General features: G+C 61.4%; 44 protein-coding genes and 1 pseudogene. 23 read left to right on the forward strand and 22 right to left on the reverse strand.

What is annotated here, in order from left to right:
- Window positions 1-165: 165 nt before the first annotated feature.
- The gene (locus BFP90_RS24020; RefSeq protein WP_065898139.1) at window positions 166-900 is read right to left on the reverse strand and encodes a phosphoadenylyl-sulfate reductase; all 735 of its coding nucleotides are present in this window, start codon (window positions 898-900) and stop codon (window positions 166-168) included.
- A 150-nt stretch (window positions 901-1050) separates the two neighbouring features.
- On the opposite strand from BFP90_RS24020, the gene thrH reads away from it, so the two are divergent.
- Window positions 1051-1668, forward strand: a complete 618-nt coding sequence (gene thrH / locus BFP90_RS24025; RefSeq protein ID WP_065898140.1) for a bifunctional phosphoserine phosphatase/homoserine phosphotransferase ThrH — start codon at window positions 1051-1053, stop codon at window positions 1666-1668.
- Window positions 1669-1736: 68 nt separating this feature from the next.
- Here thrH and BFP90_RS24030 read toward each other — a convergent pair whose 3' ends face one another.
- From BFP90_RS24030 to BFP90_RS24055, 6 genes are all read right to left on the reverse strand, one after another.
- Window positions 1737-2093 carry a helix-turn-helix domain-containing protein gene (locus BFP90_RS24030; RefSeq protein WP_065892322.1) on the reverse strand — a complete coding sequence of 119 codons (357 nt, stop codon included), beginning with the start codon at window positions 2091-2093 and terminating at the stop codon, window positions 1737-1739.
- The gene (locus tag BFP90_RS24035) at window positions 2093-2395 is read right to left on the reverse strand and encodes a type II toxin-antitoxin system HigB family toxin (protein WP_065887828.1); all 303 of its coding nucleotides are present in this window, start codon (window positions 2393-2395) and stop codon (window positions 2093-2095) included. Before BFP90_RS24035 ends, BFP90_RS24030 begins: the two co-directional genes overlap by 1 nt.
- A 225-nt stretch (window positions 2396-2620) precedes the next feature.
- On the reverse strand, window positions 2621-3964 hold the full coding sequence (gene pabB / locus BFP90_RS24040; RefSeq protein WP_065898141.1) for an aminodeoxychorismate synthase component I: 1344 nt from the start codon (window positions 3962-3964) through the stop codon (window positions 2621-2623).
- Between the two features lie 100 nt (window positions 3965-4064).
- Entirely contained in the window at window positions 4065-5051 is a 987-nt protein-coding gene (locus tag BFP90_RS24045) for an alpha-L-glutamate ligase-like protein (RefSeq protein ID WP_065887830.1), read from the reverse strand.
- Window positions 5051-6583 (reverse strand): osmotic stress tolerance membrane protein RloB, encoded by a 1533-nt coding sequence (locus tag BFP90_RS24050; RefSeq protein ID WP_065887831.1) that lies wholly within the window; start codon window positions 6581-6583, stop codon window positions 5051-5053. Before BFP90_RS24050 ends, BFP90_RS24045 begins: the two co-directional genes overlap by 1 nt.
- A gap of 5 nt (window positions 6584-6588) precedes the next feature.
- Window positions 6589-7128, reverse strand: coding sequence for a retropepsin-like aspartic peptidase RloA (locus BFP90_RS24055; RefSeq protein WP_065892325.1), 540 nt, complete (start codon window positions 7126-7128; stop codon window positions 6589-6591).
- A gap of 265 nt (window positions 7129-7393) precedes the next feature.
- On the opposite strand from BFP90_RS24055, the gene BFP90_RS24060 reads away from it, so the two are divergent.
- The 6 genes from BFP90_RS24060 to prpD all read left to right on the forward strand — a co-directional run bounded on the left by BFP90_RS24060 (window position 7394) and on the right by prpD (window position 15893).
- Entirely contained in the window at window positions 7394-8092 is a 699-nt protein-coding gene (locus tag BFP90_RS24060; RefSeq protein ID WP_065892326.1) for a GntR family transcriptional regulator, read from the forward strand.
- A 13-nt stretch (window positions 8093-8105) separates the two neighbouring features.
- Window positions 8106-8999 carry a methylisocitrate lyase gene (prpB, locus tag BFP90_RS24065; RefSeq protein ID WP_057721179.1) on the forward strand — a complete coding sequence of 298 codons (894 nt, stop codon included), beginning with the start codon at window positions 8106-8108 and terminating at the stop codon, window positions 8997-8999.
- 36 nt (window positions 9000-9035) lie between these two features.
- Window positions 9036-10163, forward strand: coding sequence for a bifunctional 2-methylcitrate synthase/citrate synthase (prpC, locus tag BFP90_RS24070; RefSeq protein WP_065892328.1), 1128 nt, complete (start codon window positions 9036-9038; stop codon window positions 10161-10163).
- Between the two features lie 197 nt (window positions 10164-10360).
- Window positions 10361-12955 carry a Fe/S-dependent 2-methylisocitrate dehydratase AcnD gene (gene acnD / locus BFP90_RS24075; protein ID WP_065898142.1) on the forward strand — a complete coding sequence of 865 codons (2595 nt, stop codon included), beginning with the start codon at window positions 10361-10363 and terminating at the stop codon, window positions 12953-12955.
- Window positions 12956-12966: 11 nt separating this feature from the next.
- Entirely contained in the window at window positions 12967-14157 is a 1191-nt protein-coding gene (prpF, locus tag BFP90_RS24080) for a 2-methylaconitate cis-trans isomerase PrpF (protein WP_065898143.1), read from the forward strand.
- 251 nt (window positions 14158-14408) lie between these two features.
- Entirely contained in the window at window positions 14409-15893 is a 1485-nt protein-coding gene (prpD, locus tag BFP90_RS24085; RefSeq protein ID WP_065898144.1) for a 2-methylcitrate dehydratase, read from the forward strand.
- A gap of 108 nt (window positions 15894-16001) precedes the next feature.
- On the opposite strand, the gene BFP90_RS24090 is transcribed toward prpD, so the two are convergent.
- Genes BFP90_RS24090 through BFP90_RS24110 form a run of 5 tightly spaced genes read right to left on the reverse strand, consistent with a single transcriptional unit; the run spans window position 16002 to window position 21474 of the window.
- The gene (locus BFP90_RS24090; RefSeq protein WP_065892332.1) at window positions 16002-16733 is read right to left on the reverse strand and encodes an alanyl-tRNA editing protein; all 732 of its coding nucleotides are present in this window, start codon (window positions 16731-16733) and stop codon (window positions 16002-16004) included.
- 2 nt (window positions 16734-16735) lie between these two features.
- The gene (locus BFP90_RS24095) at window positions 16736-17728 is read right to left on the reverse strand and encodes a serine O-acetyltransferase (protein ID WP_065892333.1); all 993 of its coding nucleotides are present in this window, start codon (window positions 17726-17728) and stop codon (window positions 16736-16738) included.
- 37 nt (window positions 17729-17765) lie between these two features.
- Window positions 17766-18680 carry a PLP-dependent cysteine synthase family protein gene (locus tag BFP90_RS24100; protein ID WP_065898145.1) on the reverse strand — a complete coding sequence of 305 codons (915 nt, stop codon included), beginning with the start codon at window positions 18678-18680 and terminating at the stop codon, window positions 17766-17768.
- 14 nt (window positions 18681-18694) lie between these two features.
- On the reverse strand, window positions 18695-20557 hold the full coding sequence (gene moeB, locus BFP90_RS24105; RefSeq protein WP_065898146.1) for a molybdopterin-synthase adenylyltransferase MoeB: 1863 nt from the start codon (window positions 20555-20557) through the stop codon (window positions 18695-18697).
- A gap of 23 nt (window positions 20558-20580) precedes the next feature.
- Window positions 20581-21474: a DMT family transporter gene (locus tag BFP90_RS24110; protein ID WP_163001595.1), complete on the reverse strand. Its 894-nt coding sequence runs from the start codon at window positions 21472-21474 to the stop codon at window positions 20581-20583.
- Between the two features lie 160 nt (window positions 21475-21634).
- Here BFP90_RS24110 and BFP90_RS24115 point away from each other — a divergent pair, with 160 nt between their 5' ends.
- Window positions 21635-23059: an aminotransferase-like domain-containing protein gene (locus BFP90_RS24115; protein ID WP_065887930.1), complete on the forward strand. Its 1425-nt coding sequence runs from the start codon at window positions 21635-21637 to the stop codon at window positions 23057-23059.
- Between the two features lie 241 nt (window positions 23060-23300).
- Here the strand turns inward: BFP90_RS24115 and BFP90_RS24120 are convergent, their stop codons facing one another.
- A complete protein-coding gene (locus BFP90_RS24120) occupies window positions 23301-24119 on the reverse strand; it encodes a posphoenolpyruvate synthetase regulatory kinase/phosphorylase PpsR (RefSeq protein ID WP_003230310.1) in 819 nt (272 codons plus the stop codon).
- Window positions 24120-24297: 178 nt separating this feature from the next.
- Here BFP90_RS24120 and ppsA point away from each other — a divergent pair, with 178 nt between their 5' ends.
- The 8 genes from ppsA to BFP90_RS24160 all read left to right on the forward strand — a co-directional run bounded on the left by ppsA (window position 24298) and on the right by BFP90_RS24160 (window position 32437).
- Entirely contained in the window at window positions 24298-26673 is a 2376-nt protein-coding gene (gene ppsA / locus BFP90_RS24125) for a phosphoenolpyruvate synthase (RefSeq protein WP_065887843.1), read from the forward strand.
- A 106-nt stretch (window positions 26674-26779) separates the two neighbouring features.
- Window positions 26780-27769 (forward strand): alpha/beta fold hydrolase, encoded by a 990-nt coding sequence (locus BFP90_RS24130; protein ID WP_065892337.1) that lies wholly within the window; start codon window positions 26780-26782, stop codon window positions 27767-27769.
- Between the two features lie 230 nt (window positions 27770-27999).
- Window positions 28000-28491 (forward strand): ribonuclease E activity regulator RraA, encoded by a 492-nt coding sequence (gene rraA, locus BFP90_RS24135; RefSeq protein ID WP_065892338.1) that lies wholly within the window; start codon window positions 28000-28002, stop codon window positions 28489-28491.
- Window positions 28492-28516: 25 nt separating this feature from the next.
- Window positions 28517-29512, forward strand: a complete 996-nt coding sequence (locus BFP90_RS24140; protein WP_065892339.1) for a zinc transporter ZntB — start codon at window positions 28517-28519, stop codon at window positions 29510-29512.
- A gap of 86 nt (window positions 29513-29598) precedes the next feature.
- Window positions 29599-29844, forward strand: a complete 246-nt coding sequence (locus tag BFP90_RS24145; RefSeq protein WP_065887847.1) for a CrfX protein — start codon at window positions 29599-29601, stop codon at window positions 29842-29844.
- A gap of 2 nt (window positions 29845-29846) precedes the next feature.
- A complete protein-coding gene (locus BFP90_RS24150) occupies window positions 29847-30671 on the forward strand; it encodes a mechanosensitive ion channel family protein (protein WP_003193288.1) in 825 nt (274 codons plus the stop codon).
- An 87-nt stretch (window positions 30672-30758) separates the two neighbouring features.
- The gene (sigX, locus tag BFP90_RS24155) at window positions 30759-31349 is read left to right on the forward strand and encodes an RNA polymerase sigma factor SigX (protein ID WP_057721193.1); all 591 of its coding nucleotides are present in this window, start codon (window positions 30759-30761) and stop codon (window positions 31347-31349) included.
- A gap of 107 nt (window positions 31350-31456) precedes the next feature.
- Window positions 31457-32437, forward strand: a complete 981-nt coding sequence (locus BFP90_RS24160; protein WP_065892340.1) for an OmpA family protein — start codon at window positions 31457-31459, stop codon at window positions 32435-32437.
- A 60-nt stretch (window positions 32438-32497) separates the two neighbouring features.
- Here BFP90_RS24160 and cobA read toward each other — a convergent pair whose 3' ends face one another.
- The 8 genes from cobA to BFP90_RS24200 all read right to left on the reverse strand — a co-directional run bounded on the left by cobA (window position 32498) and on the right by BFP90_RS24200 (window position 43830).
- Window positions 32498-33241 carry a uroporphyrinogen-III C-methyltransferase gene (gene cobA / locus BFP90_RS24165; RefSeq protein WP_065898147.1) on the reverse strand — a complete coding sequence of 248 codons (744 nt, stop codon included), beginning with the start codon at window positions 33239-33241 and terminating at the stop codon, window positions 32498-32500.
- Between the two features lie 10 nt (window positions 33242-33251).
- A complete protein-coding gene (locus BFP90_RS24170) occupies window positions 33252-35960 on the reverse strand; it encodes a nitrate reductase (RefSeq protein WP_065898148.1) in 2709 nt (902 codons plus the stop codon).
- The gene (nirD, locus tag BFP90_RS24175) at window positions 35960-36277 is read right to left on the reverse strand and encodes a nitrite reductase small subunit NirD (RefSeq protein ID WP_065887851.1); all 318 of its coding nucleotides are present in this window, start codon (window positions 36275-36277) and stop codon (window positions 35960-35962) included. Before nirD ends, BFP90_RS24170 begins: the two co-directional genes overlap by 1 nt.
- A complete protein-coding gene (gene nirB / locus BFP90_RS24180; RefSeq protein ID WP_065887852.1) occupies window positions 36274-38727 on the reverse strand; it encodes a nitrite reductase large subunit NirB in 2454 nt (817 codons plus the stop codon). The genes nirD and nirB overlap by 4 nt, the downstream gene beginning before the upstream one ends.
- 224 nt (window positions 38728-38951) lie before the next feature.
- Entirely contained in the window at window positions 38952-40622 is a 1671-nt protein-coding gene (locus tag BFP90_RS24185; RefSeq protein ID WP_065898149.1) for a bifunctional protein-serine/threonine kinase/phosphatase, read from the reverse strand.
- Complete coding sequence (locus BFP90_RS24190; RefSeq protein ID WP_065887854.1) at window positions 40622-41833, reverse strand: nitrate/nitrite transporter; 1212 nt, start codon at window positions 41831-41833, stop codon at window positions 40622-40624. Before BFP90_RS24190 ends, BFP90_RS24185 begins: the two co-directional genes overlap by 1 nt.
- A 184-nt stretch (window positions 41834-42017) precedes the next feature.
- Window positions 42018-42593: an ANTAR domain-containing response regulator gene (locus BFP90_RS24195; protein WP_065887855.1), complete on the reverse strand. Its 576-nt coding sequence runs from the start codon at window positions 42591-42593 to the stop codon at window positions 42018-42020.
- Window positions 42594-42603: 10 nt separating this feature from the next.
- Window positions 42604-43830 (reverse strand): CmpA/NrtA family ABC transporter substrate-binding protein, encoded by a 1227-nt coding sequence (locus tag BFP90_RS24200; protein WP_065898150.1) that lies wholly within the window; start codon window positions 43828-43830, stop codon window positions 42604-42606.
- Between the two features lie 281 nt (window positions 43831-44111).
- Here BFP90_RS24200 and BFP90_RS24205 point away from each other — a divergent pair.
- The 5 genes and pseudogenes from BFP90_RS24205 to BFP90_RS24225 form a co-directional block, all read left to right on the forward strand.
- Window positions 44112-44900 (forward strand): annotated as a pseudogene (locus BFP90_RS24205) (secretin N-terminal domain-containing protein); the annotation flags it as partial.
- A 106-nt stretch (window positions 44901-45006) separates the two neighbouring features.
- Complete coding sequence (locus BFP90_RS24210; RefSeq protein ID WP_065887857.1) at window positions 45007-45228, forward strand: FliM/FliN family flagellar motor switch protein; 222 nt, start codon at window positions 45007-45009, stop codon at window positions 45226-45228.
- A gap of 158 nt (window positions 45229-45386) precedes the next feature.
- Window positions 45387-45773, forward strand: a complete 387-nt coding sequence (locus BFP90_RS24215) for a winged helix-turn-helix domain-containing protein (RefSeq protein ID WP_065898151.1) — start codon at window positions 45387-45389, stop codon at window positions 45771-45773.
- Window positions 45766-46227 (forward strand): transglycosylase SLT domain-containing protein, encoded by a 462-nt coding sequence (locus BFP90_RS24220; protein WP_065898152.1) that lies wholly within the window; start codon window positions 45766-45768, stop codon window positions 46225-46227. Before BFP90_RS24215 ends, BFP90_RS24220 begins: the two co-directional genes overlap by 8 nt.
- An 85-nt stretch (window positions 46228-46312) precedes the next feature.
- Window positions 46313-47332, forward strand: a complete 1020-nt coding sequence (locus BFP90_RS24225; RefSeq protein WP_065898153.1) for a quinone-dependent dihydroorotate dehydrogenase — start codon at window positions 46313-46315, stop codon at window positions 47330-47332.
- A gap of 189 nt (window positions 47333-47521) precedes the next feature.
- Here the strand turns inward: BFP90_RS24225 and rmf are convergent, their stop codons facing one another.
- Window positions 47522-47737, reverse strand: a complete 216-nt coding sequence (gene rmf, locus BFP90_RS27800) for a ribosome modulation factor (RefSeq protein WP_002553055.1) — start codon at window positions 47735-47737, stop codon at window positions 47522-47524.
- A gap of 532 nt (window positions 47738-48269) precedes the next feature.
- Here rmf and rlmKL point away from each other — a divergent pair.
- Together rlmKL and BFP90_RS29350 are read left to right on the forward strand one after the other, a co-directional pair.
- Window positions 48270-50534, forward strand: a complete 2265-nt coding sequence (rlmKL, locus tag BFP90_RS24230; RefSeq protein WP_065892350.1) for a bifunctional 23S rRNA (guanine(2069)-N(7))-methyltransferase RlmK/23S rRNA (guanine(2445)-N(2))-methyltransferase RlmL — start codon at window positions 48270-48272, stop codon at window positions 50532-50534.
- A 198-nt stretch (window positions 50535-50732) separates the two neighbouring features.
- On the forward strand, window positions 50733-51460 hold a 728-nt coding region (locus tag BFP90_RS29350), incomplete at its 3' end, for a CHASE domain-containing protein (RefSeq protein WP_256097510.1).

The following is a 51460-nucleotide window of genomic DNA, read 5'->3' on the forward strand; positions in this document are numbered from 1 at the left end:
CTTTTCCAAAGTGACCCGCCGTCAGGGCGGAACCCTAAGTAGCCGTTACCGCAGAAACGGATATGTACTCGATCTGATCCAACATCCCGGTAGGCCCAGAGGCCGCCATCGGGGGCAAGCCCCCTCCCACACAAGCCCCCTCCCACAGGTTTTACCGCATCAACTTCAAGCCTTGCTGATGATATTCCCCGCATGCAGCCCGCATTCCTTCTGCGTGGCTTCTTCCCACCACCAGCGGCCTTCTCGCTCGTGCTGGTTGGGCAATACCGGGCGGGTGCAGGGCTCGCAACCAATGCTGATAAAGCCGCGTTCATGCAGGCTGTTATAGGGCAGCTCAAGCATGCGGATGTAACCCCAGATTTCCTCACTGGTCATCTGCGCCAGCGGGTTGAACTTGTACAGGGTACGTTCCGGGGTAGAGAACGCCGTATCGATTTCCAGCGCGGCCACCTGACTGCGGGTGCCCGGGCTCTGGTCGCGGCGCTGGCCGGTGGCCCAGGCGCGTACACCTGCGAGTTTGCGGCGCAACGGTTCGATCTTGCGGATGCCGCAGCACTCGCCATGACCGTCCCTATAGAAGCTGAACAGGCCTTTCTCCTTGACGAAGGGTTCCAGCTTGCTCTGGTCCGGCGAGATCAGTTCGATGTCGATCTTGTAGAAGTCACGCACCTGTTCGATAAACCGATAGGTTTCCGGGTGCAGCCGGCCGGTGTCGAGGCTGAACACCTTGACGTTCTTGTTCAGTTTCCAGGCCATGTCCACCAGCACCACATCTTCGGCGCCGCTGAAGGAAATCCACAGGTCGTCACCGAACTGGCTGAACGCCAGCTTGAGAATGTCTTGGGCGGACTTGTTGGCATAGGTCGTGGCGAGTTCAACGACGTCGAAGGCTTGGTTCATCAGGACGGTTCCTACAGGTCAGTGGCGCTGAGCGCTCTATAGGCGGCGATGGTATCAAAATCCGCCCTGCGTTGCGGCGGCGTGCTTGAATCGCTAGAGTTCGGCAGTCCTTTTGCTCGCTCAACTTGAATAATACGAACGGAGTGTCTTGTGGAAATTGCCTGTCTCGACCTGGAAGGGGTACTGGTTCCGGAAATCTGGATCGCCTTCGCCGAAAAAACCGGTATTGAATCCCTGCGCGCCACCACCCGTGACATTCCCGACTACGACGTGTTGATGCAGCAGCGCCTGCGTATCCTCGACGAGCATGGGCTCAAGCTTGCCGATATCCAGCAAGTGATCGCGACACTCAAGCCACTGGACGGCGCCATCGAGTTCGTCAACTGGCTGCGCGAACGCTTTCAGGTGGTGATTCTCTCCGACACCTTCTACGAATTCTCCCAGCCGCTGATGCGCCAGCTGGGCTTTCCGACCTTGCTTTGCCACCGCCTGATTACCGATGAAAGCGACCGGGTGGCCGGTTACCAGCTGCGCCAGAAAGACCCCAAGCGCCAGTCGGTACTGGCGTTCAAGACGCTGTATTACCGCGTGATTGCTGCCGGCGATTCCTACAACGACACCACAATGCTGGCGGAGGCTGATCGCGGAATTCTGTTCCATGCGCCAGACAATGTGATTCGTGAATTCCCGCAGTTTCCGGCCGTGCACACGTTTGAGGATTTGAAGCGGGAGTTTATCAAAGCGTCGAATCGGCCGTTGAGCCTGTAAGTTGTCCGGCGCGGCTGATGGCCTCATCGGGAGCAAGCCCCCTCCCACATGGGCCTCCCAGCCTGCGCCTAAATGCCTGCCAGCAATCGTTCGTAAGGAATACACAATCCTTCATGCAGACGTTTGATCATCGCCAGGCTCAGTTTGCGCTTGCCGTTCAGAACTTCTGAAACTCGCCCGCTGGGGCCGATAAAGGGTTCAAGGTCGCGGGCGGTCAAGCCCATTTGTTCCATGCGGAATTTGATCGCTTCCACAGGGTCCGAAGGCGGCATTGGAAAATGTTCCGCCTCGTATTTCTCGATGAGAACAGCGAGAATTTCGAGTTCGTCACCTTCGGGGCTGCCGATGGCCGCTCCCCAAATCTGCTCGACGCGCGCGAGCGCAGCGGCCAGGTCTTCCTGAGAGTGAATAGGTTTGATGTTCATCACACGGTCTCCGCGTTGATTGAGTCGTACTGCGCGTGGGTGCCGACGAAGCGGATAAACCCAAGTTGTCGCTCATAATCGATCGACATGATCACCCGATACTTGTTGCCACCCACGTTGAACACAACCCTGGCGCCTTTGAGAATGCTCGCAGTCCTGAGCTCTGCCTTGAGGGCCTGTGGTGTCGGATAAGTGGCTTTTTCCATATGGCGATACAGCTCGACCAAGGGCGTTTTCGCGTCGGCAAAAGCCGGGCGACTCTCCCAGAATATTCGTAGGGTGGAGAGAGCGATTATGCGCATCGTTCTGACCTCCCGTTTTGGGAGATAGTAGAGTGGAGCGGGAGAGGATGCAATTCCTGAAACAAATCCTGACGATTGAGCAGTCGCATATGTGATCCTTCACAGACGGCCGGTGGGCGGTGGAAGACGGAAGCTATCGCGCAGCTCACCGTCGGTCCACAACCGTTCTGATTCGGGGTTTTTCGTGGCGAAGTCGCTGCCTTGCGCGGCAGGAATGGCCTGGTTCTAGAGCGCTTCCAGGGTGTGTAACAACACCCGTACCTTCGTCAGCGACTCCTGATATTCCGCCTCCCACTGCGAGTCCGCCACGATTCCGCCGCCGCCCCAGCAGCACACTTGCCCGTCCTTGACCAGCAGGCTGCGGATGGCAATGGAGCTGTCCATTTCGCCGCGCACGTCCAGGTACATCAGTGAACCGCAGTACAAGCCACGTCGGGTCGGCTCCAGTTCGTCGATGATCTGCATGGCGCGGATCTTCGGCGCGCCGGTGATGGAGCCGCCGGGGAAGCTGCCTTCGATGAGGTCGAGGGCATCCTTGTCGTCGGCCAGCGTGCCGGTGACGCTGCTCACCAGGTGGTGCACGTTGGGGTAGCTTTCCAGGCTGAACAGTTCCGGTACGTTTACCGAGCCGATTCGGCAACTGCGGCCGAGGTCGTTGCGCAGCAGGTCGACGATCATCAGGTTTTCCGCGCGGTCCTTGGGGCTGGCCAACAGTTCGTCGGCGTGCGCGGCGTCTTCCTGGGGTGTCAGGCCACGGGGGCGGGTGCCCTTGATCGGGCGGGTTTCGACATGGCGCTCGCTGACCCGCACGAAACGCTCGGGCGACAGGCTCAATACCGCACCGTGATCCGGCAGGCTCTGAAATCCGGAGAACGGCGTCGGGCACGCTTGGCGCAATGCGCAGTAAGCCACCCAGGGATCACCGGCGCACGGCGCGCGAAAACGCTGGGCAAAGTTGACCTGATAGCAGTCACCGGCCTGGATGTAGTCCTGGATGCGCACGATGGCCTGGCGGTACGCCTCGGCCGTGAGGTCCGGCGCCATGGGGCCTTGCAGCGTGAAGCTGGCCGTTGGCGCAGTGAATGGCCGACTGAACAAGGCAATCAGGCGCTGCCGCTCACGGTCGGCCAGTGTGGGGTGAAACACCAGTTGGCTGGTCTGCGCCTGGTGATCACTGATCAGCGCCCAGGCATACAGGCCCAGGCGCGCGTCCGGCAGGTGCAAATCGTCTACCGCCAAGTGCGGCATGTGTTCCAGGTGGCGGCCGAAGTCATAACTCAGGTAGCCGATCAAACCACCGGCAAAGGGCAGCTCTGTACCGGAGGGCAGCGTCGCTTCGCCCAAGTTCGTCAGGCTATCGCGCAGGCGTTGCAGGAAATTGTCGCCGCGCTCCTCAGGCTCAACCGCGAAGGTCGCCTCCGGCCAGGCGCTGAGCAGGTCGTAACGGCCACGCTCGGCGGCCGGCCGGCCGCTGTCGAGCAGCACCGCGCCAGGGGCATGACGAATCGCCGTAAAGTACTCGGCGGGGTTGGCCCGATAGGGCAGCGGATGTACGGAACAGGTCGACATGCGGGGGTGGATCAGCCAGTGGCACGGGGGAGAGGATTGTAGTCCCCTGTAGGATTTGCTCCTAGAGGGGATGTCGGGGATAGACAGTTTGAAGACCGGATCAGCCTTCCACCGGCGGAATATGCCCGAACATTTCCTGTACGAACTTCACCCGCTCTTCCACGGTTTCGGTCACGCCGGCGGCTTTCAGTTCTTCCAGCCGCGCCTCCACCGCATGGGTGCGCAGGGTCAGGCCGCAGTCGTTGGCAATCTGGATATTCAGCCCCGGCCGCGCGTTCAGCTCCAGGATCAGCGGGCCTTTTTCCTGGTCGAGCACCATGTCCACGCCGATATAGCCCAGGCCGCACAGCTCATAACAGCCGGCCGCCAACTTCATGAAGCCGTCCCAGTTGGGCAGTTGCACGCCATCCACCGCATTGGTTGTATCCGGGTGCTTGGTGATGATGGTGTTCAGCCATGTGCCACGCAGGGTCAGGCCGGTGGCCAGATCCACGCCCACGCCAATCGCGCCCTGGTGCAGGTTGGCCTTGCCACCGGACTGACGGGTCGGCAAGCGCAGCATCGCCATCACCGGATACCCCATCAGCACAATGATGCGGATATCCGGCACGCCTTCGTAGCTGATGCTCTTGAAGATCTGGTCGGGCACCACGCGGTATTCGATCAAGGCGCGGTCGCGGTGGCCGCCCAGGGAGTACAGGCCGGTCAGGATGCTGGAAATCTGATGCTCGATTTCTTCATGGCTGATGATCTTGCCGGACACCGTGCGATAGCGCCCTTCAAAACGGTCCGCCACCACCAGGATGCCATCGCCGCCGGCACCCTGGGCGGGCTTGATCACGAAGTCGCTGCGCCCGCCGATAATGTCGTCGAGCTTGTCGATTTCCTTCTCGGTGGAGATCACCCCGTACATTTGCGGCACATGGATGCCGGCCGCCATGGCCCGCTCCTTGGTGATGATCTTGTCATCCACGATCGGGTACAGGCTGCGCTTGTTGTACTTGAGCACGTAGTCGGCGTTACGCCGGTTGATGCCCATGATCCCGCGCGCCTCCAGGGCTTTCCAGGTCTTCCAGAAGCCGAACATTACGAGTCAGCCTTCAAGAACGCCTTGAAACGTACCAGTTCGGTCAGGCGATAACCGCGATAACGCCCCATGGCCAGCATGAAACCTACCAGGATCAGCAGGATCGCCGGGAAGGTGAACACGAAGTAGACCAGCTCCGGCACGCTCATGATGATGTGCGCCAGGGAGGCTGCGAACAGCGTGCCGATCGCGACTTTCAGCGCATGGTTGGCGCCGCGCTCTTCCCAGGTGATCGACAGGCGTTCGATGGTCATGGTCAGGATCACCATCGGGAACAGCGCCACCGACAGGCCTCGCTCCAGGCCCAGCTTGTGGCTGAACAGGCTGATGGCGGCAATCAGCACCACCACGAAGGTCAGCACCACCGACAGGCGCGGCAGCATCTGCAGCTTGAGGTGTTCCAGGTAGGACCTGAGCGACAGCCCCAGTGCGGTAATAATGGTGAACAGCACAATGCCGAAGCCCAGTTGCGTCTCGCGAAACGCCAGGGCAATCAGCACCGGGGTGAAGGTGCCCAGGGTCTGCAGGCCGATCAGGTTGCGCAGGATCAGGATCACCAGCACGCCAATCGGGATCATCACCATGATCATGAACGTCTGCTGGGTTTGCAGCGGCAGGCCGTACAGCGAGTATTCGAGAAAGTTGGCGTCGGTGTTTTCGTCGGTCAGCTTGGCCAGGCGAATGGCATTCATCTCGCTGTTGTTCAGGCTGAAGGTGACCATGGCTTTCTTGCCGCCATCGACCGTGATCAGGTTTTCATCGCCGGTCCACCACAGCAGGCGGTCGGCGGGCAGGCCTTGTTCACCGGTTTCCGGGTTGAAGTACAGCCAGTCGTTGCCGTTGAAGCTGCGCAGCCACAGTTCAGGCGATTGCGGCTGGTCGGCGACGAGGCGGATGGTGTGGACTTTTTCCACCGGGACGTGGGCGATGGACAACAGCAATTCGACGATCTTGGCCTTGTGCGGCGTCGACGGGTCGCCCGCCAGCAGCAGTTTTACATTGTCGTCGTTGAGGTTGTTGGTGCGCTTGATGGCTTCGGTGATAAAGGTTTCGACGTCTGCCGAGTGCTGGCGAATCGGCGCGAGCAAGGCTTCGGCGGCGATTTTTTCCGGGCCTTCCACGGCGATGCTGTCGCGAAAGGTCGGGCCCTTGATCTTGACCTTTTCACCGCTGTAGCGCTTGGTCAGCACCAGGCGGTAATACAGCGTCTGGTTACCCTTGGCGCGGCGCGCCGACCAGGTGACCTTGCGGTTGCCGTCGGCGCGGTTGACGCTCACCCCGTAGTTGTTCGAGATGAAACTCTCATTGAGGCTGACGAAGTCGCGGCTCAACGGCGGCACGAACATCGAAATCTTCACCGGGTCCTTGGGGTTGGCGACGAACTCGACCTTGGCGTCGATGTTCCACAAGTCGTCGGTGGCGTCCTCGGTGACAGGGATGCCCAGCACGAAGATCTGGTAGGCGGTGACCGAAATACCCAGCACCACCAGAATGGTGATCAGGATTTTCAGGTGCAGGGTCAGAGAGCGCATTCGGTTTACTCGGCGGTATGAGCGTCGGCGGCGCAGGCAGGTTTGCCTGCTGCATATTTAAGACTGGGGTCGATCAGCGCATCAAAGCGCTTGAGCGCTTCGGAGCCGATCAGCAGCGGATATTGGAAGGTGCTGCGGTCGGTCAAGTTCACTTCGATACTGCGTAAAGCGCTGCCCATGCAGATATCCAGGGCAATCACCGGACGAGCGGTGTACTGCTTGTCCTCATCGGGGTCGTAGTCATCGGCGCGGCGCTTGATTTTGCTGACGCGGGCCAGGGGGCGTTCGATGGGGTGGGAGTGGGCGGTATCGATGGCCAGGTAGAAGCGTACCCAGGATTCGCCGTTGCGCTTGAAGCGTTTGATATCGCGCGCACTCAGCGAGGCGGTCTTGGCGCCGGTGTCGAGTTTGGCCGCGACTTCCAGGTCGATGCCCGCCAGCTTGGCGTATTCGTTCAGGCCATACACCGTCTTCTCGGCGGCAACGCCAAGGCTCGGTATGGACAATAGGCATAACAACAATAGGGGGAAGGGCTTGAGTCTCATAGTTCCTGAGGCGATGCAGTGCGAAATTCAAGGCGACTGGCATTACTGCGCAAGCTCCCTCGTGCGCCATTTCATCTTGAGATGTCAGGCAAAAGCGGCGGGCATTCTAACATGATGCTTTTTTGGCGCCAGCGCTGGCAGGCGGCCATGCTCATCAACGGCCAATAAGGTTATTAGACGATTGTCGACAATGTTGATTTATTCTTTGACTAAGCAGTGAGTATTAGCTAGTTTTTGCCGCATTGCTTTTAAAGGTGTCGACAATATGCTGGATCACTCGGAATTTCCGTCGGCGCTGTCGGATGAATCCCAAACTATGTCGGAAAACGTCTTCCGGCGCATCCAGGCCGCCATCGTCAAGGGCGAGATCGCCCCCGGCACGAAGATTTCCGAACCGGAGCTGGCGCGTACCTACGGCATCAGCCGTGGCCCGTTGCGCGAGGCGATTCACCGTCTGGAAGGCCAGCGCCTGCTGGTACGGGTGCCCCATGTCGGCGCGCGGGTGGTGTCATTGAGTCACGCCGAGCTGATCGAGCTGTATGAAATCCGCGAGTCATTGGAAGGCATGGCTTGCCGGCTGGCGGCCGAGCGCATGACCGACGCGGAAATCGAAGAACTGCGCCAGGTATTGCACACCCATGAACGGGACGCCGCGTTCCAGGCCGGTGTCGGCTATTACCAGCAGGAAGGTGACTTCGATTTTCATTACCGGATCATTCAAGGTGCCGGTAACCGCACCCTGACCCAGATGCTCTGCGGTGAGCTGTACCAATTGGTGCGCATGTACCGCATCCAGTTTTCCGCCACCCCCAACCGTCCCCGCCAGGCCTTTGCCGAGCATCACCGCATTCTTGACGCGATTGCCGATCGCGACGGTGAACTGGCCGAACTGTTGATGCGCCGGCATATCGGTGCTTCCAAACGCAACATCGCCCGTCACTTTCCGGACGGCGCTCCCCAATAAATAGAGGTGAGTCATGAGTTCCACGAACAAGAGCACCCCAGGCCAGCGTTTCCGAGACGCGGTCGCCAGTGAACAGCCGCTGCAGGTGGTTGGCGCAATCAATGCCAACCACGCCTTGCTGGCCAAGCGCGCCGGCTTCAAGGCGATCTACCTCTCAGGCGGCGGCGTGGCCGCCGGCTCCCTGGGCGTACCGGACCTGGGCATCACCGGCCTGGATGACGTGCTGACCGATGTACGCCGTATCACCGATGTGTGCGACCTGCCGCTGCTGGTGGACGTGGACACCGGTTTCGGTTCCTCGGCGTTCAACGTGGCGCGCACCGTCAAGTCGATGATCAAGTTCGGCGCCGCCGCCATCCATATCGAAGACCAGGTCGGCGCCAAGCGTTGCGGCCATCGCCCTAACAAGGAAATCGTGTCCCAGCAGGAAATGGTCGACCGCATCAAGGCCGCCGTGGACGCGCGCACCGATGACAGCTTCGTGATCATGGCCCGCACCGACGCCCTGGCCGTGGAAGGTCTGGAGTCCGCCCTGGAGCGCGCCGCCGCCTGCATCGAGGCCGGCGCCGACATGGTGTTCCCGGAAGCCATCACCGAACTTGAGATGTACAAGCTGTTCGCCTCGCGGGTCAAGGCACCGATCCTGGCCAACATCACCGAATTCGGCGCGACCCCGCTGTTCACCACCGAACAGTTGAAATCTGCCGATGTTTCCATCGTGCTGTACCCGCTCTCGGCGTTCCGCGCCATGAACAAGGCGGCCGAGAATGTCTACACCGCGATCCGCCGCGACGGTACGCAGCAGAATGTGATCGACACCATGCAAACCCGCATGGAGCTTTACGATCGTATCGACTACCACACCTTCGAGCAGAAGCTCGACGCGCTGTTTGCCGCGAAAAAGTAACGGCTCTCTGAACAAATATAAAATGGGAGAAGAACCATGGCTGAAGCAAAAGTATTGAGTGGCGCCGGCCTGCGTGGCCAGGTGGCCGGGCAGACCGCATTGTCGACCGTGGGCCAGGCCGGTGCCGGCTTGACCTATCGCGGCTATGACGTGCGTGAACTGGCCGCCGATGCGCAATTTGAAGAAGTTGCCTACCTGCTGCTGTACGGCGAACTGCCGACCCAGGCCGAACTGGCGGCCTACAGCGCCAGGCTGGGCAAGCTGCGCGACTTGCCGCAAGCGTTGAAGGAAGTGCTCGAGCGCATCCCCGCCGACGCCCACCCGATGGACGTGATGCGCACCGGTTGTTCGTTCCTGGGCAATATCGAGCCGGAAAAAGACTTCAGCGTGCAGCATGACGTCACCGACCGCCTGCTCGCCGCGTTCCCGGCGATCATGTGCTACTGGTACCGCTTCAGCCACGACGGCAAACGCATCGACTGCGTCACCGACGAGCCGAGCATTGGCGGGCACTTCCTGCACCTGCTGCACGGCAAGAAGCCGAGCGACCTGCATGTCAAAGTGATGAACGTGTCGCTGATCCTCTACGCCGAACACGAATTCAACGCCTCGACCTTCACCGCCCGGGTCTGTGCGTCGACCCTGTCCGACCTGTATTCCTGCGTCACCGCGGCCATCGGTTCCCTGCGCGGCCCGCTGCACGGCGGTGCCAACGAAGCGGCGATGGAGATGATCGAGCGTTTCGGTTCGGCCGAAGAAGCCGTCGAAGGCACCCTCGGCATGCTGGCGCGCAAGGACAAGATCATGGGTTTTGGCCACGCGATCTACAAGGACAGCGACCCGCGTAACGAAGTGATCAAGGGCTGGTCGAAAAAACTCGCTGACGAGGTGGGCGACACGGTGTTGTTCCCGGTGTCCGAAGCCATCGATAAGACCATGTGGGAGCAGAAGAAACTGTTCCCCAATGCCGATTTCTACCATGCCTCGGCGTACCACTTCATGGGCATTCCCACCAAGCTGTTCACGCCGATTTTCGTCTGCTCGCGGCTCACCGGCTGGGCGGCGCACGTGTTCGAGCAGCGCGCCAATAACCGCATCATCCGTCCAAGCGCCGAGTACATCGGCGTTGAGCAGCGCAAGTTCGTGCCAATCGAACGTCGCTGAATGAGAGGGCCCGCGGACCCGGGACTGGAATGCGATCAACGTGTGGGAGGGGGCTTGCCCCCGATAGCAGTGTGTCATGCAGCACATGTGTCGACTGATACACCGCCATCGGGGGCAAGCCCCCTCCCACATTTAAATGGCATTTCAACGCTGGATCAGTGGGTCCTTTTTGTTATCACCGTGACCGAGTCCTGACGATGAACACTGAATTTCGCAAACCGCTCCCCGGCAGCCGCCTGGATTTCTTCGACGCCCGTGCGGCTGTCGAGGCAATCAGCCCCGGCGCCTACGCCACTTTGCCGTATACCTCACGGGTGCTCGCGGAAAACCTGGTGCGCCGCTGCGACCCGGCCACCCTCAACGCGTCCCTGAGCCAACTGATCGAACGTCGGCGTGACCTCGATTTCCCCTGGTTCCCGGCCCGCGTGGTCTGCCATGACATCCTCGGCCAGACCGCGCTGGTGGACCTGGCCGGCCTGCGCGACGCCATTGCCCTGCAAGGCGGCGATCCGGCGCAGGTCAACCCGGTGGTGCCCACCCAGTTGATCGTCGACCACTCCCTGGCCGTCGAAGCCGGTGGTGCCGACCCCCAGGCGTTCGAAAAAAACCGCGCCATCGAAGACCGCCGCAACGAAGATCGCTTTCACTTTATCGAGTGGACCAAGAAGGCCTTCAAGAACGTCGACGTGATCCCGCCCGGCAACGGCATCATGCACCAGATCAACCTGGAGAAAATGTCCCCGGTGATTCAGGTACGTGACGGTGTGGCGTTCCCCGACACGTGCGTCGGCACCGACAGCCACACCCCGCATGTGGATGCCCTGGGCGTGATCGCCATCGGCGTCGGCGGCCTTGAGGCCGAAAGCGTGATGCTTGGGCGTGCGTCGTGGATGCGCCTGCCCGAAAGCGTCGGCGTGGAGTTGACCGGCAAGCTGCAGCCGGGTATCACCGCCACCGATATGGTGCTGGCGCTGACCGAGTTCCTGCGCCAACAGAAGGTGGTCGGCGCCTGGCTGGAGTTCTTCGGGGAAGGGGCGTCGGCATTGACCCTGGGCGACCGTGCGACGATTTCCAACATGGCCCCCGAATACGGCGCCACTGCGGCCATGTTCTACATCGACCAGCAGACCATCGCCTACCTGAAACTCACTGGCCGGGAAGACGAACAAGTCGCCCTGGTCGAACAATATGCGCGCCACACCGGCCTGTGGGCCGATGATCTCAAGGGCGCGCACTACGAGCGTGGCCTGACATTCGATCTCTCCAGCGTAGTGCGCAATATGGCCGGCCCGAGCAATCCGCACGCCCGTGTCGCCACCCGCGACCTGGCGTCAAAAGGCATCAGCGGCCAGTGGGACGAAGTGCCAGGGCAAATGCCCGACGGCGCCGTGATCATCGCCGCCATCACCAGTTGCACCAACACCAGTAACCCGCGCAACGTGATCGCCGCCGGCCTGCTGGCGCGTAACGCCAACAGGCTCGGGCTGACGCGCAAGCCGTGGGTCAAGTCGTCCCTGGCGCCGGGCTCGAAAACTGTGGCCATGTACCTGGAGGAAGCAGGCCTGGGGCATGAGCTGGAAAAACTCGGGTTTGGCGTGGTGGCCTTTGCCTGCACCACCTGCAACGGCATGTCCGGCGCGCTCGACCCGCTGATCCAGCAGGAAATCATCGACCGCGACCTGTACGCCACTGCCGTGCTGTCGGGCAACCGCAACTTCGACGGGCGCATTCACCCGTATGCCAAGCAGGCGTTCCTGGCCTCGCCGCCGCTGGTCGTGGCCTATGCGATTGCCGGCACCATTCGGTTCGATATCGAGAAAGACGTGCTCGGGCTCGACGCCGACGGCAAGGAAATCCGCCTGCAGGACATCTGGCCAAGCGACGAAGAGATCGACGCGGTGGTCAAGGCGTCGGTCAAGCCGGAGCAGTTTCGCGCGGTGTACATCCCGATGTTCGCGATTCACGAAGACACCGGTCCCAAAGTCACCCCGCTGTACGACTGGCGCCCGCAAAGCACCTATATTCGCCGCCCGCCGTATTGGGAAGGTGCATTGGCCGGTGCGCGTCCGCTCAAGGGCATGCGCCCGCTGGCGGTGTTGCCGGACAACATCACCACCGATCACCTGTCGCCGTCCAACGCGATCATGCTCGACAGCGCCGCCGGCGAGTACCTGGCGAAAATGGGCCTGCCGGAAGTTGACTTCAACTCCTACGCGACGCACCGGGGCGATCACCTGACCGCGCAACGCGCCACCTTCGCCAACCCGAAACTGTTCAACGAAATGGTGCAGGAAAATGGCAAGGTCAAGCAGGGCTCCCTGGCGCGTATCGAGCCGGAAGGCAAGGTCACGCGGATGTGGGAAGCCATCGAAACCTACATGGAACGCAAGCAGCCGCTGATTATCATCGCCGGTGCCGACTACGGCCAGGGCTCGTCGCGCGACTGGGCGGCCAAGGGCGTACGCCTGGCCGGGGTGGAAGCGATCGCCGCCGAGGGTTTCGAGCGTATCCACCGCACCAACCTGGTCGGCATGGGCGTATTGCCCCTGGAGTTCCTGCCGGGCACCGACCGCCACACACTCAAGATCGACGGCAGCGAAACCTATGACGTGCTCGGCGAACGCACGCCGCGTGCGCAACTGACCCTGGTGATAAACCGCAAAAGTGGCGAGCGTGTCGAGGTGCCGGTGACCTGCCGCCTGGACACCGCTGAAGAAGTGTCAATCTACGAGGCGGGCGGCGTGTTGCAACGTTTTGCCCAGGACTTCCTGGAATCGGCGGCCACCGCCTGAAGAGGATAACCATGGCATACGCAGCGCAAATCAAGATCCCCGCCACCTATATGCGTGGCGGCACCAGCAAGGGGGTTTTCTTCAGCCTCGAAGACCTGCCGCCATCGGCCCAGGTGCCGGGGGCTGCCCGTGACGCCTTGTTGTTGCGGGTGATCGGCAGCCCCGATCCCTATGACAAGCAGATCGACGGCATGGGCGGCGCCACCTCCAGCACCAGCAAAAGCGTGATCCTGTCCAGGAGCACCCGTGCCGGGCACGACGTGGATTACCTGTTTGGCCAGGTCTCCATCGACAAGCCATTTGTCGACTGGAGTGGCAACTGCGGCAACCTGTCGGCGGCGGTCGGTTCGTTCGCCATCAGCGCCGGCCTGGTCGACCCGGGCCGCGTGCCCCACAACGGCGTGGCCGTGGTGCGCATATGGCAGGCCAATATCGGCAAGACCATCATTGCCCACGTGCCGATTACCGACGGTGCGGTGCAGGAAACCGGTGATTTCGAACTCGACGGCGTGACCTTTCCCGCCGCCGAAGTGCAGCTGGAATTCATCGACCCGGCGGCGGAAGAAGAGGGCGGTGGCGGCTCGATGTTCCCCACCGGCAACCTGATCGACGAACTGGAAGTGCCGGGTTTCGGCACCTTCAAGGCCACCCTGATCAATGCCGGCATCCCGACGATTTTCATCAATGCTCAAGACCTGGGCTACACCGGCACCGAGCTGCAAGGCGCAATCAACGGCGACCCGCAGGCCCTGGCGATGTTCGAGACCGTGCGTGCCTATGGCGCGTTGCGCATGGGCCTGATCAAACACCTGGACGAAGCGGCCCAGCGCCAGCACACGCCGAAGGTTGCGTTCGTGGCCAAGCCTGCCGATTACGTGGCCTCCAGCGGCAAGGCCGTCAAGGCCGGCGATGTGGACCTGCTGGTGCGGGCCCTATCCATGGGCAAGTTGCACCACGCCATGATGGGCACGGCGGCGGTGGCGATCGGCACGGCGGCGGCGATTTCCGGCACCCTGGTCAACCAGGCTGCAGGTGGCGTGGAGCGCAACGCCGTGCGCTTCGGCCATCCTTCGGGCACCTTGCGCGTCGGTGCCGAGGCGACGCAAGTCAACGGTGAATGGGTGGTGAAGAAAGCCATCATGAGCCGCAGTGCGCGGGTGTTGATGGAAGGTTTCGTGCGCGTCCCCGGCGACGCTTTCTAAAACCCGGCACCAATCCCAGGGGAGGGGGCTTGCCCTAATTGCTACTGTAGGAGCGAGCTTGCTCGCGAAAAACTTCAACGAATACGCGTGCTTTTTGAATGAACGCGGCGCCTGTAAGTTTTTCGCGAGCAAGCTCGCTCCTACAGGTGGGCCCGCTCCACAAGGGATTTCTATTCCAAGGCAGGCAACCAGACCTGCCCTGATGATCAACCGTGACCCTGAGGAATAAACCACCCATTTGGAGAACTGCCATGAGCGCCAACGTCGACCAGAACAACCGTCCCGACTACGACCAGGTCCTGCAGGACATTGCCGACTATGTCCTCACCTACCAAGTCGAGTCCCAAGCCGCCCTGGACACCGCACGCAACTGCCTGATGGACACCCTCGGCTGCGGCCTGCTGGCGTTGCGCTTTCCCGAGTGCACCAAGCACCTGGGGCCGCTCGTCGAAGGCACCGTGGTGCCGTTCGGCGCACGGGTGCCGGGCACTTCGTTGCGGCTGGACCCGGTCAAGGCCGCCTGGGACATCGGCTGCATCGTGCGCTGGCTCGATTACAACGACACCTGGCTCGCGGCGGAGTGGGGCCACCCTTCGGACAATCTGGGCGGCATCCTCGCGGTGGCTGATCATCTGTCGCAGCAACGCGTGGCCAACGGCGACGCGCCGCTGAGCTTACGCACGGTGCTGGAAGCGATGATCATGGCCCACGAGATCCAGGGCGTGATCGCCCTGGAAAACGCCTTCAATCGCGTCGGCCTCGACCATGTGCTGCTGGTCAAAGTCGCCTCGACGGCAGTCACTGCCAAGCTGATGGGCGCCAACCGCGAGCAACTGCTCGCCGCCTTGTCCCATGCGTTTGTCGACGGGCAGGCGTTGCGCACTTACCGTCATGCGCCCAATGCCGGTTCGCGCAAGTCCTGGGCGGCGGGCGATGCATCGAGTCGCGGGGTGCGTCTGGCGGATATCGCGATGCGTGGCGAGATGGGCATACCCGGTGTACTGAGCGCGCCGCAGTGGGGCTTCTACGACGTTTTGTTCAGCCACACCAACAAGGACCTGGCCCTCAAGCCGGAAGAACAGCGCAGGTTCAGCCTGTCCCAGCCCTACGGCACCTATGTGATGGAAAACGTGCTGTTCAAGATCAGCTTTCCCGCTGAATTTCATGCGCAGACTGCCTGCGAAGCGGCGGTCATCCTGCATCCGCAGGTCAAGCAGCGCCTGCATGAAGTCGAACGTATCGTGATCACCACCCACGAGTCGGCCATTCGTATCATTTCCAAGGTCGGCCCATTGGCCAACGCCGCCGACCGTGACCATTGCCTGCAATACATGACGGCCGTGCCCCTGGCCTTCGGCGACCTGGTGGCCGAACAGTATGAAGACCATTTCCATGCCGCCCATCCGATCATCGATGAGCTGCGCGGGAAAATGGTCATCGTTGAAGACCCGCGTTACAGCCGCGAATACCTGGAGGCTGACAAGCGCTCCATCGCCAACGCGGTGCAGGTGTTCTTCACCGACGGCACCTGCACCGAGCAGGTGGCGGTGGAGTATCCGATTGGCCATCGCCGTCGTCGGGAGGATGGGATTCCTCTGCTGGAAGCCAAGTTCAAAGCCAATCTGGCGACGCGCTTCCCTGCGCAGCGCAGCGCCGAGATTTTTGCCTTGTGCACGGACCAGGCACGGCTTGAGGCTACCCCAGTCAACCGTTTCATGGACCTGTTCATGATCTAGAAAACAACGCGGTCAATGTGGGAGGGGGCTTGCCCCCGATAGCTGAGTGTCAGTCAGTGCATCAGGTGACTGACCCACCGCCATCGGGGGCAAGCCCCCTCCCACATTTCAGCCTTCAAACCGCAAAATCACCCTGCGGTTGTGCTTGCTCTTCTTTTCGATCTTCTCGCAGAACACCCGGCCGATTTCCTCGGTATTGAGCACGTGGGTGCCGCCACACGGCTGGATGTCGATGCCTGCAATTTCAATCACCCGAACCGAGCCCTGGATGACCGGCGGCGCAACGGCCTGGGTGCGGGTGATCTGCAGCAGGGTGGCGTACTCGGTGGCGGCCATCGACAGGGTTTGCACCGGGTGCGCCTGCTCGATCAGTGCGTTGAGGTCGCGGGTGATGCTGTCTTTGTCCAGGGTCATTTCCGGCAGGTCGAAATCCAGGCGACCCTTGTCCGCGCTGATGCTGCAACCGGTGACGGGCGCGTCGATGATCGAACACAGCAAGTGCAGGCAGGTGTGCATCTTCATGTGCTGGTAGCGGCGCTCCCAGTCCAGGCCGGCGTCTACCTGGGCGCCGGCAATCAGTTGCGCCGGGCAATGGTCCACCTGATGCCAGATGATCGAGCGCAGTACCGGATCACGCACCGTGCCGGTGACCTGCACGCGGGTGCCGTCGGCCAGGGTGAAGTGGCCGGTGTCACCCGGTTGCCCACCGCCGGTGGGGTAGAACAACGTGTGTTCCAGCGCGACGCCGTGCTCGCTGACGGCAATCACCCGGGCGCTGAAGGCGTTTTGATAGGGCGCGCTGTCGAACAGCGCCAGGGTTTCCATGGTGTGCACGGACATGTTCAACCTCCAACGATCAGTGGGCTGGCTTGCAACAGGTGACGCACCATCGCACTCAAGCCAGGGGGAGAGAGCAGGGTGATTTCGAACGCCGGGCCGCAGACTTTCAGGTTCAGCGGCAGGCGTGGCAGTTGTTCGCTGACGCCCTGGCGATGCAGGCGAAATTGCAGGTGATGCCGCTCCTTCACCGTGGGTTCGAGCATCAGCCCCGGCAGGGGATGAAAGTCGGCGTCCAGCACCGTGACCTTGTGCCCCGCGTCGACCTCGCCGACCACGTGCAGGCGCTCATCCAGGGCGAACGCACCGAGGTAGTTGCTGTGCTCCGATTCATCGTTTTTCTGCAACTGGATCTGGTTGACCACCTTGACCTTGGTGCCCGCCGGCACGTCCTGGGTAATGACGCAGGCCGGGCTGATAAACACATTGTCACCGATCTGCACGTAGCCCAGCACCCGCGCCCCGGCACCGACCTCGACATGGTTGCCCAGGCGTGGATGGCGCTTGCCGTCCGGGTTGTTGGCAATACCGCGGGCGCCCAGGGTCACGCCGCAGAGGATGTAGCAGTCGTGACCGATCTCGCAGGTTTCACCGATGACCGTGCCGTAGCCATGGTCCAGCACAAAGCGTCGGCCGATGCGCGCAGCCGGGTGAATCTCGGCCCCGGACAGGATCTTGCCCTGGTTGCTGAGCTTGAGCGCAATGCGGGTGAATACGCCGTGGGCGGGCTCCGGAAAATGCCACACCAGGTGCGCAAGCCGGTAGAACAACACCGCCTTGAACGAGGCATAAGATTCCAGGATCAGCTCACCGCGTCCGCGCGAAGCCGGGTCGCGATAGGCGTAGGCGATCAGGTCCTCGGCCACCGCCTGGGCGGCGTTCTGGACCAGCGGCGCCAGGTGCGGTTCCAGCTGCTTCATCTGCCCGGGCGTCAGGGTCTGGATGAGGTGGGTGAGCAACTCATCGTGCAGCTGTTGCATGTCGATAAAGCCTCCCATGGAGGCACCCCCGCATTCTGGTTGGTTGGGTAACCGGCTATTCGAAACTGGGCAGGTAGCTGTCGGCATTGTCGTAGACCATGGTCAGCACCACCGTTTCGGGCGGCAGTTCCGGGGCGAGTTGGGCGATGGCGACCATGTTGGCGGCCGAGGACAGCCCCAGGCTGATGGCGTCGGTGCGCATGATGCGTTTGATCATCTCCAGGCACGCCCCATGCGACACCTTGAGCATGCCGTCCAGTACGTCCAGGTTGAGAATGCTCGGGATCAGGCCAATCGACAGGCCCTGGATGGCGTGCGGGGCGTGCAGGTCCTTGAGCAAGTCGCATTCCTCCGGCTCCACGCCCATGATGCGCAGTGCCGGCCAGGCGGCCTTGAGGGTTTCGCCGATACCGGTGATATGCCCGCCGGTGCCGATGCCGCTGACGAAGTAGTCCACCCGCCGTTCGCCAAAGGCGCGGAGGATTTCCGGCGCGGTGGTGTCGCGGTGGGTTTGCGGGTTGGCGCCGTTGCGCTGCTGGTTGAGCATCACGTAATTGGGGTTTTCCAACAGCAGTTCCATGCACTTTTCGCCGTGGGAGTTGTTACCCAGGCGGCTGTCCGAGAGCACCACCCGGGCGCCATACAGGCGCAGCAGCTTCTGTTTTTCGGGGCTGTAGTTGTCCGGGATGACCAGCACCACTTTGTAGCCGAGCACATTGCCCGCCATCACCAGGCCGATACCGGTATTGCCGCCGCTGGGTTCGATGATGGTTTGTCCGCAGTCGCGCATCAGCACGCCCCGGCGCTCGGCGTCGAGGATCATGCCCAGGGCGATGCGCGCCTTGTGGCTGCCGCCCGGGTTGAGGGATTCCAGCTTGGCGTAGACCTCGATGCCGAGGTCTTCGGAAAACTGCGCCAGACGCACGATCGGGGTTTGGCCGATCACGTCGAGAATGGAGTTATGCAGCATCGGTCGGCCCCCGGTCAGTACAGCGGCATGTCGGGTTCGACGTCGCGCACCCAATGTTTCATGCCGCCCTGCAGGACTTTGGTGTTGGCGAAGCCCGCCGCCAGCAAGGTACTGGCGGCCCGCTCGGCACGCGTGCCGGCGTAGCAGATCAGGTAATGGGTGTTGTCGCGGCTCAGGCTGCCGAGCTGCTCATCCAGCTCGGCCAGTGGGATGTGCACCACGCCCGGCAGTTTGCACACTTCCAGTTCGCTGGCATCGCGAACGTCGAGCAACACGTCGGCGCTGCGGTGGTTGTCGATCACTTGCTTGAGCAGCCGAGGCTCGATGTAGCGTTCTTCGGCCAGGGACGGCTGGCTCGGCACGGCATCCGCGCACACCGCAGGCGTGGCGGTCTCGCTGTGACGCAGCTCCGAGCAGCACGGGCAGTCGGCGCGGCGCTTGAAGCGGATTTCGCTGAATTTCATGGCCAGCGCATCGAAGCGCATCAAGCGGCCGGACAACGGTTCGCCAATGCCGATCAGCAGTTTGATCGCCTCGGTCGCCTGGATCATGCCCACCACCCCCGGCAACACGCCGATGACCCCACCGGCGCTGCAATTGGGCGCCAGCTCTGCGGGCGGAGCCTTGGGGAACAGGCAGCGGTAGCACGGCCCGCCTTTATGGTTGAACACGCTGATTTGCCCGTCGAAGCGGTAGATCGCGCCGTATACCAGCGGCTTGCCCAATTGCACGCAGGCGTCATTGACCAGGTAGCGGGTATCGAAATTGTCCGTGCCGTCGATCACCAGGTCATAGGCACCCACCAGTTCCAGGGCGTTGTCGGTATTGAGTGCGGTGTTGTGCGCGTTGATCCGGATGTGGGGGTTCAGGTCCTGCAAGCGTTGTTTGGCGGACTCCACCTTGGGCATGCCCAGGGTGCTGTTGCCGTGCACGACCTGGCGTTGCAGGTTGCTGCTTTCCACCACGTCGAAGTCCACGAGGCCCAGGGTGCCGATGCCGGCCGCCGCCAGGTACAGGCTGATGGGTGAGCCCAGGCCACCGGTGCCGATGATCAGCACCCTGGCTTTCTTCAGGTTCAACTGACCTTCACGGCCGACACCGGGCAGGGTGATATGGCGCACGTAGCGTTGCACTTCTTCGTTGCTCAGGGTGTCGACGTCGATGCCGCCGGAGGTGGCCAGCAGCACTTCAATCCGAGCGTTTTCCGGCAAGCTGTCGTCGGCGTCGATCAACGCGTCCTCGGCGGTAAACAGGAAGTGCTCCTTGAGCTGGTTGTTCTGCTCGTGAAACAGGTGCGGGCGCAACTGTGGGTGACTGTCGCAGAGGTTTTCAATGACTTCGCGCAATGTCGATCCGGCGCCCTCAAGGGTCGATTGCGGCAGCTTGGCCACGCGAACCAGAATGTCGGGGAAAGAGACAGCGTTCATGGACAACTCCGTGTGCAGGTCGTTGAAAGGTTGAAGGGCGAAATGCTTGCCATCCCAGGCAAACAGCTTTGACCCCAGGGCCTGGCCCTGGCGAACATCCACCACCAGGTAGCTGACAGGGTAGATCGGCTCGCCCAGGAACAGCGCCTTGTCCTGGTCTTCATCACTGAAATAGGCGCCGACATCCGGGTGCGAGTGGTAGATCACCACCACCGGGTTGTCGCTGCGAAAGGCCTTGTTCAGCAGCAGTGTATCGGCGACCGAAAAGGTGTAGCCGTTGGCCGCACTGCGCGGGTACATCTGCGGGTTCCTGCGATGCAATTCGTTCTGGATATTGCTGCCCAGGTACACACTGCCGTCGGCGAAGATGAAACCGCAGCACTCCTCGGGATAGCTGCGGCTTGCGTGGGCGTAGATCTGTTCCAGGGCGTGGGGGCGGAGGACTTCCATGTTTCTCTCGCTTGGGGTGAGGGTCAATTTTTCTTCGCCAGCAGTTTTTCGATGGGTAGCTTGGTGATCGCAAAGCCGGCCAGCAGGATCGCCGAGTACAGCATCAGGTCACGGGAAATTTCCACGCCTTCGTACCAGGCGCCGATGATCACCGCGAACACGGGGAAGATGATGAACACGAAGGACAGGATGATCGGGCTCAGGCGCTTGAGCAGCATGAAATACACAATGAAACCACCCACCGAAGCGACCAGCCCAAGGTAGAACAGCGCGCTCCAGGAGCGCAGGGTGATGGCGTCGAAGGTCGGGTTTTCAAACCACAGGCCGGCCACGAACAGCATCAGCCCGGCAATGCCGATAGGCAGGGTGTTGTAGGTGATGACACTGATGGCGCTGCCTTTTTGCTTGGTAATCACGTAGCACAACGCGTGCATGATCGCGGCGGCCAGAATCGCCAGTACGCCGAAGAATTCGGCATGGTCCAGGTGCAGGCCCTGGCTCTTGATAATCATGTAGAGGCTGCCGAAACCGATGCCGATGCCGACCACCTGAGAGAGGTAGATGCGCTCGCGCAGGAACAGCGCGGAGAAGATCAGGATGAACACCGGCATGCAGCTGAACAGCAGGGCAGTCAGGCCGGACGAGACGTGCATCTCGCCGTAATTGAGCAGGTAATAGGGAATGCTGAAGTAGGACAGGGTCACGAACACGAAGAACCAGCGGCTTTCCCGTGGGAACAGAATCGGCTCACGGCGCACCATGGCGAAACACAGGAACAACGGGAAGGCGATCAGGAAGCGCAGGCCTGCTGACGTCAGTGGCGGCACGCTTTCCACCGCAATCTTGATGCCCAGCCAGGTGGTGCCCCAGCTCAGGCACACGATCAGGAACATCACGCTGGTGATCAACCCGGCCAGCCACTGTTTGCGGGTTTTGGTTTTTGCGGTGTTTTCAAGAATGGCGGACATTGGCATCGTTTATTGCTTCCCTGAGCCGGAATTGAACTCTATATTGAACTTGTTATAAGTGATTCAATCCGGTGATTGAACCCGCAAAAGCACACTATTAGGGCGAATGATGACTGTCAAAACAAATATTGACATGGTGTCAATTATGCGTGAGGGGTTGTCCAATGGTCAGGGCGTGAAGTACAAGCGCCTGTCCGATGTCATGGAAAGGGGCATCCTTGAAGGCACGATTGAACCGGGAAGAAAACTGCCGCCCCATCGGGTCCTTTCCGACAATCTGGGCGTCACTATCGGCACCATCAGCCGGGCCTACGGTGAGCTGGAGCGCTTGGGGTTGGTAGTCGCGCGCGTGGGTGACGGCACATTCGTTCGCAAGCGTGGGATGGAGCGCCAGCGTGATGAAGGCTTTCGCAACGTCAGCGAGGAGCCACGCCAGTACTTCGACATGAGCCGCAACATGCATATTCCGGGTCAGGAGACGGTGTTCCTTGCCCAGAGCTTCCAAACCCTGTCGACCAACGGCAAATTTCTCCAGGACATCAGCGCCTATACCCCGGATGCGGGCCTGCCGCGCTACCGCGAGGCCGGTGCGCAATGGCTGGTGCAGCGCGACTTCCATCCGATTCCCGAGCAGGTCATCTGCGTCAATGGCGGCCAGCACGGCCTGCTCTGCGCAATGATGGCGTTGCTGCGTGCCGGCGACACGGTGGTCACCGAGCAATTGACTTACCCAGGGCTTATCACCGCCGCGCGTATGCTGGGTGTGCGCTTGATCGGGCTGGAGATGGATGACGAAGGCGTGCTGCCGGGCGCGCTGGATGAAGTCTGTCGAAATCACCGGGTTTCGGCATTGTATTGCACGCCAACGATCCAGAATCCTACAACCGCCGTGCTGTCAGTCCCGCGCCGTGAAGCGTTGGCCAAGGTCTGTCGTGAACATAATCTGCTGATTCTTGAGGATGAGGCCCACGGGGTGCTGGTAGAGGATCGTCCTGCGCCCCTCAGTTATTTCGCCCCTGAGCGTACGATCCTGATCAGCAGCTTGAGCAAGGCGGTATCGGCCGGGCTGCGCGTGGGCTATGTGCATGCGCCGCCGGCGTTGGTCAGCCGTATTTCAGCGGCGTTGCGTTCGACCTGCTGGATGGCCACCCCGGTGACCCTGGAATTGGCGACCCAATGGATCGAAAACGGCACGGCGCAATACCTGCTGCGCCAGCAGATCAACGAGATAACCCGGCGCAAGGCATTGGTGGAGGGCTTATTGAGCGGCCTGCAGTATCGCACTCACCTCAACAGCCCGCACTTCTGGATCGAAGTACCCGAACCCTGGCGCGCGTCGGAAATCGAGGCGGAACTCAAGCAGAACAACTACCTGATCGCGACCGCCGAAGCCTTTGCAGTGGGGCAGACGGCGGTGCCGCAGTTTATCCGGGCGAGTATTTGCAATACCTCGGGGGATGATCAGTTGCTGCGGGCGGGGTTCGATGCGCTGGCGACGGCGCTGGGGCAGGGAGGGGGAAGGTTTCACCTGTAGCCAGACTGACACAATTGGGTCGTGTGGGAGGGGGGTTGCCCTAATGCCAGTCAGTTAAGCGAACGAAATGCTCAGAGCAGCGAAGATCAAATGTGGGAGGGGGCTTGCCCCCGATAGCTGAGTGTCAGTCAGTGCATCAGGTGACTGATCCACCGCCATCGGGGGCAAGCCCCCTCCCACAGGTTCAGCGGCGTAGCAGAAGTTTGGTTCATACCGATAGCGTCAGCTCAGGCAATACAGGTCACTTGAACCTGCGCTCCACACCCTTCTCCACCAGAATCTTCGCCGATATCTCTTCCACTGAAAAATGCGTGGAATTGATGTGCGCAATATTCTCGCGACGGAACAGATTTTCCACTTCGCGCACTTCGAACTCACACTGGGCGTAACTTGAATAACGGCTGTTGGGCTTGCGTTCATTGCGGATCGCGGTGAGGCGGTCCGGGTCGATGGTCAGGCCGAACAGCTTGTGCGAATGCGCGCGCAGGGCGGCGGGCAGCGTCAGGTGTTCCATGTCGTCTTCGGTCAGCGGGTAGTTGGCTGCGCGAATACCGAATTGCATGGCCATGTACAGGCAGGTCGGGGTCTTGCCGCAGCGCGACACGCCTACCAGGATCAGGTCGGCCTTGTCGTAATAGTGCGTGCGGGCGCCGTCGTCGTTGTCGAGGGCGAAGTTCACCGCTTCGATACGCTCCATATAATTGGAATTATGACCAATGGAATGGGACTTTCCGACGGAGTAAGAGGAATGTTCGCTCAGCTCCTGTTCCAATGGCGCCAGGAACGTGGAGAAGATGTCGATCATGAAACCATTCGAGGTCGCCAGAATCTCACGAATGTCTTGATTGACGATGGTGTCGAAAATGATCGGGCGACAACCGTCTTTTTCAGCCGCCAGATTGATTTGTTGTACCATGGCCCGCGCTTTGTCCACGCTGTCTATATAAGGCCGCGTGAATTTGGCGAAGGTAATGTTTTCGAACTGCGCGAGCAGGCTCTGGCCCAGTGTTTCGGCCGTGATGCCGGTGCCATCGGAAATAAAGAAAGCAGATCGTTTCATTTGAGCCCTGGGCCTTAAGCTGATGGCGAATCTTGGATATGATAGGCGCGATTTTGCCGTCCCGCAGTGGGCCGCATTCTCACTTATTTTCCAGGTCCAGGCCACAAGCGCTGGCGTTCGCTCCTACTGAGCAAGCCGCGTCCTGAGCTTTTCCAACACAGAAAGTGGAGAGATCACCTTGGTAGAGTACGTAGTTTCCCTCGATAAGCTCGGCGTCCATGATGTAGAGCACGTGGGGGGCAAGAACGCATCCCTCGGCGAGATGATCAGTAATCTTGCAGGCGCTGGCGTGTCGGTGCCGGGTGGTTTTGCCACCACGGCCCAGGCTTACCGTGACTTCCTTGAGCTGAGCGGTCTCAACGACCAGATCCACGCTGCCCTGGACGCCCTGGATGTCGATGACGTCAACGCCCTGGCCAGGACCGGCGCCCAGATCCGCCAATGGATCATGGAAGCGGAGTTCCCCGAGAAGCTCAACGAAGAGATCCGCACCGCCTTCGCCACCCTGTCGGCCGGTAACCCGGACATGGCGGTCGCCGTGCGTTCCTCGGCCACCGCCGAAGACCTGCCCGACGCCTCCTTCGCCGGTCAGCAGGAAACGTTCCTGAACATCCGCGGCGTGGAAAACGTGATCCGCGCGGCCAAGGAAGTGTTTGCCTCGCTGTTCAACGACCGCGCCATTTCCTACCGCGTGCACCAGGGTTTCGACCACAAGCTGGTGGCTTTGTCTGCCGGCGTGCAGCGCATGGTGCGCTCGGAAACCGGCACCGCCGGCGTGATGTTCACCCTGGACACCGAATCGGGCTTTCGTGACGTGGTGTTTATCACCGGCGCCTACGGCCTGGGCGAAACCGTCGTACAAGGCGCGGTCAACCCGGACGAATTCTACGTGCACAAGCACACCCTTGAGGCCGGTCGCCCGGCCATCCTGCGCCGTAACCTGGGCAGCAAGGCGATCAAGATGATCTACGGCGACGAGGCCAAGGCCGGTCGTTCGGTCAAGACCGTCGACGTCGACAAGGCCGAGCGTGCGCGTTTCTGCCTGAGCGACGCTGAAGTCAGCGAGCTGGCCAAGCAAGCGATGATCATCGAAAAGCACTACAAGTGCCCGATGGACATCGAGTGGGCCAAGGACGGTGACGACGGCAAGCTGTACATCGTGCAGGCCCGTCCCGAGACCGTTAAGAGCCGTACGTCGGCCAACGTCATGGAACGCTACCTGCTCAAGGAAACCGGCACCGTGCTGGTGGAAGGCCGCGCCATCGGCCAGCGCATCGGCGCCGGCAAGGTACGCATCATCAAGGACGTGTCCGAGATGGACAAAGTCCAGCCGGGTGACGTGCTGGTCTCCGACATGACCGATCCGGACTGGGAGCCGGTGATGAAGCGTGCCAGCGCCATCGTGACCAACCGTGGCGGACGCACGTGCCACGCGGCGATCATCGCCCGTGAGCTGGGAATTCCTGCGGTGGTCGGTTGCGGCAACGCCACCCAGCTGTTGAAAGATGGCCAGGGTGTGACGGTGTCCTGCGCCGAAGGCGATACCGGCTTCATCTTCGAAGGCGAACTGGGCTTCGACATCAAGCAGAACTCCATCGACGCCATGCCGGACCTGCCGTTCAAGATCATGATGAACGTCGGCAACCCGGACCGCGCCTTCGACTTCGCGCAGTTGCCGAACGCCGGTGTGGGCCTGGCCCGCCTGGAATTCATCATCAACCGCATGATCGGCGTGCACCCCAAGGCCCTGTTGAACTACGACGGCCTGCCGCTGGACATCAAGGAAAGCGTCGACAAGCGCATCGCCGGTTACAACGACCCGGTGGGCTTCTACGTCGAGAAGCTGGTGGAAGGTATCAGCACCCTGGCAGCGGCGTTCTACCCGAAAAAGGTCATCGTGCGACTGTCGGACTTCAAGTCCAACGAATACGCCAACCTGATCGGCGGCAAGCTTTACGAGCCGGAAGAAGAAAACCCCATGCTGGGTTTCCGTGGCGCCTCGCGTTACATCAGCGAAGCCTTCCGTGACTGTTTCGAACTCGAATGCCGCGCCCTCAAGCGTGTGCGCAACGAGATGGGGCTGACCAACGTCGAGATCATGGTGCCGTTCGTGCGCACCCTGGGCGAAGCGAGCCAAGTCGTGGACCTGCTGGCTGAAAACGGCCTGTCCCGTGGCGAAAACGGCTTGCGCGTCATCATGATGTGCGAACTGCCGTCCAACGCGATCCTGGCCGAAGAGTTCCTGGAGTTCTTCGACGGTTTCTCCATCGGCTCCAACGACCTGACCCAGCTGACCCTGGGCCTGGACCGTGACTCCGGGATCATCGCTCACCTGTTCGACGAGCGAAATCCTGCGGTCAAGAAGCTGCTGTCCAACGCCATCCAGGCCTGTAACAAGGCCGGCAAGTACATCGGTATCTGTGGCCAGGGCCCTTCCGATCACCCTGACCTGGCCAGATGGCTGATGGAACAGGGTATCGAAAGTGTCTCGCTGAACCCCGATTCCGTGCTTGAAACCTGGTTCTTCCTCGCCGAAGGCCAAGCGTCCGCTTAAAGCCGCTACGTCAAAAGTGCCGGTCACCTGTCGAGGGTGACCGGCATTCTTATCTGTACAGGGCGGAATTCCTGCCGGACGCCGCCCTTTTTTGTGCAAGAACATTATGCAAAGCAGCAGCAACCTGTTTCCTGTCGCCCTGATCAGCGCTGAACGTCGTGGCGACCTGAGTGAAGATGTGTACCGCCTCAAGCCCGGCAACAGCCCCGACGCGACCGTCGAGTTGGCGGTTACCCGGTTGGGTCTGGCCGATGTCCCGGAAAACCGGGGCACGCCGGTTATTTTCCTGCACGGCAGTTTTTCCAATCGGCGCTTCTGGTATTCGCCCAAGGGCATCGGCCTGGGCGCTCACCTGGCGCGCCGGGGTTTTGATGTGTGGATCCCGGAAATGCGCGGCCATGGCCTGTCCCGGCGCAACCGCGACTACGTGCGCAACCGCGTTGCCGACTACGCACGTTACGATTTGCCGGCCATTGGCGCCTTTGTGCACGAGCAAAGCGGGCAGGTGCCGCATTGGATCGGGCATTCCCTCGGCGCCACGACCTTGGCTGCGGCGCTGGGTGGTCAAACCTTGAACGCGCAGTCAGTGGCCTCGGTGGCGTTATTTGGCTGCCAGGTCAGCCGCACGCATTGGCCGTTGAAAATTCCACCGGTGGAGTGGGGCGCTCGATTGATCCTGAAGCGTCTGGCCCAGGTGTCCGGCCCGCGATTCAAGCGCGGGCCGGAGGACGAACCGGCCGGCGTGATGATCGAAGCGCTGCGCTGGAACGGCCTGTTCGGCCGCTTTGGCGACGCCGAGCGCGATTGGTGGAAAGGCCTGGCAGCGGTCGACGTGCCGTTGTTGGCGGTCAGCGCGGCGGGCGATCGGCAGGACCCGGACTGGGCCTGTCGCAAGCTGTTCGAGCAAGTCGGCAGCGAGCATCGCCAGTACCTGTGCCTGGGGCGTCGGCAGGGTTTTACCGAAGATTTCGGGCATGTACAAATGCTGGTCAGCAAAGCCGCGCAGGCCCAAGTGTGGCCCTTGGTGGAGCGCTGGTTGAAAGACCCGCTGACACCTGTGCTCGGCACCCGTCCCGAGGTGGCTGTGGCGGTGTGACGAAGCGCGCTATCGAGGCCGTTTCACTCTTGAGTGGTTGCGGCTAAGATATGACGCCTCAGGCGCTTCTGGTCATATTCAGTCGCGTAACGGCTGTTGCGTTGCGTTGATTGCGGTTTGATCATGACCGGCGCCGGTGGCCGGGCAGTTAAAGAATGCCTGCTGCAGCACGTTTTCCTGATGTATGCCGTGAGCTGTTCGACCCCTTCTTTGATGACAGGAGTTTCGCGATGGACCATTACGTGACCCCCGACCTGTGCGACGCCTACCCGGAGCTGGTGCAGGTGCTTGAGCCGATGTTCAGCAATTTCGGTGGCCGAGACTCCTTCGGCGGCGAGATTGTCACCCTCAAATGCTTCGAGGATAACTCCCTGGTCAAGGCTCAGGCCGAGCAGCCGGGCGCCGGCAAGGTGTTGGTGGTCGATGGCGGTGGTTCGCTCAGGCGTGCGTTGCTCGGTGACCTGATCGCCGAAAAGGCCGCGAAAAACGGCTGGGAAGGCATGGTGATCTACGGTTGCATCCGCGATGTCGATGTCCTTGCCCAGACTGACCTGGGCGTGCAGGCCCTGGCCGCCCATCCGATGAAAACCGACAAGCGCGGCCTGGGTGACCTGAACGTGGTGGTGAACTTTGCAGGCGTGACGTTCCGCCCGGGTGAATACGTGTACGCCGACAACAACGGGGTGATCGTCTCGCCCAGCCCACTGAAAATGCCGGAATAAACCGCAGTAGCCGAAAGGGATGAGGATGTTCGAGGAAGACAACGCGCAGTGGGGGCTGGTGCATGCCCTGGTGCTGGACGGTAAAGGCGGTGCGCGTTCGATTGCCCGGACCGAGCTTGACGAGTTGCAACTGCAGCCCCAGGAAAGCCTGTGGCTGCATTGGGACCGCAGCCATCCGCAAACCCAGACCTGGCTGCGCCAATCCAGCGGTCTGAGTGAATTTGCCTGTGACCTGCTGCTGGAAGAAAACACCCGTCCGCGGCTGCTGCCGTTGCCGGATGCCGAACTGCTGCTCTTTCTGCGCGGAATCAATCTCAACCCCGGCGCGGAACCGGAGGACATGGTTTCGGTACGTATATTCGCAGCGGCCAATCGTGTGATTTCCCTGCGGCTGCGCCCGTTACGCGCCACCGATGAGCTGCTGGTGCAGTTGGCCGAGGGCAAGGGGCCCAGGACCGCGTCGGAACTGATCCTTTATATGGCGCAATACCTGACCAATAAAGTGCAGGATCTGGTCACTGGACTGTCCGAAATTGTCGATGCCGAGGAAGAAAAACTCGATGCCGACGAACGGTACACCCCCGAGCACGGCAGCGTCCTGCAGATCCGTCGGCGAGCGGCCGGGCTCAAGCGTTTCCTCGCGCCGCAACGGGATATTTTTGCGCAGCTGACGCGAATCAAACTGGCGTGGTTCTGTGATGACGACGCTGACTATTGGAACGAGTTACACAACAGCCTGACCCGCTACCTGGAAGAACTCGAATTGGCCCGAGAGCGCGTGGGGCTTGTGCTTGAGGCCGAAGACCGACGTTTGAGCCTGCGCATGAACCGCACCATGTACCGCTTCGGCATCATCACCGGCATCTTCTTGCCGATGAGTTTCCTGACCGGCTTGCTGGGCATCAATGTGGGGGGCATCCCGTTTTCCGGCAGCCCCTACGGATTCATGATTGCGTGCCTGTTGATGGTCTCGGTGGCGCTGGGTCAATGGTGGCTTTTTCGACGGTTACGCTGGGTTTGAGCTGAATATGAGCTGAACGTAGGAAAGGGTCGATGTGACCCGATGAATTTTACCCTCGTCTTTTAAATCACTTGCGAGAGGTCTCTATGCACGATCCGTTCGAACAGTCTTTGCGTGACATGCTCAATGCTTCGCCATCCAACCGGGATGACGATGCCTGCTTGGGCCGCGTACTGAAAACCGCCAACCGTCAGGTTGGGGCGGGGTCCCTGTTCGGTCTGCTCGGGCGTTGGGTGCCGGCGTTGATGATGGCCCTGAACAATGGTTCGGCCCATGTATCGCCTGTTTCCCGACATAAACCTCTTGCTCGCACTGCTGATAAGGCTGATTGAATATGGAACTTGATCTCTGGACCCAGAGCCTGGTCACCGCAATGACCGCATTGTGGACCAAGGTGGCGAATTTCATTCCCAACCTCTTTGGTGCCCTGGTCCTGGTGCTGCTGGGCTTTGTCGTGGCCAAGCTGCTTGACACCCTGTTGTCCAAATTGCTCGCCAAGCTCGGGCTGGACCGCCTGATGGCCGGCACCGGGCTGACCAAGCTGCTGGGCCGTGCCGGGTTGCAGGTTCCGATTTCGACGCTGATCGGCAAGATCGTTTATTGGTTCGTTCTACTTATTTTCCTGGTTTCTGCGGCTCAGTCCCTTGGACTTGAGCGAGTTTCAGCTACGCTCGACATGCTGGCATTGTATTTGCCGAAAGTTTTCGGCGGCGCGCTGGTGCTGCTGGTAGGCGTTTTACTCGCGCAACTGGCCAATGGCCTGGTACGCGGAGCCGCCGAAGGGGTCGGCCTGGACTATGCGGCGGGCCTTGGGCGAATCGCCCAGGGGCTGGTGATCATCATCAGTATTTCGGTCGCGATCAGCCAGTTGGAGGTCAAGACCGACCTGCTGAACCACGTTATTGTGATTGTTTTGATTACCGTTGGTCTGGCCGTTGCACTGGCCATGGGCTTGGGAAGCCGGGAAATTGCCGGTCAGATTCTTGCGGGAATCTATGTGCGTGAGCTGTATCAGGTGGGGCAACAGGTGCGTGTGGGCGAGGTCGAAGGGCAGATCGAGGAGATCGGTACAGTCAAGACGACCGTGCTGACCGACGACGGAGAACTGGTGTCGCTGTCCAACCGGATTCTCCTGGAGCAGCAGGTCAGTAGCCGCTAAACCGGCAAACCCTGCTAATGTACGCCGCCGCGAACCCGGCTGACCGGGTTGCAGCGGACATTGACCTGACTGCCGGCACGACTTGTTTTGAATAAAGCCCAAACGCTGTCCACGCGCTATGACCCCCGTGAGCTCTCTGATGAGGAGTTGGTCGCGCGTTCGCACACGGAGCTGTTTCACGTAACACGCGCGTACGAAGAATTGATGCGCAGGTATCAACGCACTCTGTTCAACGTTTGTTCAAGGTATTTAGGGAACGATAGAGATGCGGACGATGTCTGTCAGGAAGTGATGCTCAAGGTGCTGTACGGCCTGAAGAACTTCGAGGGCAAATCGAAGTTCAAGACCTGGCTCTACAGCATCACGTACAACGAGTGCATCACGCAGTATCGTAAGGAACGGCGAAAGCGTCGCTTGATGGACGCGTTGAGTCTGGACCCCCTTGAGGAAGCGTCTGAAGAAAAGGCGCCGACACCCGAGGAAAAGGGCGGACTCGATCGCTGGTTGGTGCATGTGAATCCGATCGATCGTGAAATTCTGGTGCTACGTTTCGTCGCAGAATTGGAATTTCAAGAAATCGCTGACATCATGCACATGGGTTTGAGTGCTACAAAGATGCGTTACAAACGTGCTCTTGATAAATTACGTGAGAAATTTGCGGGCGAGACTGAAACTTAGTGCGTAGCAAATATCTCTTACGTGTAGGCAAGTTCTGTTAGACTTGTCGCCGAGTTGTCCCCCGGTTTGTGGGACTGCTTTACAATCACCAGATGGGGATTTAACGGATGAAACTGAAAAACACCTTGGGCTTGGCCATTGGTTCTCTTATTGCCGCTACTTCTTTCGGCGTTCTGGCACAAGGCCAAGGCGCAGTTGAAGGCGAGCTGTTCTACAAGAAGCAGTACAACGATAGCGTCAAGCACATCGAAGACGGCTTCAATCCTGGCGCTCGCATCGGTTACTTCTTGACCGACGACCTGTCCTTGAACCTGTCCTACGACAAGACTAACCACACCCGTTCGAACGACGGTACTGGTAGCCAGAAGATCAAAGGTGATACCGGCAGCCTGGTTGCCCAATACCACTTCGGTCAAGCTGGCGTTGACAGCCTGCGTCCATACGTTGAAGGCGGTTTCGGCCACCAGAGCCGTACCAACGTTCAGGCTGACGGCCACAGCGGTCGCGACCAGACCACTTTCGCTACCATCGGTACCGGCGTGAAGTACTACTTCACCAACAACCTGTACGCTCGTGCTGGTGTTGAAGCTGACTACGGTCTGGACAACGGCAAGTGGGACTACTCCGCACTGGTTGGCCTGGGTGTGAACTTCGGCGGTAACGCTGGCGCAGCTGCTCCAGCTCCTACCCCAGCACCAGCTCCAGAGCCAGTTCCAGAGCCAGAAGCTCCGGTTGCTCAGGTTGTTCGTGTTGAGCTGGACGTTAAGTTCGACTTCGACAAGTCGGTTGTTAAGCCTAACAGCTACGGCGACGTCAAAAACCTGGCCGACTTCATGGCTCAGTACCCAGACACCAACGTAGAAGTTGCTGGTCACACTGACTCCGTAGGTCCAGACGCTTACAACCAGAAGCTGTCCCAGCGTCGTGCTGACGCTGTTAAGCAAGTCCTGGTTAAAGATGGCGTAGCTCCTAGCCGCATCACCTCCGTAGGTTACGGCGAATCCCGCCCAGTTGCTGACAACGCAACTGAAGCTGGTCGCGCTGTTAACCGTCGCGTAGAAGCAGCGGTTGAAGCTCAAGCTAAGTAATTAGCCGAGTTTCACAAAAAGCCCGGCTTAGGCCGGGCTTTTTTTCGCCTGCGATTTACCTCAAGCGCTGGCCGCTGCCGCATCGCACGCCATCTGCGCTGCGCCGGCAACACGGCCAATCACCAGGATTGCCGGGCTCTTGAGCGCAAAAGCCTGCGCGTCTTCATGCATGGCAACGAGGTGGCTACGGCATTCGCGCTGTTCGGGCAACGATGCATTTTCGATCATCGCCACCGGCATATCCGCAGCCATGCCGCCTTCCAGCAACTGTTGCCGGATTTCCTCGAGCTTTGCCACGCCCATATACACCACCAGCGTCGTTCCGCCCTCGGCCAGTGCGCGCCAGTTCAGGCTGCTGTCATCCTGGGTATGCGCGGTGACCAGGGTCACGCCACGGCTCACGCCGCGCAGGGTCAACGGGATATCGCAATTCGTCGCTCCAGCCAGCCCCGAAGTAATGCCGTTGACCAGCTCCACCTCGATCCCACGCTCGCGCAGCCACGTCGCCTCTTCGCCACCGCGACCGAAAATGCATGGATCGCCGCCTTTAAGCCGCACCACGCACTTGCCCTGGCGCGCATAGCGCAGCATCAGGCGGTGAATAAACGCCTGCGGCGTGGAACGACAGCCGCCGCGCTTGCCGACGGTTATCACGCGCGCGTCGGTGCAGTGCTGCAGGACGGCCGGATTGACCAGATCGTCGATCAACACCACGTTTGCTTCATGCAGGGCCCTTACCGCCTTGAGGGTGAGCAACTCCGGATCACCGGGCCCAGCGCCTACGAGCCACACTTTTGCGCTCATGTTGTTCCCCTCACACACTGATTGCGATTGGCTGCGGGCCGACGGCCAGCAGACGTTTGATTTCCGGCACGCAGGAGCCGCATTGCGTGCCGCATCCCAGTTGCTGTTTGAGCCCGACCAGGTCCAGGCCACGGGCAATCCCGGCGCACACCGCGTTTTCGCTGACATTCTTGCAATTGCACAGGACCTTGCTGCTGGCCGCCGCTCCCCCCGGTGGGGCGCTCAGTGGCGCCAACAGCCAGCGACGCAGTTGATCGTCGGTGCGGCCCTCCAGCCACAGGCTTTGCAGCCAATGCCGGGCCAGGGTTTCACCGGCCAGGCGAACCGCCGTAATGCGGCCCTGTTCGATTTTCACGCGCTTGCCGATAGAGCGGCGCGGGTCGTCGTAGGCCATCACCGGACCGTCATGCAGGCCCAGCAACTGGTCGATGCGGGTCAGTATCTGCAGGTCGGGCGCCTCGGTATGGGCTGCACGCACCAGTAGCGCAGGCCGTTCGCGTCCTGTCAGGCTCAAACTGACGTAGGCAAATGCTTCGCACAGCGGGCGCAGGGCGTCGAAGTGTCGTTGCACGTCTCCTTCGATCAGCGCAAACAGCTGCCACGGCAGTTGCACCGCTTCCAGGCGCACACCGCTGTGTTTGAGTTCCGGCTGTTTCGACAACGGATCGAACGCCGGTTGGGTGAGCACATTCACGCCACCTTTGAGAAAACGGTCGCCCCAATGCATCGGCAGGAACGCTTGACCGGGGCGCACGCTGTCATCGCCGGTGACCGCGACCACCAGATTGCCTCGACGGCTTTTCAGGTTGACCAGGTCGCCTTCCTTGAAGCGGTGACGGCGCAACTCGTCCGGGTGCAGGCTCAGCAGCGCTTCGCTGACATGCCCGAACAACTGCGCCGCCGTGCCGGTGCGGCTCATGCCGTGCCACTGGTCGCGCAGACGACCGGTGATCAGGGTCAGGGGAAAGCGTGCGTCACGCTGCTCCCTGGCGGCGCGATAGGGATCGGCGACAAACTGCGCACGGCCGTTATCGGTGGGGAAAATGCCGTCGACGTAGAGGCGTGGCGTCCCGGCCTGTGCGCCCACGGGAAACGGCCACTGTTGCGGGCCGAGTCGGTCAAGCAGGGCATGGCTGAGGCCTGACAAATCCAGGTCGCGCGCTTGAGTCAACAGCTTGAACTCGTCAAAGATCTGCGCCGGTTGCTCAAAGGCAAGCAGGCTGTCCAGCCCCGGCCGCAGACGACGCTCCAGGCGCTGCGCGAAATCCACGGTAATCGCCCAGTCCGGTCGCGCTTCGCCCGGTGGGGGGATGGCGCGACGCACGTGGGAGATACGCCGTTCGGAGTTGGTCACCGTGCCTTCTTTTTCACCCCAACTGGCGGCGGGCAGCAGCAGGTCGGCGTAGGCGGCGGTTTCGGTGGTTCGAAAGGCCTCCTGCAACACCACGAACGGACACGCCGCCAGGGCTGCACGCACTGCATTCTGATCCGGCAATGATTGGGCGGGGTTGGTGCAGGCGATCCACAGCGCCTTGATCTTGCCCGCCTGCACCTGTTCAAACAATTCGATCGCCGTGAGGCCGGTGGTTGCGGGCAGTAGATCGACACCCCAGTACGCGGCTACTTCCGCGCGGTGTTCGGGGTTGGCGGCGTCGCGGTGCCCAGGCAGCAGGTTCGACAGGCTGCCGGTCTCGCGCCCGCCCATGGCATTGGGTTGACCGGTCAGGGAAAACGGCCCGCAGCCTGGGCGGCCAATCGTACCGGTGGCCAGGTGCAGGTTGATCAGCGCGCTGTTTTTCGCACTACCCGCGGTGGATTGGTTAAGGCCCATGCACCACAGCGACAAGAAGCTGCTGGAGGTGCCCACCCACTGTGCGCACAGGCGCAACTGCTCGACGCTGATGCCGCACAGTTGCGTGACCATTTGCGGCGTGTAGTCATGCACCAGGCGTTTGAGCGCTGCCAGGCCGTCGGTATGGGCGTGAATGAACTCGCGGTCGATCCAGTCTTCCCACAACAACAGATGCAAAATTCCATGGAACAGCGCGACATCCGTGCCCGGCAGGATCGCCAGGTGCAGGTCGGCCAAGTCGCAGGTGTCGGTACGCCGTGGGTCGATCACCACCACTTTCATCTGCGGCCGTCGCGCCTTGGCCTCTTCCAGGCGTCGGAACAGTACCGGGTGCGCGTAGGCCATGTTGCTGCCGACGATCATCACACAGTCGCTGGTTTCCAGGTCTTCATAGCTGCACGGTGGCGCATCGGCGCCAAGGCTACGTTTGTAGCCCACGACTGCCGAGGACATGCACAGCCGTGAGTTGCTATCGATATTGTTGGTGCCGACCAGCGCCCGCGCCAGTTTGTTGAAACTGTAGTAGTCCTCGGTCAGCAGTTGCCCGGAGATGTAGAACGCCACGCTGTCGGGGCCGTGTTCGGCAATGGTGCGGGCGAATACGTTGGCCGCATGTTCCAGGGCGGTGTCCCAGTCGGTGCGGGCGCGGGCCAGGTCTTTGCCTAGACGCAACTCGGGGTACAAGGCACGGGCGTCGAGGTCTCCGGTCAGGTGCAGGCTGGCGCCCTTGCTGCACAGTTTGCCGAAGTTGGCCGGGTGGTGCGGGTCGCCTTGCACGCCGAGGATGCGGGTGCCGTCATGCTCGATCAGCACGCCGCAGCCCACCCCGCAATAACAGCAGGTGGACGCCGTGACCTCGCGGTTCATCACCCTGCATCCCGCAGGGCCAGCATCACTCGGCCGTTTTCCACGCGGGCGAGGTGATGATGGGCGCAACCGATATCCGGCGCCTGGGCTTCGCCGGACGCCAGGTCGATCTGCCAGTTGTGCAGCGGGCAGGCCACGCGTTTGCCATAGATCAAACCCTGTGACAGCGGCCCGCCTTTGTGCGGGCAACGGTCATCGAGTGCGAACACTTCATCGTCGCTGGTGCGAAAAATCGCAATGTCGCCCTTGGGCCCGTTGATGATGCGCGAGCCCAGGGTGTTGATTTCTTCCAGGGCGCAGATATCCAGCCAGTTCATGCCGGCACCTCCAATTGCTTGACCGGGATCACATCGAATTCTTTTTTCAGCAGCGGCTGTTCCAGACGTTCTTTCCAGGGGTCCTGCTCGAACGACAGGGAAAACTGCAGGCGCTCGTTGAGGGCCTGGCGCCGGGCCGGATCTTCCAGCACGGCTTTCTTGATATGGTCCATGCCGACCCGCTGCAGGTAGTGCACGGTGCGCTCCAGGTAGAAGGCTTCTTCGCGGTACAGTTGCAGGAATGCGCCGTTGTATTCGCGCACCTCTTCGGCGGTCTTGAGCTTGACGAAGAACTCCGCGACTTCGGTCTTGATCCCGCCGTTGCCGCCGATATACATCTCCCAGCCTGAGTCCACACCAATAATTCCGACGTCCTTGATGCCTGCTTCCGAGCAGTTGCGTGGGCAGCCGGACACCGCCAGCTTGACCTTGTGCGGTGACCACATGTTGAACAGGTCATGCTCCAGCTCAATGCCCAATTGTGTGGAGTTTTGTGTACCGAAGCGGCAGAACTCGCTGCCCACGCAGGTCTTCACGGTCCGGATGGATTTGCCGTAGGCGTGCCCGGACGGCATGTCGAGGTCCTTCCACACGCCGGGCAGGTCCTGCTTCTTGATGCCGAGCAAGTCGATGCGCTGGCCGCCGGTCACCTTGACCATCGGCACGTTGTACTTGTCGGCCACGTCGGCGATGCGGCGCAGTTCCGACGGATTGGTCACGCCGCCCCACATGCGCGGGACCACCGAATAGGTGCCGTCTTTCTGAATGTTGGCGTGGGCGCGCTCGTTGATCAGGCGCGATTGCGGGTCGTCCCTGGCCTCGCCCGGCCAGGTCGAGATCAGGTAATAGTTCAGCGCCGGACGGCAGGTGGCGCAACCGTTGGGCGTGCGCCAGTTCAGGTAGCTCATGGTGCCGGCGATGGTCAGCAGGTGCTGCTCGCGGATGGCCTGGCGGATCTGCCCGTGGTTGAGGTCGCTGCAACCGCAGATGGCTTTTTCGCTCTTGGGCTTGACGTCGGCGGCCCCGCCCACGGTGTTGATCAGAATCTGTTCCACCAGCCCCACGCAGGACCCACAAGAGCTGGCCGCCTTGGTGTGCTTCTTCACGTCATCGACGCTGAACAGCCCCTGTTCCTGGATCGCTTTTACGATAGTGCCCTTGCACACGCCGTTGCAGCCGCAGACTTCGGCGCTGTCGGCCATGCTCATGGCCTTGTCCTGCCCTTGGTGGCCGACGTCGCCCAGCGCATTTTCGCCAAACATCAAGTGATCGCGAATCTCGCCAATCGCGTGGTTCTCACGGATCTGGCGGAAATACCAACCGCCGTCTGCGGTATCGCCGTACAGGCAGGCGCCGACCAGGATGTCATCCTTGATCACCAGTTTCTTGTACACCCCGCCGATGGGGTCGGAGAGGGTGATGGTCTCAGTGCCTTCGCCGCCCATGAAGTCGCCTGCGGAGAACAGGTCAATGCCGGTGACTTTGAGCTTGGTGGAGGTGACAGAACCTTTATAGGTGGCGAAGCCCAACTGGGCGAGGTGGTTGGCGCACACCTTGGCCTGTTCGAACAGCGGCGCGACCAGGCCGTAGGCGATCCCACGGTGGCTGGCGCATTCACCGATGGCATAGATGCGCGGGTCGTAGGTTTGCATCGTGTCGTTGACCAGAATCCCTCGGTTGCAGGGGATGCCGGACTTTTCCGCCAGTTCGGTGTTGGGGCGGATACCGGCGGCCATGACCACCAGGTCGGCAGGGATGATGTCACCGTTCTTGAACTGCACCGAACCGACGCGGCCGTTGCCGGCGTCGTGCAGGGCCTGGGTCTGTTCGCACAGGCGAAACACCAGGCCGCGGCTTTCCAGCTCGGTTTGCAGCAGCTGGCCACTGGTCTTGTCCAGTTGCCGTTCCAGCAGCCATTCACCGATGTGCACCACGGTCACGTGCATGCCGCGCAGCATCAGGCCGTTGGCTGCTTCCAGGCCGAGCAGCCCGCCGCCGATGACCACCGCGTGCTTGTGGGTTTTGGCGGTGTCGATCATGGCCTGGGTGTCGGCAATGTCGCGGTAGCCGATCACGCCCTGCAAGGTGTTGCCAGGGATCGGCAGGATAAACGGCGTGGAGCCGGTGGCGATCAGCAGGCGATCGTATTCGGCTGCGGTGCCGTCTTCGGCGATGACGCGGCGCTTGACCCGATCGATCTGCACCACTTTGCGGTTGAGCAGCAGCTTGACGTGGTTGTCGAGGTACCAGTCCAGGTCGTTGAGTACGATCTCTTCGAAGGTCTGCTCGCCGGCCAGTACCGGTGAAAGCAGGATGCGGTTGTAGTTGGTGTGGGGCTCGGCGCCGAACACCGTGATGTCATACAGGTCGCTGCTGAGCTTGAGCAATTCTTCCAGGGTACGAACCCCGGCCATGCCGTTGCCGATCATCACCAGTTTGAGTTTTTTCATGTCGCTCTCCGACCAATCACGCGCAAACAAAAAAAGGCGTCCCCGCTAGTTACCTAGCGAGGACGCCTTTGTCCTGGTCCCGTTCTCTCGGGAAGCTCGATCCTTCGACGTTGAAGGCGCGGCTATATGTGGGTTGTTGGGCAAGCTGATGCAGCCGCTGTGCCAAGTGTCGATATCCCCGGTTTTATTGAGTTTTAAACCCATAGGGCCGCAGGATCTGCCCGTTAGTGGTGCAATAGCCAGAACAGCAGCACCAGATTGATCAGCAGCGAAGTGGTCGCCAGCGCTTGCCAGACCTTGAGCGGTTCACGCTCCAGCAAAGGGCGCGGGCGCACGCTCAGCTCGCGCCGGTCGGCCTGTTCCAGCACCAGCAGCCATTCTTCGGCGGTCTCATAGCGCTGCTGCGGTTGTGCGGCCACGGCGCGTTCCAGGCTTGCGGGCAACCAGTCCGGCACATCGGGACGGTAGCGGCTGGCGCTGACCGCGTGAGTGAAGCGCGGGCGTTGGAAGGCTTCGATCTCGCCGTAGGGATAGTGGCCGGTCAGCAGGTAATAGAGGGTGACGCCGACGCTGTACAAATCCTGCTGTGGGGTAGGACGTTCACCGTTGAACGACTCCGGCGCGATAAAACTCGGGGTGCCGGGCAGTGCGCCGGCAGGGTCTTGCGACAGCCCCGGGCAGTAGGCCAGGCCGAAATCCAGCACGCGCAGTTCGCCGTCGTCCCCCAGCAACAGGTTTTCCGGCTTGATATCGCGGTGCAGGATCTGCCGCCGGTGCAGCAGGCCGACCGCGCGCAGCAAGCGTTCGGCGATGGACTGCCATTGCGCCAGGGGCAACGGGCCCTGGCGCTTGAACAGTTCTGCGAGGGTTTGCCCCGGGTATTCGCGCATCACGTAGTACAAATGCTGGCGCTCACCGGCGGCATGCACTTCAGGGAACGCGCGGCCGGCGACCCGGCGCAGAAACCATTCTTCCGAGAGCAGGGCCTGGGCGGCGTCAGTGTCGTTGTCGCGGCTTGATGCCAGGGTTTTCAGCAGCCAGGGTCGCTGCTGATCATCCCGTACCCGATACAGCAACGATTGTCGGCTCTGCGCCAGCAGGCTGTGCACCTGCCAACCCTCAAAATGTTGCCCGGCCTTGAGCGGTGGCGGCAGCGGCCACTGCTGCAACTGCACCAGTGCGTCGCCCAGTGTGGCGGCGCCGAGGGCATCGATGCGCACCAGCAAGGCGCTGGCATTGTCCTGGCTTCCGGCCAAATGCGCGGCATTGACCAGGGTGTTGACCGCCAGGTCCAGGTCGGTCTGCTCGCGCAGAATCGCACGGATGCTGTGGTCGCCCAACGTCGCCCAGACTCCGTCGCTGAGCAGCAGGAAGCATTCGCCTGCGCGCAGTTCGCCATCGAGAAAGTCCAGTACCAGGTGCTGGTCCAGGCCAAGGGCGCGCTTGAGCACATGCTGCATGCCCGGTTGGTCCCACACATGGTCTTCGCTGATGCGCTGCAGCTCGCCGTCCAGCCAGCGATAGGCGCGGCAATCGCCGACGTGGGCGAGGGTGAAACGCCGGCCGCGAAAGACCAGGGCGCTGAGGGTGGTCAGCAGCGGCTGACCGCCGCCATTGGCTTGCAGCCAGCGGTTCTGCGCGACCAATAAGCGCTCCAGCGCCTGGGCCACGCCCCAGGTCTGCGGCGTGGCGTAGTAGTCCAGGGCCAGTGCCTGCAAGGTCGAGCGCGCGGCCAGGCCACCATCGGCGCATTGGCTGACGCCGTCGGCCAATGCGCACAGGTAGCCTTTGCTCGCAGCCAGCTCCGCCCTGGGCGTGACCACCCGCAACGCGTCCTGGTTTTCTGCCCTGGGGCCAATCGCACTGGCCTGGGCGATGCTCAGTTGCAGGCTCATCAGACGCGGGCGGCGGTCACGGCGGCCGAACCCCAGGTGGTTCTCCAGCGGCGTTTGACGCCGTGCAGGCCAAACCAGGCCAGTACGCCGAGGCTGGCGAACAACCACAGGGCTAGCTGGTAACTGCCGGTACTCTGTTTGATCGCGCCCATGCCGGCGGCCAGCGCAAAACCGCCGATGCCGCCGGCCATGCCGATCAAGCCGGTCATCACGCCGATCTCACTGCGAAAACGCTGGGGCACCAGCTGGAATACCGCGCCATTGCCGGCGCCGAGGCCGAGCATGGTGCAGACGAAAAGCGCCAGCGCGGCGTAAGAACTGGGCAGGTTGAAACCCACCGCCGCAATGCAGATCACGGCCACGCTGTACATGCCGAGCAGGGTCTTGATCCCGCCGAAACGGTCCGCCAGGGCGCCGCCCAGCGGGCGCATCAGGCTGCCGCCGAAGACACAGGCCGCGGTGTAGTAGCCGGCGGTCACCGGGCTCAGGCCGTACTGGTCGTTGAAGTAGCCGGGCAGGGCGCTGGCCAGGCCGATAAAGCCGCCAAAGGTCACGCTGTAGAAGAACATGAACCACCAACTGTCGCGATCACCCAGGGCCTTGAAATAGTCGGCCATCGCCTTGGCTTTCGGGCGTTGCGGGGCATTGCGCGCGAGCCAGGCGAACACGATCAGGGTGAGAATCAGCGGAATCAAGGCGAAGCCGAATACATTGCTCCAGCCAAAGGCCGCCGCCAGTACCGGTGCCAGCAAGGCGGCAAACACGGTGCCGGAATTGCCGGCGCCGGCGATGCCCATGGCTTTGCCCTGGTGCTCGGCCGGATACCATTGCGAGGCCAGCGGCAGGGCGACGGCAAAAGAGGCACCGGCCATGCCCAGGAACATGCCCAGCAACAGGGCTTGCTCGTAGCTGTGAATGCCCAGTTTCCAGGCGCAGAACAACGCCACGATGACTATCACCTGGCCAATCAGCCCGGCGGTCTTGGGCGACAGCTTGTCGGCCAGCATGCCCATGAGAAAGCGCAGCACCGCGCCCGCCAGGATCGGCGTGGCGACGACCAGCCCGCGCTGTTGAGTGCTCAGGTGCAAGTCGGCGGCAATCTGTACCGCCAGGGGGCCCAGCAGGTACCAGACCATGAAACTCAGGTCGAAATACAGGAACGCGGCAAACAGGGTCGGGGTGTGCCCGGATTTCCAGAAGCTTGATTTCATCACGCACCTCAACGGTTGGGGGGGCTTGTCGGAAGACCTGGTGGCTCCATGCGCTGGGGCCGAAACGAAAAAAAACGCCGCCACCGGGTTCGCGAGGGCAAACCGGGTGTGCGACGTCTTTGTCGTTGATGGGGCAACCGCCGTTGGCTACCTGTAACGGTTCTTTAGCAAGAGCCGCGCCAGATCAGCCGAGCAATTCGCTCATGGCAATAATCTGTTCGGCCACCTGAATCAGTTTCTGCTGTCGGCTCATGGCCTGACGGCGCATGAGGGTGTAGGCCTCTTCCTCATTGCAGTCCTTCATTTTCATCAGCAGACCCTTGGCCAGCTCGATGCGCTTGCGTTCCGCCAACTGTTGATCGCGGGCGTGCAGCTGGGCACGCAGGGCCTGGTCGCTTTCAAAGCGCGCCATGGCCACCTCGAGGATCGGTTGCAGGCGCTGGGCCTGGATGCCTTCGACAATATAGGCACTGACCCCGGACTTGATCGCCTGGCGCATGACAGTCGGGTCATGTTCATCGGTGAACATCACGATAGGGCGGGGCTGGTCCCGGCTGACCAGCACCACTTGTTCCATCACATCGCGGCCGGGTGACTCGGTATCGATCAGGATCACGTCGGGGCGCACTGTTTCGACGCGTGCGGGCAAGTCGATGGTCAGGCCGGATTCATCGATCACCTCAAAGCCGGCCTCGGTCAGCGCGGCCTTGAGCCGGCCGACTTTGCGCGGGGTGTCGTTGATCAACAGGATTCGCAGCATGCTCGTGCTCCTAGCGCAGCGCTTGGCGGCTGGTGTCATCCGCCATGGCGTGCAGGCGGAAGCTGCGGGCATAGCCGGCGGGGTCGGAGCCGTCCCAGATCCTGCCGTCGATCAACTGGCTGCTGCGCATATCCTGGGCATGGGTCGGCACGCCCACGGCGCTGGCGGCCTGACGATACACATCCAATTGTTGCACCTGGCGGGCGACGGCCAGGTAATCGGGGTCTTCGCGCAGCAGGCCCCAACGGCGAAACTGGGTCATGAACCACATACCGTCGCACAGGTAAGGCAGGTTGACCGCGCCATCGGCGAAGAACCGCAGCGCATGCGGGTCCTGCCACTGGTTGCCCAGGCCATCTTCGTAGTGCCCCAGCAGTCGTGGCTCGATACAGTCCAGCGGTGCGTCGAGGTACTCGCGGGCGCTGAGCAGTTGGGCGGTGGAACGACGGTTTTGCGTGCTCGCTTCGATAAAGCGACTGGCCTCAAGAATCGCCATCACCAATACGCGCGCCGTATTGGGGTACTGGTCGACGAAGGCTTGGGTACAACCCAGGACTTTTTCCGGATGATTGGGCCAGATCGACTGGCTGGTCGCCAGGGTGAAGCCCTGGTTCTGCTTGACGGCGCTGGCGCACCAGGGTTCGCCGACACACAGGCCGTCGATGCGTCCCGCCTGCAGGTGCGCGACCATCTGCGGCGGGGGCACTACCACACTGTCCACGTCCCGCAGCGGGTGGATGCCCTGGCTCGCCAGCCAGTAATACAGCCACATGGCGTGGGTGCCCGTCGGAAAGGTCTGGGCGAAGGTGAGTTTTGTGCGGCTTTGGTGCACGTGGCGATCCAGCGCCTCAGGAGTGACCACGCCCTGCTGTTGCAGCCCACGGGACAGGTTGATGCTCTGTCCGTTTTGATTGAGCCCCATCAGCACCGCCATCGGGCTCGGCGCAACGCCGCCGATGCCCAGGTGCACGGCATAGATCAGGCCGTAGAGGCTATGGGCGGCGTCCAGCTCACCGCTGACCAGTTTGTCGCGCAAGTTGGCCCAGGACGATTGGCGCTTGAGGTTCAGTGTGAGGCCGTAGGGTTGCGCAAACCCCTGGGTGGCGGCGACCACCAGCGAGGCGCAATCAGTCAGGGCCATGAAACCCAGGTCCAGGCTGCTCTTTTCCGGGGCGTCACTGCCGTTTACCCAGGCGAGCGCGGGGTTCACCGAGCTGCCGTCGACCGAATCGTTCATCAACACCTACCTTTTCTCGCAAAAAAAAGCGTCGCGCCCTCGGATGGCGATACCGGCCATTACAGGGAAACGACGCCTTTGTCCGTAGGCCCGCACCGTCGGTGGTGCGCGCCCTGATAGAGAGTGCGTAGCAAGGCACATGCCACGGGGCAGCCGTCAGCTTTCCATCATGATTGAACCTCGCCCGCCTTTCAGTATGGCCGCTCTTTTGCGTCCTCCCCCCAGGAAAACCCACGGTGCATGCTGATTCCGCCATTACGACCCGCCACTGCCTCTGCAGCATGCTGCTGTGGGTCGCGCTGTTGCTGGTCAGCCATGTGGCCCGGGGCGATCCGTATCAGGCCAGGGATGAGCGCCTGGACAGTTTTTTCACGGCGCTGTCGGTGCCGTTGGGGATGCCTGTGGTGGTCAGTCGGGAAGCGGCGCCCAAGCGTGTCAGCGGGACATTCGATTTTGACGCGCCGCAACAGGTCCTCGAAACGCTGGCCGGGCAGGAAGGCCTGATCTGGCACAGCGACGGGCAGGCCGTGTACCTCTACAACGCGAGTGAAGCCAGGACCTCTGCGGTGGCGCTGCGCTACATCTCGGTCAACCGGCTGCGCGGCATCATGCGCCGAACAGGCATGGATGAATCGCGCTATCCCTTGCGCGACAGCGGGGTGCGTACGTTCTACGTGTCCGGGCCGCCAAGCTACGTCAGCCAGGTGCTGCGGCTGGCGCAATTGACCGACCGGCAACGCAGTGAACTGCGTGTGGGGGCGCACGCCTTCGGTGTGGTGCAGGTGTTCAATACCCACGTCGAGGATCGGCAGCATGGGACCGGCGCAAACAAGGTCACGGTGCCGGGCATGGCCTCCGTCATCCAAGGCCTGCTGGCCAGTGAGCAGAAGGGCCTGCTGGCGGACAAGAACCTGACGCTGATCGCTTATCCGGACACCAACAGCCTCCTGATCAAGGGCAAGCCTGCTCAGGTCAGCCTGATCGAAAAACTGGTGGATGAATTGGATGTGCCCAAGCAAGTCAATGAAATCTCGTCATGGCGTGTGGAAGCGGGTCGTGACGAATCGAAGCCCCCGGCCGGGCCGCCGCCGTTGACGGCCGCGCAATATGAACGTGTGCAACGTGCGTTTGTCAGGTCGGGCCGCGAGCGTTCTCCCTGAATAAAGGCGTTAGTCCATGTACCTGGAAATACTGCTGCAGGAGCAACTGATCAGCCGCAAGCGACTGGCTGCGTTTGCGCCGGGCAAAGTCTTGCCTTTGGCACCCGAAGTCATCCATTGCGTGGAGGTTCGGGTCAATGGGCAACTGATGGCGGTGGGTGAGTTGGTGCAGTTGGAGGATCGATTAGGGGTGGAGCTGCATGAGGTGTATCAGGAGTGGCTGCCGTATTCCGGTTGAGGCGAATTGTCTTACAGCAAACCGCTGAAAGACGCTGATTGAATCGGGTTTTTCCTAACGTGATACGCGAGGGAGGTTTTTATAGTCATGGCATCGGGCAAGTGGGCCGTCACAGGAAGATTGGATTGAATGTCAGCAGTCGAACGTGCAGGTGCCTTATGGCGGTGGTGATTGAAGAATCGACAAAGTCCCTCGTTTTCGCTGATTGGACCTTGCATGACGATGGTCGGCTGACAGGCAGAGAAACCGACATTCAACTGCCGCCCAAAGAGGGCAGCGTGCTTCGATTGTTGCTGGCCTCCGGCGGTGCGTTGATGACCAAGGACCGCCTGTTGGCGCTCGCCTGGCCCAGGGGCGAGGTGGCCGATGAGTCATTGACCCGTTGCATTTATGCCTTGCGCAAACACTTGAGCGCCGACAAGGGGTTTATCAAGACCGTGTATGGCAAGGGGTATCGTTTTACCTGCCCCGTGCAGGTAAAAGACGCTGAGCCGATGCGGGTGGTGCACACGTGCGCGGCATGCGGACAGATCAGCCATGTCTAAGCGGTGGGGCAGGGGCCTGATCCTCGGCCTGCTGCTGGGCAGCAACCAGGCCCTGGCCTACTGCTGGGATGAGGTGGCGCGTCGCTACGACTTCGAGCCGGAGTTGCTGCAGGCGATCGCGGCGGTGGAGTCGGGGTTCCGGGCGCAGGCGATCAACGCGGTCAACGCCAATGGCACCCACGATATCGGCTTGATGCAAATCAACAGCAGTCACTTGCCTCGCTTGCTCGAGCTGGGCATCACCGAGGAACGGTTGCTGAACGAGCCATGTCTGTCGGTGGAGGTTGGCGCCTCGATTCTTGCCGGTTTCGTCCAGCGTTTCGGCTACAACTGGACGGCGGTGGGTTCCTACAACGTGGGGCCGGGCGCCGGAGCGGAGCGTGATGCGTTGCGCCTGCGATACGCCGAAAAAGTCTGGGCGCGTTATGAGGCCTTGATGGCCCACCGTAATTGACGAGTCGGCGGCACGCCTCGCATGCTGCCCGTCTCCCCGGCTATAATCGCGCCACCTTTCGCCGCCATCCGAGTCTAGCCCGCCCATGTATACCCTGGCCCGCCAGCTGTTGTTCAAACTCTCCCCGGAAACCTCCCACGATCTGTCCCTGGACCTGATCGGCGCCGGTGGCCGCCTGGGGCTCAATGGCCTGGTATGCAAGGCTGCGGCGAAAGTACCGGTGTCGGTGATGGGACTCGACTTTCCCAATCCGGTCGGGCTGGCTGCCGGTCTGGACAAGAACGGTGCGGCCATCGACGGGTTTGCGCAGTTGGGTTTCGGTTTCGTCGAGATCGGCACCGTGACGCCTCGTGCGCAACCGGGCAACCCCAAGCCGCGGATCTTCCGCCTGCCGGACGCCGAGGCGATCATCAACCGCATGGGTTTCAACAATCTGGGCGTGGACCATTTGTTGTCGCGGGTTCAGGCGGCGAAGTACAAGGGCATCCTCGGCATCAACATCGGCAAGAATGTCGATACGCCGGTGGAGCGCGCGGTGGACGATTACCTGATCTGCCTGGACAAAGTCTACGCCCACGCCAGCTACGTCACCGTCAACGTCAGTTCGCCCAATACCCCGGGTTTGCGCAGCCTGCAGTTCGGCGACTCGCTCAAGCAATTGCTCGAAGCGTTGCGCCAGCGCCAGGAAGACCTGGCGGTGCGTCACGGCAAGCGTGTGCCGTTGGCGATCAAGATCGCGCCCGATATGAGCGATGAGGAGACCGTGCTGGTGGCCCAGGCCCTGGTGGACGCGGGCATGGATGCGGTGATCGCGACCAACACCACCCTCAGTCGTGCGGGCGTCGAAGGCCTGGCCCACGGTGACGAGGCGGGCGGTTTGTCCGGCGCGCCGGTGCGGGACAAAAGCACCCATATCGTCAAGGTGCTGGCCGCCGAACTGGCGGGGCGCTTGCCGATCATCGCGGTGGGCGGAATCACCGAAGGCAGGCACGCGGCTGAAAAGATCGCAGCGGGCGCGAGCCTGGTGCAACTGTACTCGGGCTTTATCTACAAGGGCCCCGCGCTGATTCGCGAATCGGTGGACGCGATCGCCGCGTTGCGCTAAGGGTTCCAGAAGGCTCGTTCCCGCGCGCCCCGAAGATCGTTCCCACGCAGAGCGAGGGAACGATCAGTTACAGGCAATAAAAAGGGCTCCCTGAAGGAGCCCCTGGGCCGAAGCCCGCCGCCCGGATAGGACGTGCGTGGTTAAGTCGTTATCTATTCAAGTTGATGTGTCGGATTATAAATGCCCTGATTAGCCGACGGCGTGAAGTTCGTTGAGTCTGTGGATGCCCGCAGTGCCAGTCATACCGTCCCAGTTGTCGCCACGTCCTTCTCGCCAGCCATTGATCCAGGCTTGGCGTACCGACGGTAGAGTAAATGGGCAAAGCTCACGGGATTTTCCATGAACGCCATATTGATATCCGCGTAAAAATGCTCTTTCCAACGGATCACGCTTAAGTCTTCTCATAGGGTGTTTCCCTCACTTGTTGACTGTCTAGATATCCTTCGGCCTCGTCTGAGGCCGGGCAGAGTTTTTCTGCCGTTGGTGGGCTCGCTGCCGGCGTGGCGAGCCGATGTGTCGGCGTCGTTACGGCGCCAACCTGTGTTGAGTTCTAACCAATAGGTCACATGGATTCAATGATCGTTTTGTCATAAGCACGTAACGATAACGATGCTATAGCCATAAGCTGGGATGGCTTTTCGCCCCTTTTTTCAAGCAAAGCCAGCTATGATGTGCCCTGCGAAGGAAATGTGATTAATCCTTTGGTGAGAATGACCCCCTGTTGCAGTCGGTTATTATTCGACGAAGGGTCGGAATATTTCTTTTTGTTGCTTCAAATTCTTTTTCTGCACCGTCGATAAAGGCCCGAGGGCCCGTCAGACGGGGTGGAACGGCACATTCGTGCCACGCGAGCGCTCTTCAAGAAAAGTGCTTGATTGAAAACCGAGCCGGCGATGCGTCGCCCGTTCATTTATTGCTGAAAAGCCTGGAATGCCCCATGTCGGACCGTTTTGAACTCTTCCTCACCTGCCCCAAGGGCCTCGAAGGCCTGCTGATCGAGGAAGCCGTCGGGCTTGGCCTTGAGGAGGCCCGCGAGCACACCTCGGCCGTTCGCGGCATGGCCGACATGGAAACCGCCTACCGCCTGTGCCTCTGGTCGCGCCTGGCCAACCGGGTACTGCTGGTCCTCAAGCGCTTCCCGATGAAGGACGCCGAGGACCTCTACCACGGCGTGCTGGATATCGAGTGGGCCGACCACATGGTCAGCGACGGCAGCCTGGCGGTGGAGTTCAGCGGTCACGGCTCGGGCATCGACAACACCCACTTCGGCGCGCTCAAGGTCAAGGATGCGATTGTCGACAAGCTGCGCACCCCGACCGGCGAACGTCCGTCCATCGACAAGATCAACCCGGACCTGCGCATCCACCTGCGCCTGGACCGTGGTGAAGCCATCCTGTCCCTCGACCTGTCCGGCCACAGCCTGCACCAGCGCGGCTACCGCCTGCAGCAGGGCGCCGCGCCGCTGAAGGAAAACCTCGCGGCGGCGATCCTGATTCGCGCCGGCTGGCCGCGCATTGCTGCCGAAGGCGGCGCATTGACCGACCCGATGTGCGGCGTCGGCACCTTCCTGGTTGAAGGCGCCATGATCGCCGCCGACATGGCCCCCAACCTCAATCGCGAACTGTGGGGCTTCACCACCTGGCTCGGGCACGTCCCGGCGCTGTGGAAGAAACTGCACGCCGAGGCCACTGAACGTGCCGCTGTCGGCATGAACAAAACCCCGCTGTGGGTGCGTGGCTACGAAGCCGATCCGCGCCTGATCCAGCCGGCCCGCAACAACATCGAGCGCGCAGGCCTGAGCCACTGGATCAAGGTGTACCAGGGCGAAGTCGGCACGTTCGAGCCGCGCCCGGACCAGAACCAGAAAGGCCTGGTGATCTGCAACCCGCCGTACGGCGAGCGTTTGGGTGATGAGGCCAGCCTGTTGTATCTCTACCAGAACCTCGGCGAGCGTCTGCGCCAGGCCTGCATGGGGTGGGAAGCCGCCGTGTTCACCGGCGCACCGGACCTGGGCAAGCGCATGGGCATTCGCAGCCACAAACAGTATTCGTTCTGGAACGGCGCCTTGCCGTGCAAATTGCTGCTGATCAAGGTCAACCCCGATCAGTTCGTCACCGGCGAGCGTCGCACCCCGGAGCAGCGCCAGGCCGAGCGTGAGCAAGCGGCCTACGACCAGGCTCCGACCGAACCGGCAGAGCGTCAGTACAACAAGAACGGCAACCCGATCAAGCCGGCCCCGGCGCCGGTGGTCGAACAGGCGCGCCTGAGCGAAGGCGGGCAGATGTTCGCCAACCGCCTGCAGAAAAACCTCAAGCAGTTGGGCAAGTGGGCCAAGCGTGAGGGTGTGGATTGCTACCGTGTGTACGACGCCGACATGCCGGAATATTCCATGGCCATCGACCTGTATCACGATTGGGTGCATGTGCAGGAATATGCCGCGCCCAAGTCCATCGACCCGGAGAAGGCCTCGGCGCGCATGTTTGACGCGCTCGCGGCGATTCCCCAGGCGCTCAACGTCGACAAGAGCCGCGTGGTGGTCAAGCGTCGCGAGCGCCAGAGCGGCACCAAGCAATACGAGCGCCAAAGCGCCCAGGGCAAGTTCACCGAGGTCAGCGAAGGTGGCGTGAAGCTGTTGGTCAACCTCACCGATTACCTGGACACCGGCCTGTTCCTTGATCACCGGCCGATGCGCATGCGCATTCAGAAGGAAGCGGCGGGCAAGCGTTTCCTCAACCTGTATTGCTACACCGCTACCGCCAGTGTGCACGCAGCCAAGGGCGGCGCGCGCAGCACCACCAGTGTCGATTTGTCCAAGACCTACCTGGACTGGGCGCGGCGCAATTTTTCCCTCAACGGGTTTTCCGACAAGAACCGCCTGGAACAGGGTGACGTGATGGCGTGGCTGGAAGCCAGTCGTGACGAGTTCGATATGATTTTCATCGACCCGCCAACCTTTTCCAACTCCAAGCGCATGGAAGGCATCTTCGACGTCCAGCGTGACCACGTGCAGTTGCTCGACCTGGCCATGGCGCGCCTGGCGCCGGGGGGCGTGTTGTACTTCTCGAACAATTTCCGCAAGTTCCAGCTGGAAGACAACCTCAGCGAACGCTATGCGGTCGAGGAAATCAGCGACAAGACCATCGACCCGGATTTCGCGCGTAACGCGAAGATCCATCGGGCGTGGAAAATCAGCGCACGCTGAGTCGCCAATGTGGGGGGGGCAAGCCCTAATGCCAGTCAGGTAGGAGCGAGCAAGCTCGCTCCTACAGACGGTATTAGGGCAAACCCCTCCCACATTAAGCGTGCGCATTTTTTACACTGGTCAAACCCCCGACGGATGGCTATAACTTAACGTCCCGCCAAAGTGACACCCCGCACGCTGGCGCTGTGAGTGTTGCCTATGCCGATGCAAGCCGTACGCCCGAAAATCCTTGGTTTTATCAGTGAACAGGCATCGGCTTGGCTGGTGGCATTGGTGGTAATGGCAACGGGTGGCGCGCTGACCCTGGTCATCGCGTGGGCCGCTGCCGACCTGTATCAGCAACAGGTGCGCCAGCGCTTCCAGTTGCTGGTCAGCGAGCGCTACAGCCGGATTCAGGAACGCTTCGAAGACCAGGAGCTGCGCCTGGATAGCCTGCGGCGTTTTTTCGTCAATTCCGACGAGGTGTCCCGCGCCGAATTTGACGGTTTCGCCCAGTCCCTGTTGTTGCACGCGCGTGCCTATGCCTGGGCGCCGCGAGTGTCCGGGGATCAGCGCAGCCAGTTCGAGCAGACCATCTCGCGCCAGCGTGGCGCACCTTTCACCATCCGCGAATTGAATTCGGCAGGCGAGCTGGCGCCGGCGTCCGAGCGCGATGAATACGTGCCGGTTTTATATAGCCAGACCCAGAGTCTGTTGGGCTCGCCAATGGGTTTTGACCTGCTTGCCCAACCCCTGCGGCGCGCGGTTGTCGAGCGCGCGCAAGCCAGCGGCCAGGCGGCGGTGTCCCAGCCCATGCAACTGGTGGGCCTGGAGCCGGCGTATGCCGCCGGGGTGCTGCTGGTAGCGCCGGTGCGCAAAACGGTCGATCCCCAGCCGTACGGCTATGTAATGGCGGTGATCAGCATGCGCCAGTTGGTGGCCGAGGG

The organism is Pseudomonas sp. 24 E 13, from assembly GCF_900004715.1.
GTDB lineage: Bacteria > Pseudomonadota > Gammaproteobacteria > Pseudomonadales > Pseudomonadaceae > Aquipseudomonas > Aquipseudomonas orientalis_A.

Excerpts from the sequence above, each read along its gene's own strand:
- rlmKL (WP_065892350.1), top strand. The coding sequence starts at position 48,270 with ATGTCGGACCGTTTTGAACTCTTCCTCACCTGCCCCAAGGGCCTCGAA.
- BFP90_RS24190 (WP_065887854.1), bottom strand. The coding sequence starts at position 41,833 with ATGAAATCAAGCTTCTGGAAATCCGGGCACACCCCGACCCTGTTTGCC.
- moeB (WP_065898146.1), bottom strand. The coding sequence starts at position 20,557 with ATGGAAGTCCTCCGCCCCCACGCCCTGGAACAGATCTACGCCCACGCA.
- prpC (WP_065892328.1), top strand. The coding sequence starts at position 9,036 with ATGGCTGAAGCAAAAGTATTGAGTGGCGCCGGCCTGCGTGGCCAGGTG.
- rmf (WP_002553055.1), bottom strand. The coding sequence starts at position 47,737 with ATGAGAAGACTTAAGCGTGATCCGTTGGAAAGAGCATTTTTACGCGGA.
- BFP90_RS24120 (WP_003230310.1), bottom strand. The coding sequence starts at position 24,119 with ATGAAACGATCTGCTTTCTTTATTTCCGATGGCACCGGCATCACGGCC.
- cobA (WP_065898147.1), bottom strand. The coding sequence starts at position 33,241 with ATGAGCGCAAAAGTGTGGCTCGTAGGCGCTGGGCCCGGTGATCCGGAG.
- acnD (WP_065898142.1), top strand. The coding sequence starts at position 10,361 with ATGAACACTGAATTTCGCAAACCGCTCCCCGGCAGCCGCCTGGATTTC.
- BFP90_RS24225 (WP_065898153.1), top strand. The coding sequence starts at position 46,313 with ATGTATACCCTGGCCCGCCAGCTGTTGTTCAAACTCTCCCCGGAAACC.
- BFP90_RS24160 (WP_065892340.1), top strand. The coding sequence starts at position 31,457 with ATGAAACTGAAAAACACCTTGGGCTTGGCCATTGGTTCTCTTATTGCC.
- BFP90_RS24220 (WP_065898152.1), top strand. The coding sequence starts at position 45,766 with ATGTCTAAGCGGTGGGGCAGGGGCCTGATCCTCGGCCTGCTGCTGGGC.
- BFP90_RS24035 (WP_065887828.1), bottom strand. The coding sequence starts at position 2,395 with ATGCGCATAATCGCTCTCTCCACCCTACGAATATTCTGGGAGAGTCGC.
- BFP90_RS24170 (WP_065898148.1), bottom strand. The coding sequence starts at position 35,960 with ATGAACCGCGAGGTCACGGCGTCCACCTGCTGTTATTGCGGGGTGGGC.
- BFP90_RS24060 (WP_065892326.1), top strand. The coding sequence starts at position 7,394 with ATGCTGGATCACTCGGAATTTCCGTCGGCGCTGTCGGATGAATCCCAA.
- BFP90_RS24200 (WP_065898150.1), bottom strand. The coding sequence starts at position 43,830 with ATGAACGATTCGGTCGACGGCAGCTCGGTGAACCCCGCGCTCGCCTGG.
- nirB (WP_065887852.1), bottom strand. The coding sequence starts at position 38,727 with ATGAAAAAACTCAAACTGGTGATGATCGGCAACGGCATGGCCGGGGTT.
- BFP90_RS24145 (WP_065887847.1), top strand. The coding sequence starts at position 29,599 with ATGCACGATCCGTTCGAACAGTCTTTGCGTGACATGCTCAATGCTTCG.
- BFP90_RS24020 (WP_065898139.1), bottom strand. The coding sequence starts at position 900 with ATGAACCAAGCCTTCGACGTCGTTGAACTCGCCACGACCTATGCCAAC.
- nirD (WP_065887851.1), bottom strand. The coding sequence starts at position 36,277 with ATGAACTGGCTGGATATCTGCGCCCTGGAAGAAATCAACACCCTGGGC.
- prpB (WP_057721179.1), top strand. The coding sequence starts at position 8,106 with ATGAGTTCCACGAACAAGAGCACCCCAGGCCAGCGTTTCCGAGACGCG.
- BFP90_RS24185 (WP_065898149.1), bottom strand. The coding sequence starts at position 40,622 with ATGAGCCTGCAACTGAGCATCGCCCAGGCCAGTGCGATTGGCCCCAGG.
- BFP90_RS24195 (WP_065887855.1), bottom strand. The coding sequence starts at position 42,593 with ATGCTGCGAATCCTGTTGATCAACGACACCCCGCGCAAAGTCGGCCGG.
- BFP90_RS24030 (WP_065892322.1), bottom strand. The coding sequence starts at position 2,093 with ATGAACATCAAACCTATTCACTCTCAGGAAGACCTGGCCGCTGCGCTC.
- BFP90_RS24050 (WP_065887831.1), bottom strand. The coding sequence starts at position 6,583 with ATGCGCTCTCTGACCCTGCACCTGAAAATCCTGATCACCATTCTGGTG.
- BFP90_RS24100 (WP_065898145.1), bottom strand. The coding sequence starts at position 18,680 with ATGCTGCATAACTCCATTCTCGACGTGATCGGCCAAACCCCGATCGTG.
- BFP90_RS24095 (WP_065892333.1), bottom strand. The coding sequence starts at position 17,728 with ATGGGAGGCTTTATCGACATGCAACAGCTGCACGATGAGTTGCTCACC.
- BFP90_RS24090 (WP_065892332.1), bottom strand. The coding sequence starts at position 16,733 with ATGTCCGTGCACACCATGGAAACCCTGGCGCTGTTCGACAGCGCGCCC.
- BFP90_RS24130 (WP_065892337.1), top strand. The coding sequence starts at position 26,780 with ATGCAAAGCAGCAGCAACCTGTTTCCTGTCGCCCTGATCAGCGCTGAA.
- BFP90_RS24150 (WP_003193288.1), top strand. The coding sequence starts at position 29,847 with ATGGAACTTGATCTCTGGACCCAGAGCCTGGTCACCGCAATGACCGCA.
- prpF (WP_065898143.1), top strand. The coding sequence starts at position 12,967 with ATGGCATACGCAGCGCAAATCAAGATCCCCGCCACCTATATGCGTGGC.
- BFP90_RS24215 (WP_065898151.1), top strand. The coding sequence starts at position 45,387 with ATGGCGGTGGTGATTGAAGAATCGACAAAGTCCCTCGTTTTCGCTGAT.
- pabB (WP_065898141.1), bottom strand. The coding sequence starts at position 3,964 with ATGTCGACCTGTTCCGTACATCCGCTGCCCTATCGGGCCAACCCCGCC.
- BFP90_RS24210 (WP_065887857.1), top strand. The coding sequence starts at position 45,007 with ATGTACCTGGAAATACTGCTGCAGGAGCAACTGATCAGCCGCAAGCGA.
- BFP90_RS24140 (WP_065892339.1), top strand. The coding sequence starts at position 28,517 with ATGTTCGAGGAAGACAACGCGCAGTGGGGGCTGGTGCATGCCCTGGTG.
- BFP90_RS24055 (WP_065892325.1), bottom strand. The coding sequence starts at position 7,128 with ATGAGACTCAAGCCCTTCCCCCTATTGTTGTTATGCCTATTGTCCATA.
- prpD (WP_065898144.1), top strand. The coding sequence starts at position 14,409 with ATGAGCGCCAACGTCGACCAGAACAACCGTCCCGACTACGACCAGGTC.
- rraA (WP_065892338.1), top strand. The coding sequence starts at position 28,000 with ATGGACCATTACGTGACCCCCGACCTGTGCGACGCCTACCCGGAGCTG.
- BFP90_RS24115 (WP_065887930.1), top strand. The coding sequence starts at position 21,635 with ATGACTGTCAAAACAAATATTGACATGGTGTCAATTATGCGTGAGGGG.
- BFP90_RS24045 (WP_065887830.1), bottom strand. The coding sequence starts at position 5,051 with ATGTTCGGCTTCTGGAAGACCTGGAAAGCCCTGGAGGCGCGCGGGATC.